Genomic DNA, 56,885 nt, shown 5'->3' with positions numbered 1-56,885 from the left:
ACCAGCGTGTCGATCACGGTCCAGACCACGAACGCGAACAGCGGTCCGAGGAACGCCCACCAGCCCCAGCCGACGTCAGCCAGCCCTGCCATCGCCCCTCCTGTCCCGGTGCATCCCGTGCTCAGAACGTCGCCGGACGAACGCTGCGCCGGCGCAGGAAGCGCCGCGCCCGCAGCGCCAGCCACGCGAGCATCACCAGGACGACGATGGCGCAGATGATCGGGATGACGATGGCCGCAATCGAGATGCCGAGCGCCCCCGCAATCTCGCCCGTGGCCACGAGTGGGTTGGCCAGGCCGACGGTGGCCACGCCGGAGGAGGCCCGCGTGACCGCGCTCGTCGCCTTGGTGAGCCCCGCGACGCCGCCACCGCCGATGATCGCGACGGGCCACAGGATGGCTGGCGGGATGTCGGCCATCGCCGACGCGCTGGCGACGATGCCGGCGATGACGGCAGCCGGACCGGCGAGCACGTCGAGCGCGTGGTCGATGCCGGGCACGTAGTACGCCGCCGTCTCGACAAGGCTCGCCGTGGCGAGCGCGACGAGGGCGCCGGTGCTCGCCAGCCACTGGAAGCCGTCCGACAACGGGAGCACGCCCCACCGCGCCGCCAGCCCGGCCACGAGGAACGGCAGGAACACCCGGAACCCGGTCGCCGCCGCGAGTCCGATGCCCACGGCAACGCCGACCACCGCCTCCATCGACATGCCCATGCGCTCAGGATGACACGAGGCGCGCCACGGTGTGAGGCGGGTCGGGGAGCGAGCCGACAAGCCCGTCAGCGATGTCGGTGCCACAATCGCCCATGGAGCACTCGCGCGGAGCACGCGTGGTGGGCACGGCCGGCTGGTCCATCCCGCGCGCCATGGCCGAGGAGTTCGCCGGCGACGGCACGCACCTGCAGCGCTACGCCCGGCGTCTCCCCTGCGCCGAGATCAACTCCTCGTTCCATCGCCCGCACGCGGCATCGACCTATGCGAAGTGGGCCGACGCGACACCGCCGACGTTCCGCTTCGCCGTGAAGCTGCCGCGCACGATCACGCACGACCAGCGGTTGGCGCGGGCCCGCGCGCCGCTGCAGCGCTTTCTCGACGAGTCCAGCGGCCTCGGGGAGAAGCGAGGACCGCTGCTGGTGCAGCTGCCGCCGTCGCTGGCGTTCGACCCACGCGCCGCTGCACGGTTCTTCTCGCTGCTGCGGGAACTCCACGACGATGCCGTCGTGTGCGAGCCGCGACACCCGACGTGGTTCACGCCGCGCGCCGATGCCCTGCTCGCGAGCCACGTCGTCGCGCGCGTTGCTGCCGACCCGGCTGTGGTGGAGCTGGCCGGCCAACCGGGCGGTTGGCCGGGCCTGGTGTACTACCGCCTGCACGGTTCCCCGCGCATGTACTGGTCGCGCTACGAGCACGACGTCATCGAGCGCCTCGCGGCCACCGTGCGTTCGCTGCCGGCAGACACCGACGCGTGGTGCATCTTCGACAACACCGCGACCGGCGCCGCGCTCGACAACGCGTGGCAGCTGCAACAACAACTGGCGGCGCGTTGACGCCGTCGTCATTGAAGACTCGCCGATGTGCGCCTGCCGGCGCGCGGCGAGTTCGGCCGTCGGCCTTCGGGTGCGTCGCCCAAGGGCGACGCCGATAGCTGCGCGAGACCGTCGACCTGAAGGTCGACGGCTACGTCCGATAGCGGTTGCACGATCGGCGTTCGCCGTTCAGCGTTCGGCGTTAAGCGTCAAGCGTCAGGCGTTACTGAGGTCCTCTGTGCCTGGCCAGATACCTGATGATCGTCTCGCGCTGCTCGGGCGTCGCCGGCATGCCGCGACCGGCCATCGCGGCCACCGTCTCGCGCCAGCCGTCCTCCGGCTGTCGCACGCGCGTGACGACGGTGGGCGGGTGGCACCCGGCGCACATCTGCTGCACGAGCGTACGCGCGGGTTCATCGGGCAGGCCCACGCGATCGAACTCGGCGCGAATCGCCTCGGCCGTGTTGATGCCTGACGGATCCTCCGGAGGCGCGACGGGCGTCATCGAGGGCACCGGCGTGGCGCCGCCGACCTTGAACGTGTAGAGGCGTCCAGGCGCCTGCGCGCCACTGCGGCCCGTGGCCACCGTCACGTACTGCACGCCGTCGAGCGTGTAGGTGATCGGGTTGGCGAATCCGGGCGCGAGCGGTACGGACCACAGCTTCTTCCCCGTGTCGGCCGTGTACGCGTTGAAGGTGCCGTCGTTCGACCCATGGAACAGCAGGTTGCCCGCCGTCGCGAGTGTCCCGCTGGTGATGCCGGGCTTGTCGAACACCAGACGCCAGCGCTCCTTCTGCGCGATCGGATCCCACGCGGCGAGAAACGCCCCCTGCTGCTGGCCGCCGCCGGCGCCGACGATCTGCGGGCCGCGTCGAACCGGTGGAGTCGGCGTAGGTGGCGGGGCGACAGGCGCGGTCGTGGCCCCGCCCTGATGCGTGGCGGCATCGACAGGGGCCGGACGATTGCGCGGACGTCCGGTGTTCATGCGTCCCATCTGGTGCTGGAAGTCCGGGTCCCACGCGTAGGTCCCCGTCGTCTCCTGCCCGGGAATGTAGGCCAGGCCCGCTCCGGGGTGGTAGGCCATCGCATGCCAGCTGTGCGCGCCGTCGGAGCCGGGCGACAGGCGCGTGCCCTCGGTCCCGTAGTTGGCCTCGGGCGTCTCGATCGGCCGTCCCGTCTTCGGATCGACGCCCGTCGCCCACGTGACCTTCGCGAATGGCTGCGCCGAGATGAACTCGCCGGTCGCGCGATCGATCACGTAGAAGAAGCCGTTCTTGGGCGCCTGCATCAGCACCTTGCGCGTGCGGCCGTCGATGCGCAGGTCGGCCAGCACGATCGGCTGCGTGCTCGCGTAGTCCCAGTTGTCGGCCGGTGTCGTCTGGTAGTGCCACACGTACTCGCCGGTCGACGGCCGGATCGCGACGATGGAGCAGAGATAGAGGTTGTCGCCGCCGCCGGGACTGCGCAGCTCGCGCGACCACGGCGAGCCGTTGCCGGTGCCCACGTACAGCAGGTCCAGCTCGGCGTCGTACGCCATGCCGTCCCAGGGCGTGCCCCCGCCGCCGTATTTCCACCACGGCCCGTTCCACGTCCTGGCGGCGCGCTCCATGGCGGCGTTCTCGAAGCCGAGCGACGGGTCACCGGGCACCGTCCAGAAGCGCCAGGCCTGCTTGCCGGTCTCGGCGTCGTAGGCGGCCACGAACCCGCGGACGCCGAACTCCGAGCCGCTGATGCCGGTGATCACCTTGCCCTTGATGACGCGCGGCGCGCTCGAGATGCTGTAGTCGTCCACCTTGCTGGCGACCTGCGTGCTCCACACGGTGCGCCCCGTGCGCGCGTCGAGGGCCACGAGCCGGCTGTCGAGCGTGCCGACGAACACCTTGCCCGCGTGGTACGCCACGCCGCGGTTCACGGGACCGCAGCACAGGCTCGGCCCGAGGCGGGTGCGCAGGCCGCGCGCGTCCACCTTGAACGTCGGGTGCGGGATCTGCGGATCCCAGCGCCACTTGACCTTGCCGGTGCGCGCATCGATGGCCACCACCACGCTCCACGGCCCGGTGACGTAGATCGTGCCGTCGACCATCAGCGGCGTGCCCTCGATCTGGCCGGGGAACGTCTCGAGGTCGGTGCTCCACGCGAGTCCGAGCTGCGCGACGTTCTCCGTCGTGACCTGCGCGAGCGGGCTGTAGTGCGAGCCGTTGGCGTCGCCGCCGTAGACGGGCCAGTCACGGTCGGCACTGGCTCGGCCTTCGGCCTTGGGCCCTGGGCCCTGGAGTGTCTCACGCGGCCCGGCGAGCAGCGCGACGCCGCCGGCGACGATCACCGCAAGCGCGAGTCCTGCCAGCAGCGTCCTGCCGCCGCCCGCTACCCGGCCTCGCCCCGCCACGCCGAACCCGACACCCGGTGTCCGTTCGCTCGCGGGCTGTTCCAGTGCCGGGCGCCCGGGGACCGGTGCCCGTTCCTGCCCCGGTACCCGCTGCCCGCTGCGCGCTGCCCGCTCCTGCCCCGGTGCCCGGTGCCCGCTGCCCGGTGCCCGTTCCTGCCCCGGTGCCCGGTGCCCGGAGCCCGGTGCCCGCGCTTCCATGCGCATCATTCCCCCGCCGGCCGCGCCGGCGCCGCGCGGCGGGGCGTGGCCGTCATGCGCAGCCCGCGCGCTGCCATCTGCTTCTCGATCGAGGCGCGCATCGCCGGCAGGTGACGCAGCGCGTTCACGTAGTAGATCTTCCGCAGCACGGCGTCGGGCAGGCCGAGGCCCGAGATGTGCCAGCGGCCGTGGCCGGGCGAGCCGAGCGGCGTGCGCACCTGCGCGGGGTGCGCGAAGTACTCGTCGAGCGTCTCCAGGGTGCGCCAGTGCGGGCGCCAGAACTCGTCGGCGCCCCGCGACTGGCTGCCGTCGGTGCCGAACAACACGCGGTCCTGGTACTTGATCAGGAACTCCCGCCAGAACCGCGGCGCGCGGCCGAGGTCCTGGAAGGTGGCCGAGAGCTCGATGTCGGCGTTGGGGTACATGTCGAGGAACTTCGCCAGCTTCTCGGGGTCGTAGTACAGCATCGCCATGTGCGCGTTGACGAACCGCGTCTTCGGGTGCTTGCGATGCATGTTCTCGCGCGCCCGCTCGATGACGTCGTTGGACGGCCCCGTCTTGAAGTAGTTGTTGGTCTCGTCGCCCTTCTGGTGCCAGAGCCCGGCCTCGTAGCGCTCGTTCTTCGGCCCGATCGGGTAGAAGCGGCCGATCGAGTCGCTCAGGTGGATCATCACGGGCCTGTCGTACCTGGCGGCCATGTCCCAGATCGGGTCGAGCCGCGGGTCGTCGGCCTGGATGAAGCTGCCGTCGGGGTTCTTCGCGCCGAGGCCGAGCGTCTTGTGCACCTTCATGCCCTGGGCGCCGGCCTTGAACGCGCGCTCCATCTCGGCGGCGAACTTCTGCGACCACCCCGGCTCGTTGATGCCCTCGGCGCTGAAGGTGATGAAGTTGGCGACGCGGTCCTTGTAGGCCACGCCCTCGGCCAGCACCTTGTCGAGCTCGGCGCCCGTGCCGCCATTGAGGTTGACGATGGCGCCCATGCCGATGTCGTCCATCAGCGCGACGAGCTCGTCGTAGGCGGCCTTCGACGTCAGGCCGCGCGCGTGCACGTGGAAGTCGACGGCGGGATACTTCGCGCGCCAGATGTTGGTGCGCGGCAACCGGAGGAGCGTGAGGGGCATCGCCGGCACTTCCTCGCCAGGCTGCTGCCACCCGGCCGGCGGCGCCACCTCCTCCATCGTCGGCATCGGCGGCACCCACGTGCCGCCTTCCTTCACGCCGGCGGGCGCGCGCCGCTCGACCGGCACGTCGGGCGCCTTGGGACGGGCCGCGGACGGCGCCTGGGCCGACATCGGGGACTGAAGGGACGACGAGCCGGCCACGACGACGCCGGCGAGGCCGGCGGCGAGGGACAGCAGGGAGAGGGACCTGCGACGCATGCGGGAATGCTCCGGGAACGAGACCGGCGCATTCTGTCACGGCGCACGGTCTTCGTCATGCGGCCGTCGGCCTTCGGTGCCCCTTGACACCCGTGTGACTGCCGGCCTCGCCCCTCGTCCCTTGCTGCTCTTGTCCCTCGTCCCTGGACATCCTGGGGACTCGCGTACTCGTCCCTCGTCCCTTGTCTCCCTTGTCCCTCTTCCCTTGCCTCCCTTGTGACTTGCGTACGTGTCCCTGGTCCCTTGCGCCTTGCCTCCCTCGTGACTTGCGTACGTGTCCCTGGTCCCTTGTGCCATCAGCGGCCGCGTGGGACACGCGGCCCTACCGCGGTGCTACCCGCCGCTCATGATGTAGTGCTCGAGGTGATTGATCGTGAACTCGTGCTCGCGCACCACGGCGCGCACGACGTCACCGATCGACACCACGCCGGTCACGCGGCCCTCCTCCACCACGGGCAGGTGCCGCACGTGGCGCTCGGTCATCAGCGCCATGCACTGGTCGCACGTCCAGTCCGGCGTGACGCTCACCACCGCCCCGGTCATCACCTCGCGCACCAGCGTGTCGCGCGATGCCTTGCCGTGCAGCACCATCTTGCGCGCGTAGTCACGCTCGGACAGGATCCCGGCCAGCGCGCCGCCGCTCATCACCAGCACCGCGCCGATGTTGTGGTCGGCCATCACCCGGAGGGCCTCGAGCACGGTGTCGTCGGGGTCGACGGTGTGCACGTCGGACTTGTTGGCCAGCATGTGCCTCACGAGCGTCGTCATCGAGGAACTCCTGCCTGCGCCGCCGGGTACCGCGTCGGCAGACGACACGGTTGCCGCCGTCGAGCGGCGCGCCTCGACGGCGGGGCGAGGCGCACGGCACGGCCGTCGCCCTCGCTCACGGACTGTGGTGACTGGCGGCGACGTTACGCCCGTCGCGAGCCGAGGTCAAGCTCCACGGCTGGAGCGCTCGTCCTGTCACCCGACCGTTCTGGGTCGTCGAGTTCGACGTTACCGAGAGGCATGGCCGATACGACAGCCTCGCGGGCCACGGAATCACGCCGAGGCGCGTGGTTCTACCACGCGGCGTTCGCATCGTCACTGATCGTCGGAGCGCTCCAGATGCAGCACGTGCGAGGCGGCTGGATCACCAACTACGGCGCCGACGTGTTCGGCACGGCATGGGTCTACGCCATCGTGCGCCAGGGACGCACCACGTTTCGCTGGCCGGCGATGGCCCCGTGGGTGGCCGGCGCGTTCGTCCTGGCGGGCTGCGTGGCAACCGAAGTGGCCCAGCGCTGGCTGCCCGGCACATTCGACCCCTACGACCTGGTCGCCTTCACCGCCACGATCGTCGGCTGCGTGGCGCTGGACCTCGTCGTCGACCTGGGCCGTGCGTGACGATGTGGCCCCGATTGGCCCCGCGCACGCTCCCGCTTCGCCCTGAGCCGTGAGCCCTGAGCCGGCCTACGGGATCCACCGCACCTTGTAGAGCCGCTCGCCGTCGAGGACCACCTCGCCGGCCGGGCGCGCGAAGCGGATGCGACTGGTCCACCACTCGGGCACTTCGGCCTGCGTGTACGCCAGTCGACGCGTCACGGGGTGGATGACCACGCTCTTCACGTCGTGCAGGCCGCGCAGGTCCGGGTCCGGTGAGAAGGTGCGGAGGTCGCGATCGAAGCGCCACACGCCGGCGTGCGTGCTGACGATGAGGTGCGCGGTGCCGGGCACCGCAGACAGCTCGTGGCCGCCCTCGTCGGGCAGCGCATAGCGGGCGTCGAGGTCGAGCGACGGCGAGGGCCCGTCCCAGTCCTTCAGCCGGTAGGCGCGGAGTTCGTGCAGGCCGAGCGCCCACAGCCGCTCGCGGGCCGCGTCCCACACGACGCCGTGCGCCGACTCGAGCTCGGTCGACGCCAGCTCGCGCACCGGCGTCGCGGCATCGAACAGCGCGAGGCGGTTGCCCGTCTCCGGCCGCACGCTGCACGCCAGCACGATGCGATCGCCGGGGAGCAGCTCGGCCGAGTGCGTGTTGCCGCAGGAGGCCCACCACACCGCGCGGCGCGTGGCGCGGTCGATGAGGGCCGCGCCGTCGCTCGAGGCCGTCACCAGGAGGCGATCGCCGGCCACCGGCTTGCAGTCATCGGTGGTGCGGAACTTCGAGCGGAACGCCTCGGGCAACTCCGGCGCGTCGGCCGCCTTCCAGCGCCAGATCCGGCTGGGCGGGCCCGACACGTCGAGCACGAACACCTCGTCCCAGCCGCACGCGACGAGCGATTGGGCGTGTGACACGCGGGCAGACACCAGGAACAGCAGCGCGAGCAGACACCGGCGAGGCAGGCGGGCCATGCGCCGCACTGTACACCGCGACCGCGCCGGCGGCCGATGCGCTCAGGCCTGGGCCGCCGTGGGCATCGGGACGCGCACGTAGATCGCGGTCCCCTCGCCAGGGGCCGACTCGATCTCGACGCGGGCGCCGATGAGCGCCGCGCGCTCGCGCAGGCTCGTGAGCCCCATCCCGGTGGCCACCGCCGACTCGGCCGACACGTCGAAGCCCCGCCCGTCGTCTTCCACGATGAGCACGACCTCTCCGTCGCGGTTCTCGAGGAGCACGTCGGCGCACGTGGCCTGGGCGTGCTTGAAGACGTTGTGGAGCGCCTCCTGCGCAATCCGGTACAGGTGACTCTCGACCTCCGGCGCGAGGCGCAGCGAGTCGGGCACACCGGCATGGAACTCTGCCGGCACGCCGAACCGGCTCGCCCATCCTTCGACCAGGTGCGCGAGCGCCGCGCCCAACCCGAGGTGCTCGAGGGTCGTCGGGCGCAACTCCCAGGTGAGGGCGTCCAGCCCCTGATCGACCTCGTGCGCGAGCTCGCGGCTGCGCGCGAGCAGTTCCGACGGCGGCGGGCCATCGCCGCCGCCGGCCGACGCGGCCTCCAGCGCGAGCCGCAGCGCGGTGATCTGCTGGCCCACGTGGTCGTGGATGTCGCGGGCGATGCGGCGCCGCTCCTCTTCCTGCGCCGTCAGCACCCGCTGGTAGAGCGCCTGGATTCTGGCTTCCGCGGCGCGGCGCTCGCCCACCTCCCGCGCCAGCGCGGCGTTGAGGGCAGCCAGTTCCGCGGTGCGGGCGGCGACGCGGGCGTCGAGGTCCTCGTTGGCGCGGCGCAGGGCCTCCTCGGCGCGGGCCCGCTCGAGGCGGGGATAGAGGCGCGCGGCGACCTCGCGCACGAACTCGATCTCGCGCTCGGTCCACGTGCACGGCTCGTGGTGATGCAGGGCCACCAGGAGGGCCACCTGGCCGTCACGCACCAGCGGTGCCAGCAACTGGGCGCGGACGTTCCAGGCGGCGTACGGCTCCCGCCGCCCTTCCGTCCGCGGGTCGGTCATCACGTCCGAGAGCGCCTGCACGCCTCCCGAGCGCAGGTGCGCCGCGAAGGTGGGCGACACGAGGTGGGTGAAGCGGGCCGTATCGATGCCGAGCGGTGCGCCGCCCTGCTGCAGCGAGTCGTACCGCCGGTACATCGCGTCGGCCACCTCGTCGACGTCGATGATGTTGACGCGCCGGCCGATGAAGTGGCGGGTCATCGCATCACCGGCTGCCGCGATCATCGACGCCGACGAGGCGTTGGAGGCCAGCGCGCCCTCGAGGTGTTCCAGCAGCTCGGCGCGGGCCTTCAGCCGGGCCTCGTTGGCCCGCAGGCGGGCCTCGGCACGCGCCCGCTCGACGGCGGCCCAGATCCGCTCGCCCGTGTCCTGGAGCAGCGTCACGTCCTCGGGGGTCCACTGGCGCGGCGCGCGCGTGTGCGCGAACACGAACGCCACCAGCCGCCCGCCCTTCACCAGCGGCACGTGCAGCGTGGCGCCGAGGCCGAGGCGCACGTACGCGTCCCGCACATGGGCAGGCAGCGAGCTGTCGCCGGTGACGTCGGGCCGCACCACCACCTGCCCGGCGCGCAGCGCATCGAGCAGGGCAGGCCCGAGGTTCTCGTACGGATGGAGCCCGCTGATGTCGTCGAGCCCCTCCGCGTGGCCGCACGACACCTCGAGGTGCACGTCGTCGCCGTGGTCCTCGGCGTAGCCGGCGCGGTCGGCGCCGAGCGCCACGCCGAGGGCCCGCGTGGCCTCGTCGAGCAGGGCGCGCGGATCGGCGATCGGCCGCAGTCGGTCGCTGAGGTCGAGGAGGAAGGCGAGCCGCTGCTCGCTGGCGCGCAGCCGGGCGTCGGAGGCGGGGGACGAGGTCATGGTCTGGCCCGCCGGTCCGGCGGGGTGCCGCTATCATCGCTCGCCCTGCCGGTATCCGCCGCTGGTCAGCGCGCGGAGCGCCGTCGCGGGTACTCTCGTCGCATGACCACTCGCATCCTGACCGTGGGCGCGCCAGCGCTCCTGGTGGGCGTGAGCGTCGGCGCGCTGCTCGCGCAGGCGCCCGCCACCCCGCCCTCCCTGCCCACCCCGCCCTCCCTGCCCTACTTCGTCGGCAACGCCCTGGGGTTGCCGATCGAGCCCACCACGCCTGGCCCCTTCGCGCCGATGTCGCCGCAGGTGAAGGTGTACGGGGCCATCTACTCCGCCGAGAGCTGCGCCTACGACCCGAGCCGCAACCTGATCATCGTGCCCAATCGCGGCGTGCCCCAGAACGTGCAGCAGAACAACGCGTGGGTGTCGCTGCTCAATCACGACGGGTCGGTGCACACGGCGCGGTGGATCGGCGTGCAGAACGCCGGCGCGCCGCGGGCGGCCCTCACGCCGCCGCTGGTGCTGAACGAGCCCTACGGCAGCGACGTCGCCAACGGCACGCTCTACCTCGCCGATCGCGACGGGAGCACGAGCCCGCAGGACAAGGGGGTGGCGGTGATCCGCCGCTTCACGCTGGCCACGGGCGCGCCGGCCGGCGAGACCCGCGTGCCGGCGGTCGAGTGGTTCAACGACATCGCCGTGGCGGCCGACGGCACCGTGTACGGCACGGTCACGGGCGGGGCCACCGACGCGGACGCCGCGACGTGGCAGGTGTGGCGCATCCCCGCGCAGGGCGAGGCCAGCATCGTCGTGCAGGGCGCGCCGCTGAAGCGGCCCAACGGGATTGCCATCGATGGTGACGGCAACCTGGTGGTCGTCAACATGCTGTCGCCCGACGTGCTGACGCTGTCGCCCGCGGGGCGCCTCCTGAAGACCGCGCAGGCGGCCCAGGCCGGCAACGACGGGATCGTCATCCTGCGCGACGGCACCACGTACGTGAGCAGCGTGCTCAACGGCGGCGTCTCGCGGCTCCGCCCCGGGCAGCCGGCGACGCTGATCGCGCAGAACATCCCCAATGCCGCGTCGATGTGCTACGACGCCGGCGCCCACCAGCTCGTGATTCCGATGAATGCCAACAACGCGCTGGCGTTCGTGCCGCTCGACCCGAAGTAGGCCGGACTCGCCCCGGGGCCGGGGTGCCGGCCGACGGCCGGCACTCAGGCCCGGTGACGCGGCTGTCTCACGGCGCGACTCCGACGCCTGGCGACACCGCCCGCGGCGACGGGGACGACGACCGGCAGCCTTCGCTCGAGGCCAGGCCGGCAATCACGAGGGACACGACGCACACACGAGACACGAACGCGACGACGGCGGACTTGACGCCCATGGACGCACTCCTCCCGGAAGCAGGGTTCGCGATGACAAGGTGTTCCCTTCCTTCCTAGCAGCAGACCGCGTCGGCGATCAAGGGGCGCGTCGGGTTCGGCGGTATGATCGGCCGTCCCCTTCTTTCCCGGAGTTCGCGTGCACGAGTCACACACCTCCCCCCGGCCCCACGCTGCGGCGCAACCGCCCGTGGACCGGCGCACTTTCGTCCACAGCGTCACCGGCTCGATGGCCGCCCTTTCGATGCTGCCCGGCATGGCCGCGGCCGGTCAGCAGCCGGGGATGGCCGGCGCGGCGACCGTCGAACGCCAGGTCGCGCAGCCGAAGTGGGAGGGCCCGCCCCGCCTGAAGTTCGGCGTCATCGGCATCAACCACGGCCACATCATGGGCATGTCCGACGCCGTGATGCGCGGCGGCGGCGAGCTCGCCTGGGTGTACGCCAGGGAACCGGAACTGGTGAAGCAGTTCACCGAGCGGTACCCCGGCGTGAAGGTCGCGCGGAGCGAGGCCGAGGTGCTCGACGATGCCTCGGTCAAGCTGGTGCTGAGCGCGGCGATTCCCGACGAGCGCGGACCGATCGGCATTCGGGTGATGAAGGCCGGCAAGGACTACATTGCCGACAAGCCGGGCATCACCTCGCTGGCGCAGCTGGCCGAAGTCCGCAAGGTGCAGGCCGAGACGAAGCGGATCTACTCGATCGCCTACAGCGAGCGCTTCGAGAACCGCGCGACGGTGAAGGCGGGCGAACTGGTGAAGGCGGGCGCCATCGGCAAGGTGCTCCAGACCATCGGCACCGGGCCGCATCGCGCCGGCTACAAGGGGCGCCCCGAGTGGTTCTTCGACGTCGCGCGCTACGGCGGCATCCTCGTCGACATCGCCTCGCACCAGGCCGACCAGTTCCTGTACTTCACCGGCTCGACGAAGGCCGAGGTCGTCGCGTCGCAGGCCGGCAACGTCCACACGCCGCAGTACCCGAAGTTCCAGGACTTCGGCGACATGATGCTGCGCGGCAACGGCGGCACCGGGTACGTGCGTGTCGACTGGTTCACGCCCGACGGCCTGCCGACGTGGGGCGACGGACGTCTCGTGATTCTCGGCACCGAGGGCTTCATCGAGATCCGCAAGAACGTCGACATCGCCGGGCGGCCCGGCGGCAGCCATCTCTTCCTCTCCGATCAGAAGGAGACGAAGTACATCGACACGACCAACGTCGAGCTCCCGTACGGACGGCAGATCGTCAGCGATGTGCTCGACCGCACCGACACCGCGATGCCGCAGGCGCACTGCTTCCTCGCCATGCAGCTCGTGCTGGAGGCGCAGGCCAAGGCGCAGTCGCCGGTGATGAAGGGCTGACGCCATGAGCACGTCGCGTCGCCAGTTCCTCACGCGAACCGCCGCCGCTGCCACGACGGCCCTGGGGGCCGGAGCCATGCCCACCGAAGCGCGCAGCGCGACGGGGAACGGGTTCCCGGCCATCGTGCCGGCCTCCGTGCTCGGCGCGCAGGCGCCCAGCAAGCAGATCACGATCGGCGCGATCGGCGTCGGCCGCATCTCGCGCGTCCACGACATGCCGGGCGTGTGGAAGCACGCCCAGGCCCGCATCGTCGCCGCCTGTGATCTCGATGCCAGGCGCGTGGAGGACGCCCGGGCGCTGGTGAACGGCTACTACGCCAAGGCCACCGGCGCCCCGTACGACGGCGTGAAGGGCTATGCGGACTACCGCGAGCTGCTGGCCAATCCCGACATCGACGCGGTGATCATCAGCACGCCCGACCACTGGCACGCGGCCATCGCCATCGCCGCGGCGCGCGCCGGCAAGCACATCTACCTGCAGAAGCCGGCCTCGCTCACGATCGCCGAGGGCCGGGCGCTGAGCAACGAGGTGCACAAGTCGGGGGTCACGTTCCAGATCGGCAGCCAGCAGCGGTCTGGCGTGCAGTTCCACCGGGCATGCGAGCTGGTGCGCAATGGGCGCATCGGCCAGGTCAAGACGGTGCAGATCGGCCTGCCCGGCGACCCGTCGGGCAAGGATGAGCCCGAGATGCCCGTGCCTGCGCACTTCAACTACGACGCGTGGCTCGGGTCGACGCCGAAGGTGTACTACACCGAGGCCCGCGTGCACCCGCAGGTCGGCTACGACCGCCCCGGCTGGCTGCGCTGCGAGCAGTTCGGCGCCGGCATGATCACGGGCTGGGGCGCGCACCACCTCGACACGGCGCACTGGGGCATGGGCACCGAGCACACGGGGCCGGTGGAGGTGTGGGGGAAGGCCGAGTTCCCGACGTCGGGGCTGTGGAACGTGCACGGGCCGTTCAGAACCGAGGCGCGCTACGCCAACGGCGTGCACATGATCGTCAGCGGCGACTTCCCCAACGGCATCCGCTTCGAGGGCACCGAGGGCTGGATCTTCGTGTCGCGCGGCAATGAATCGGTCACGTCGAGCGACCCGGGCGCGAAGCTGAAGGACGCGCAGGCGCTCGCCGCGAGCGACCCACGCATCCTCGACTCGGTGATCGGACCGGACGGCATCCACCTGTACGAGAGCCGCGACCATCACGGCAACTGGCTCGAGTGCATCCGCAGCGGCCGCCAGGTGATTGCCCCGGTCGAGATCGCGCACCGCTCCTGCAGCGCGTGCCTGCTCCACCACATCGCGATGAAGCTGCCGCGCCGCCTGCAGTGGGATCCCCTGCACGAGCGCTTCGTCAACGACGACGAGGCGAATGCGATGCTGTCGCGTCCGCAGCGCGCGCCGTACGGGTTGCCCGCCTAGCCAGGGACCGGGGCGCGCCGTGCGCCCCGCCTACACGCCGAGGAACGTCCGCACCTGCGCGATGACCAGCCAGCCGCCGAAGAAGGCGTAGAACGCCGTCGCGAGCACCAGCATCACCAGGCGCAGGCCGCCGATGCGCAGGGGCGGCGGCAGGCCGCGCAGGTTCAACTGGATGAGCAGGGCGCCGTACACGACCATCACGAGCCCGTTCAGGCACGCGGCCGTCATCAGCAGCACCAGCGGCTGCTGCATGCCGCTCAGCAGGATGACCGAGCCCGACACCACCCCCGCCCACACCGCGAAGAAGTAGATGCGGCTCTCGGTCCAGTACGGGTGCCCCTGCAGGTAGACCGTCCGCAGGATGTCGGCGACGATGCGGGCGATGTAGTCGACGGTGCCGAGCGCCACGAGGATGAGGGACATCGCCCCGAACACCCAGAAGAACTTGCCGAACCAGGGCGCGACGACCTGCTGGAGGACTTCTCCTTCCGACTTGATGAAGGCGAGCGTGGCCTGGCTGGCGAACTGCTGCCCCGGGATGGTCGAGTGCGCGAGCAGCGAGAACATGGCGATCGAGAAGATGCAGATGAACCAGAAGCTCACCAGCTGCTCGACATTGGCGCGCTTCCACCACACGGCGAACCGCGCCAGGTTGGCCGCGTCCGTCCTCATCATCACGCCCGTTGTCGGCAGCGCGACATCCTCGCCGGTGATCGGCGACACGATGCGCGGGATGTAGGCGCCCATGCCGAATCCCTTGTCGCGGATCCAGTTGCTCTGCGCGAGGTTGTTCACGCCGCCCGCGCCCGCGAACACGAGCGCACTGAGCAGCAGCGTGATGGGAATGGCGGTCGCGTCGGGCAGCGTCCCGAAGCCGGTGATCGCCTGCGGCAGGTCGGCCCAAGCCGACGGCTTGATGGCCGCGACGATCGCCACCGAGAGGAAGACCAGCGTGAGCCCGACCTTGAAGAACTGCGCGCGCTCGAGCGTCTTGTACACGACCGGCGACATCGTGAGCGCGAAGCCGATCGCGATCATCACGCCAACCGTGATGTAGCCGACGTTGCCGCCGCCCATCAGGAAGGTCAGCGCCGTGACGCCGCCCGTCGCCCAGCCGGGCCACATGTTGGGCAGCAGCGTGAACAGGCAGAAGATCCAGCCCCAGTGGCGCCAGCGCCGCACGAAGCCGGCAATCGCCGTCTCCCCGGTCACCAGCGTGTAGCGCTCGATCTCCATGTTCATGAAGTACTGGAGCGTGACGCTGACGGCCGCCGCCCACAGGAACGCGGGGCCGACCGCGGCCGTGATGAAGGGCCAGATGATGTACTCGCCGGAGCCCACGCCGAGCCCGGCCAGGATCACGCTCGGTCCGAGGATCTTCGTGAGCGGCAGCGGATCGGGCATGTCGCGCACCGTCATCGGCGGCAGGCAACCGGCCGGCGGCAGCGGATGCGGCGTGGCGGCGTCCGCCCCGGAACCCGAGGGCAGCCCTTCGGAGGCGTGGTGCATCGCGCGATGGTATGGCCGATGCGCTTTCGTCGCAACAGTCGTGCGTCGACCTGAAGGTCGACGCCTACACCCGGGGCGCCGTGACCAACGGCGCGAGTCGCTGGCCCCGAGCGACGTCGAAGGGGAGACAGATTGGATGAAGTGGCTGGCCCCCGCGAGCTGACGGGAGGCCCGTCGCTCACACTGACACGTGCTCGAGGCACACAGTGAGAGGAGCCAGCCATGGACCATGTTGCAATCGATCTCGGCGGAAGGGAATCCCAGATTTGCGTGCGGCGGCCCGACGGGACCGTCGTCGAGGAGCGGCGGCTGCGGACGCAGGAGGTGCCGCGGTACCTGGGCGAGCGGCCCGGCAGCCGAGTGATTGTCGAGACGTGCAGTGAGGCCTTCTGGGTGGCCGACGCGGCACGGGCGGCCGGGCATGAGGTGCGGGTGGTGCCGGCGACCCTGGCGCCGACCCTGGGCGTGGGGGCGCGCCGGATGAAGACGGACCGGCGTGATGCGCAGGTGCTCAGCGAGGTGTCCTGCCGCATCGACCTGCCGTCGGTGCATATCCCGAGCGCCGAGGCGCGGGCGGCCAAGACGCTCTGCGGCATGCGCGACGGGCTGGTGCGCAGTCGCACGCTCCTGCTCAATACCGTGCGCGGCTGGCTGCGGACGCAGGGCCGCCGGCTGGCGAGTGGCAGCGTGCACACCTTCGGGGCGCGCGTCCGCGCCGCGGTAGGCGAGCCCCTCCCGAGCTACGTGGCCCGGCAGCTGCAGCTGCTGGAGCACCTGCATGCCGCCATCGCGGACGCCGACCGCGAGGTGACGGCCTGGGCCACGGGCGACCCGGTCGCGCGCCGCTTGCTGACGGTCCCCGGAGTCGGCCCGGTGACCGCCGTGCGGTTTGTGGCGGCGCTCGACGACCACACGCGCTTCGACGGCGCGCACGCGGTGGAGGCGTATGTCGGGCTGGTGCCCGGCCAGGACTCGAGTGGCGCGCGGACGCGTCACCTGGGGATTACCAAAGCGGGGAGCCGCAGCCTGCGCTGGTGCCTCGTCCAGGCCGCGCACTGCGCGAAACGGACGCTGAAGCCGGGGCCGCTCCGCGACTGGGTCGACGCCGTGCAGCACCGGCGCGGGCGCCAGGTCGCCGTCGTGGCCTTGGCGCGCAAGTTGACCGGCATCCTGTATGCGATCTGGCGGGATGGCACCCGCTTCGACCCGCACCGGACCAACGCCGCGCCGCTGGCCGGGTAACCGCGCCACGGCGGCACCGCCCTGCTGGGGTCGGCTGCCACGCGCGGGTGATCGCGAGTAGGGCGGTTCTGGCGCCTTCGGGCGACCACGAGGAACCGATGTGCGACCCCGCCCCGCAGCAACCTAGTGCGCCCCTGAGCGCGAATACTCGACTGGAGCAGCCCGATCCCCCGAGGCAGGACCGATGTATCCCCCCGCGCGGGGGCCTGCGCCCCCGCGACGGGACTGATCTGCCCTTGACCCGGCCAGCCACTTCATACTCGCGCCCTACCTGGTCGCTTCCTCGAGCAGGTGGATCACCGACCTGTAGGGACGTCCCGTGGCGCTGGTCAGCGCGACCTCGCACATCCGGTTGGCCGACACGTGATCGTCGCAGGCGGCGGCCCGCACCTCGACGGCCTCCCGCTGGGTTGCACTCGCCGTGAGTTCCGGGAAGAGGAAGCCACGGTCGCCGGCAAAGCCGCAGCAGCCGGCGTTGGCGGGCAGGGTCACGTGCTCGGCGCAGGCGGCCACCAGGGCCAGTAGGTCGTCGGCGTGGCCGAGGTGCGCGAGTGAGCAGGTCGGGTGCGCCGCGACGCGGCCGGCCCGACGCGTCACGTCGAGGCGCGGCAGCAGGTCCTGGCGGGCGAACGCGACGCTGTCGACGATGCGCAGCGAGGCCAGGCGGGCGCGGTTCTCGGACGTCAGGGCCGGGCCGCACTCGCGCAGGCCGAGCGTGCACGAGTTGGCGTCGACGACGATGGGCAGCCTCCCCTCCTGTGACCACGTCCAGCAGCGCTCGATGGCGTCATTGGCGGCCTGACGGTGCCCGCTGACCAGTCCCTTCGACGAGAACGGCGTGCCGCAGCACGTCCCGTGCACGTCGTCAGGAATCCACACGGGACGACCGGCCCGGGCGGCAACCGCCACCAGCGCGTCCGGCAGTGAGAGCGTCGACGCCTCGCCTGGCACGTGGCCGAACACGCGCGAGACGCACGCCGGCAGGTAGACGGCGGCGACGTCGGCCCGCGACGTCCGGGGCAGCGAGGCGGCGGGACGCGGCATCTCGCGCGTCCACAGTGGCACCTCCGGCCCCGCAAGGCGGCGCGCCAGCCGCGTGACGGCCGGCATGGCGCCGGGGCCGAGCACGCCCTGGACGACGTGCCCCAGGCGCAGGCCAATCTTCACCAGGGATTCCGCCAGCCCGAACCGCGTGGCAACCGTCATCCCCACGGCCTCGGCGGTCGGCGAATGCCGGGCGTGGCGGAACTGCTTCACGAGCGCGCCGGTGTTGATGGCCACCGGGCAGGCGGTCGCGCACATGCCGTCCACGGCGCAGGTGTCGAGCCCCGCGTACGCGTAGTCCTGCCAGAGGGCGTCGAGGGACGCCCGCGACTCGCCGGCCTGCTCGCGTCGCACCATGTCGCGCCGCACGAGGATGCGCTGGCGTGGCGTGAGCGTCAGGTCGCGCGACGGGCAGACGCGCTCGCAGAAGCCACACTCGACGCAGGTGTCGATCGACGCCTCGACCGACGGCAGCGACTTGAGATCCGTGAGGTGCGCGCGCGGGTCGTCGTTGATGATGACGCCGGGATTCAGCAGGCCGTCGGGGTCGGCGAGCGCCTTCAGCCGGCGCATGATGGCCAGCGCGGCGCCGCCCCATTCCGCCTCGACGAACGGCGCCATGTTGCGGCCGGTGCCGTGCTCGGCCTTCAGCGCTCCGTCGTACTTCCCCACCACGAGGGCCACGACATCGTCCATGAAGCGCGCGTACTGATCGATTGCGGCCGCGTCGTTGAACGACTGCGTGATGACGAAGTGCAGGTTGCCGTCGCCGGCGTGGCCGAAGATGATCGCCTCGGGGTAGCCGTGACGCGCGAAGAGCGCCTGCAGGTCGACGACCGCCTCGCCGAGGCGCTCGAGCGGGAAGGCGACGTCCTCGATGATCACCGTGGTCCCGCTCTTGCGCACCGCCCCCACCGACGGGTACATCCCCTCGCGCACGCGCCACAGCGCCGCGATCTGCCGCGGGTCGTCGGTGAAGGGTGCCGGGAAGGACAAGCCGGCGAGCCCGGCCACGACCGCGGCGGCCTCCGTCCGGTAGGCCGTGAGCGCGTCGGGCGTCTCGGCCTGGAACTCCACGAGCAGCCCCGCCGCGCCGTCCGACAGGCCCTGCAACTCCGCCGGCACGCCCGACTGGCGCTCGACGGCGCGCAGCGACGCCCGATCCATCAGTTCGAGGGCCTTCGCGCCCGCCGCCTTGAGCGGCGCGATCGCCCGGCAGGCGTCGTCGATGGTGGCAAACAGCAGCAGGCCGGTGGCCTTGTGCGGCAGGTCGGGCACCGTCCGGAGCACGGCCTCCGGGATGAAGGCGAGGGTGCCCTCGGAGCCGATGAGCAGGTGCGCGAAGATGTCGACCGGACGCGAGAAGTCGAGGAACGCGTTCAGGCCGTACCCGGTCGTGTTCTTCATCCGGTACTTGGCCCGGATGCGCGCCGACAAGGACTCGTCGGCTTCGATCTCCGCCTTGAGCGCCAGCAGGCCGGTGGCCAGCGTCGGCTCGGCCGACCGGAACCGTGCGTCGGCGTCGGCCTGGGCCGTGTCGATCACCGTGCCCGACGGCAACAGGAACGTGATCGCGTCGAGCGTGTGGTACGCGTTCTGCGCGACGCCGCAGCACTTGCCCGAGGCGTTGTTGGCGAGGATGCCGCCGAGCGCGCATGCGGCCAGGCTGGCCGGATCGGGCCCGATCTTGCGCCCGAACGGCCGCAACGCGAGGTTGGCCTCGCCGCCGAGCACGCCGGGTTGCACGCGCAGGCGCGCGCCCCCGTCGAGCACCTCGAGGCGACGCCAGTGACGCTTGACCTCCACGAGGATGCCGTCGGTGACGGCCTGCCCCGACAGGCTGGTGCCCGACGCGCGGAACGTCAGCGGCAGGCCGAGTTCATGGGAGAGCCGGAAGAGCGCGCGCACCTCGTCCACCGAGGCCGCGAGAACGACGGCCTTCGGGACAGGGCGATAGAAGCTGGCGTCGGAGGCCCACGCCGCGATGTCGATCGGGCGCGTGAGCACGCGCTCGGGGGCGATGACCTGCTCGAGCGCGCGGCGGAGTGATGCGGGGGCACTGCCGACGGACGTGTTCATCCCGCCGACGAGGATCGCACAGGCGTGCGTCAGGCCTCGCGCAGCCAGCCCTGGAGCAGCGCGTACCGCACGATGTCGATGCGCCCACGCAACCCCAGTTTGCGCATCGCGTTGGCCTTGTGCACTTCGACCGTCTTGACGCTCAGGTCGAGACGCGCGGCGATGTCCTTGTTGCTGTAGCCCCAGGCCATCTGTCGCAGGACCTCGGCCTCGCGCTCGGTGATCGACGGCGGCTCGGGCCCGGCGGTGCGCGCGTGCTTGCGGACGTAGGCGCCGGTGACCCGCGCGCTCAGTGTCTTGTCGAGGTAATGCTGACCGGCCGCCGCGGCACGGATCGCGTTGAGCAACTCGCCGGGCGCGCTCTGCTTGAGCACGTAGCCCGACGCACCGGCGCGCAACAGTTCCTGCACGTAGGCGTCGTCGCCGTAGCGCGAGAGCGCGACCACGCCGATGCCCGGATTGCCTTCCTTCAGCTCACGGGTGGCCTCGAGGCCGTTGGTCCCCGGCATGGCCACGTCCATCACCACCACGTCGGGCTGCTGCTCTCGTGCGCACCCGACGCCGGCCCTCCCGTCGCCGGCCTCGCCCACGACCTCCACGTCGGGAAACCCGTTCAACAACAGCGCGAGCCCCTGCCTCACCGTCTCGTGGTCGTCCACGAGGACCACGCGAATCGTGCTCATCGAAAGTCCCTTCCGGCGAGGATTCTGCCACAGCAGAGCTCTGGGAGCCGCCCTCCCTTGTCCCTTGTCCCTCCGTTGTCCCTCCCTTGTCCCTCGTCCCTACCGCACCTTGCCCCTCGTCCCACGCAACCCTTGTGACTCGCCCCCGTGTCCCTGATCCCTTGACACGCGGCGCTCCCTCCCGTGTCAGTGCGAGTGCCGCGGCACGGCCGACCCACTGCCGCCCTTGAGGAAGTCGAGGTCCGCCCCCTCGTTGGCCTGCAGCACGTGGTCCACGTACAGCTTCACGTACCCGCGGCTGGTGATCGGCGCCGGCGGCTGCCAGGCGGCGCGGCGCCTGGCCAGTTCCTCGTCGTCCACCAGCAGCGAGATCTTCCGCGCCGGGACGTCGAGCGCGATCATGTCGCCCGACCGCACCAGCGCCAGTGGCCCGCCGACGGCCGCTTCGGGCGCCACGTGCAGCACCACGGTGCCGTAGGCGGTGCCGCTCATCCGGGCATCGGAGATGCGCACCATGTCGGTGACGCCCTGCCGCAGGATCTTGGGCGGTAGCGGCATGTTGCCCACTTCGGGCATCCCGGGGTAGCCCTTCGGCCCGCAGTGCTTCAGGACGAGCACACACGAGGCATCGACGTCGAGCGTCTCGTCGTCGATGCGCGCGTAGAAGTCGTCGATGTCCTCGAACACGACGGCGCGGCCCGTGTGCCTGAGCAGCGCGGCGCTCGCGGCGGCAGGCTTGATGATCGCGCCGTCGGGGGCCAGGTTGCCCTTCAGGACCGCGATGCCGCTGTCGGGCACCACCGGGTTGTCCTGCGGCCGAATCACCTCGGGGTTGTCGTTGGGCGCCCCGTCGATGTTCTCGCCGAGGGTCCTGCCAGTGACGGTCAGCGCGTCGCGGTGGATGAGGTCGCCGAGCTCCCGCAGCACGGCCGGCAGGCCACCCGCGTAGTAGAAGTCCTCCATCAGGTACCGACCCGACGGCATCAGGTCGACCAGGCACGACACGTCGCGCCCCAGGCGATCCCAGTCGTCGAGGGTGAACTCGACGCCGACCCGCCCGGCGATGGCCAGCAGGTGGATCACGGCGTTGGTGGATCCGCCGACCGCGTTGACCGCGCGCACCGCGTTCTCGAACGCCTTGCGCGTGAGGATCTGCGATGGCTTCAGGTCTTCCTCGACCATCGCGACGATGCGGTTGCCGGCCTGGTGGGCGAGGCGGCGGCGGCGCGCGTCGACGGCGGGAATCGCCGCGTTGGTCGGCAGCGCCAGGCCCAGCGCCTCGACCAGGCAGGCCATCGTCGACGCCGTGCCCATCGTCATGCAGTGACCGGCCGAGCGGCTCATCCCGGCCTCTGCATCACGGAAGTCCTCGGGCGACATGAGGCCGCACCGCACCTCCTCGCTGAACTTCCACACGTGCGTGCCCGATCCGATGTCCTGGCCGCGGAACTTGCCGTTGAGCATCGGGCCGCCGGAGACGACCAGCGTCGGCAGGTCGACGCTCGCCGCGCCCATCACGCAGGCCGGCGTCGTCTTGTCGCAACCGACCAGCAGCACGACGCCGTCGATCGGGTTGCCGCGGATCGACTCCTCGACGTCCATGCTGGCCAGGTTGCGGAACAGCATCGCCGTCGGCCGCAGTTGCGTCTCGCCGAGCGACATCACCGGGAACTCGAGCGGGAATCCGCCGGCCTCGTACACCCCGTGCTTCACGTGCTCGGCCAGGTCGCGCAGGTGCGCGTTGCACGGCGTGAGCTCCGACCAGGTGTTGCAGATGCCGATGATCGGCCGGCCGTCGAAGACGTGATCGGGATGGCCCTGGTTCTTCATCCAGCTGCGGTGGATGAACGTGTTGCGATCGATGCCGCTGAACCATCCTGTGCTGCGTCGCTTGCCCTTCGCTCTCTCTGTCATCGGTCACGCCTGTCGCTTCCGCCGTCCCGGAACGGACCCACCTGGAGCCTCACCTCCAGCGTGCTCCGTCGATCGCTCGCGTCGTGCCCGTCATGCTCCCACGGATGTGCGTCGAGCGCATGCCGCACCTCGCCACCACGCCCCGGCGGCCCCGGGGCACTGGCACGACCAGCACGCTTCAGGTAGCCTACCGTGTCATGACTCATGCCGTTCGCGCGCTCGCGCTGCTCCTGATGACGGCTGGCCTCGCGGCCGGCCAGGCGACCAAGACGATCACCTACGAGACGAAGGTCGAGACGCTCACCGTCCAGGCCATCGAGTCCAAGAGTCGGACCCTGACGCTCAAGCGCACCGACGGCACGTTCCTCACCACCGTCGCCCCCGCCGGCATGAAGCGCTTCGACGAGGTGAAGGTCGGCGACAAGGTGACCGCACGCTACTACGAGAACCTCGTCGTCCGCGTCAAGCCCGCCGGCGAGAAGGCGATCGACACGGCCTCGGCCGCCACGGTCAGCTCGGAGGGGCAGCATCCGGGCGGCACGGCCGCCGTGCAGCGCGCCATCACGGCCACCGTCACGGCGATCGACCGCAAGGCGAGCACCATCACCGTGGTCGGCCCCAACGACTGGAAGTACTCCTCGCGCGTCGAGGACAAGAAGGCGCTCGAGAAGGTGAAGGTCGGCGATCGCCTCGACATGATCTGGACCGACGCGCTGCTGATCGCCCTCGACTCCGCGAAGTAGGCCCGGCCCGGCCCGACCGGACGAGCGGTCCCGTCCGGTCCTTCGTACAATGGCGCGCATGCCCGTCGGACCTCGGCCCCCCAACAGTGGCGCACACGGCCTGGGACTGGCCGCGATCCTCGCGGCCGTCGCCGCGCTCGGTGCCACCGGCCTTGCACAGGAGCGACCGAAGGTCCTGGTCACCTCGCCCACCCAGCGCCAGGCGTACCTGGCGACGGCGATCCTGTGGGAGGACCGCGAGCTCCCCTCGCCAGCCCGGATCGTCGAGGGGCGAGGCACGCCGGCCAGCGGCGGCCGCGCCGACCTGAATCCCCCCGGCGGCCTGCCCTGCACCTGGGAGTCCGGCGGTGCGCAGATGGGCGGCAACACCCCGAAGTTCACCTGCCGCACGGCCAACCGACGCCTGCTGCGCGTGAAGTACTACGACGGGCAGCCGCGCACCGGCAATCGCGAGGTGTTCGCCGAGGTCGTCGCCGTGCGCCTGTTCTGGGCGCTCGGCTTCCCGTCCGACATCGTGCTGCCGCTCACCGTGCAGTGCCTGGAGTGCCCGGAGAACCCGATGGCGGGCACCGGGCCGCGCGCCACGCGCACGTTCCTCGGCGTGACCGAGCCGGCGTTCCGCGGCACGCCGATCCTCTCGAGCGCCAACGCCGACCAGGGCTGGCAATTCGGTGAACTCGACGCGGCCATCACCGCACTGCCGCCAGGAGCCGACCGCGATCGTCAACGGATCCACTTCGACGCGCTCAGCCTGCTGGGCGCCTTCGTGCAGCATGGCGACAGGAAGCCCGCGCAGCAGCGCCTGGTGTGCGCCGAGGCCCTCGACCTGTCGGCCGGCGACGTCCACCCACTCGACGCGCGGCCGCTCGGCGTGGCCGCGCTGTTCGAGCATCCCGGGGCGCGGGCCTGCCGCGCCCCCCTGGCGATGATCCAGGATCTGGGCGCCACCTTCGGCAGTTCCGGCAAGGGCACGATCCGCACCGGCAAGATCGACCTCGGGCGGTGGGCCATGCGCCCGGTGTTCCTCCCGCCGGCCGAGGATCCCGATCGCAACGTGCGCGGCTGCCGCGCCGACGTCACGCCGGCGCTCGATGCCGGTCCCGGCGCACGGGCCAACCCTCGCATCGGCGAGGCCGGCCGCCGTTTCCTCGTCGAGCGCCTGCAGCGCCTGACCGACGACCATCTCCGAGCGCTCTTCACGGCCGCGCGCGTCGAGGCCCTCGGTGAGCCGCTCGCCTGGACCGCGCCCGGCACGAGGAAGTCCTACACGGGCCTGGACGCCTGGGTCGAGGCGTTCAAGTACAAGCGGGAGCAACTGGCCCTGGTTCGCTGCGGCCAGGGCTAGCCCGCGCCCCCCGGGGCGCCGCCCCCCGTGCTGGCGTCCAATCAGCAGCCGTGACGCCGTGGCCGCTCGCCCTGCTGCTCGTGATTCCCCTGACCACTGGTGTGGGCTGGGAAGTCCTGCGGTACCGCGGCATCCCGCCGCACGTCGTCGACTTCGGCGCCGAAGGCCTGCGCGTCGAGGTGAACGCCTCGGCCGCCCCGCTGGTGTACCCGCTCGACTCGCCCCGCTGGGTGCGGGGCCTGCGGGCGGAGGGACGGGTGGTTGGCGCCCTGCGCACCGACGCGCGTCGGCAGGGTGAGCGAGGAGCCGACGACTACGCCCTCCGCGTCGGGCTGGTCGAGGTGGGCACGCGCCGCCCCGGGTGGCTGGAACGCAAGGTGGCGCCCGCGTGGGTGCAGCGCCTGTTCGCGCTGGCGCCGCCGGACCTCGGGATCGCCGGCATCCGCTTCTTCAACGTCGCCGTCTCGCCGTCGCAGATCGGGCAGTCCCGCCAGCATCCCGCCAGCGCGTTGATCAGCGAACGCGTCGTCGCTGCACCGAATGCCAACGGTGGCTTCACGATCACCGTCGATCTCGACGCGCCCCTCGAGACCGCGGCGGTGTGGATCAGCGTCGACGGCGACGACACGCGCTCGCGCTACACCCTCGCGCTCGCTCGACTCGAACTGCGCCTCGAGGTCCCGCCGGCGGGCGATCGTGCCCGACAGGTTCGGTCGGCGCCGGGCGGCGACAGGTAGACTCGCGTCCATGCGCCTTCTTGCTCTCGTCGGCCTGGCCTGCAGCCTGGCCGCCTCGACGGCCGGTGCCCAGTCGTCGGCCGACGACCTCTACCGCATGCAGGACGTCGAGACCCGCTGGATCAGCCCCGAGAACCCGACAGGCGCGAGTGGCAGTGGCGGCCGTGTCAATCGCGGCGCCAAGGGCGCGGCCTTCATCGTCGTGCCACCAGGCGCCAGCGTGGACCTGGCCGACATCCGCGGCGCGGGCATCATCCACCGCATCTGGATCAGCGGCACCGTCCCGCGCAACCCGGAGCAGCGCCGACTGGTGCGCCTCCTGATGACGTGGGACGACGCGACTGCGCCGGCGGTGGACGTGCCGATGGGCGACTTCTTCGGCGCCTCGCTCGGCCTGGCCGTGCCCTTCGAGAGCGCGCTGCTCCAGAACCCGGAAGGTCGCTCGTTCAACGCGACCATCCCGATGCCGTATCGCACCGCCGCCCGCATCCGTGTGGTCAACGAGGCGCCGTCCTACGCGCTCATCTGGTACGACATCAACTACAGCATCGTGAAGGCCCATGCCGACGACGTGCTGTATTTCCACGCGACGTGGCACCGGGTGCCGCGCACCGCGCCTGGCACCGACTTCGAGATCCTGCCGCGCGTGACGGGCCGCGGCCGCTACCTGGGGACGCACGTCGGCGTGGTCGGCGGGCACGAGGCCTACCGCGGCACCTGGTTCGGGGAGGGCGAGGTGAAGGTCTTCCTCGACGGCGACTCGACGCTGCCGACGCTGGTCGGCACGGGCACCGAGGACTACATCGGGACGGGCTGGGGTCAGGGCACCTTCCGGGGCCGGTATCACGGGTCACTCGTGTCCGACGAGAAGGCCGACCTCTACGCGTTCTACCGGTACCACCTCGACGACCCGGTGTTCTTCCAGCGCGAATGCCGGGTGACGCTGCAGCAGATGGGCAACGCACCGATCGCGAAGGTGAAGGCCATGCAGGCGGCCGGCGCGCCCGCGGTGCCGGTGCTGGTGCTCGACCTCAAGGGCGAGCCGGTGATGGACATCCGCAAGGCGGCGCCCGACATCCACCTGCTGCTCGACGCCCAGGGGCTGCCGCCCTTCGACGACCCGCGCCATCCGCAGGGCGGCGTGAACTACTACCGATCCGACGACGTGTCGGCGACCGCGTACTTCTACCTGGATCGCCCGGTCAACGGCCTGCCGCCCCTGGCGCCCGCCGCCAGCCGCATCGACGGCATGCGCGAGCGCGTGTGGGCAACGCAGAGGTAGGGCGCGGTCTCCCCTTCGACTGCGCTCAGGGCACGCGACCGCGCCGTTGGTGATTCACGGCGGGGTGGGACACCCCGCCTTACCGGGGGCTGTGGCAGTCGGCGATGATCGCTGACCGTCGGCCAGGGCCGACGGCTACAGGAGGAACCCCGCGATGGTCGCGGTGACGAAGTTGGCCAGCGTGCCGGCCATCATCGCCCGGAAGCCGAGCCGCGCCAGGTCGCTGCGCCGCGCCGGCGCCAGCGCGCCGATGCCGCCGACCTGCATGCCGATCGAGGCGAAGTTGGCAAAGCCGCACAGCGCGAAGGTCGCGATCGTGAAGGAGCGCGGGTCGAGCGTCGCCTTCATCGGCCCGAGCTGCGAGTAGGCCACGAACTCGTTCAGCACCATCCGCGTGCCGAGCAGGTTACCGATGGCCGGCGCGTCGCGCCATGGCACGCCCATGCTCCAGGCAATCGGCGCGAAGACCCAGCCGAAGATCTGCTGCAGGCTCAGGCCGGCGAGACCGAGGATGGCGTTGAGCAGGGCGATGAGCGCCAGGAAGGAAATCAGCATCGCGCCGACGTTGAGCGCCAGCATCAGGCCCTCGGACGTGCCGCGCCCGGCCGCGTCGATGATGTTGACGTCGGTCTTCTCGTGCTTCAGCGCGACGGTGCCCATCGTCTCGGGCTGCTCGGTCTCGGGCACGAAGATCTTGGCCATCATCAGCGTCCCCGGCGCCGTCATGATGACCGCCGTGAGCAGGTGCTGCGCCTCGATGCCGAAGAGCACGTAGGCGGCCATGATGCCGCCCGAGATGTGGGCCATGCCCGAGGTCATCACCGTCATGAGCTCGGACTGCGTCATCTTCGCGAGGAAGGGCCGGATGGTGAGCGGGGCCTCGGTCTGGCCCATGAAGATGCTCGCCGCGACGTTGAGCGTCTCGGCGCCGCTCGCCTTCATCACCCAGCGCATGCCGACGGCAAACGCCCGCACGACCAGTTGCATCACGCCGAGGTAGTAGAGGATCGCGAACAGCGACGCGATGAAGATGATCGTCGGCAGCACCTGGAAGGCGAACAGCACCGAGTACTGCGCGCCCTCGGGGCCGAGGGCGCCGGTCATGATGCGCGGCCACACCTCCTTGTTGCCGAGCGGACCGAACACGAACCCGGCGCCGACGTTGCCGAAGTCGAGCAGCCAGTTGATGCCGCGCCCCGCCGCCGCGAAGGCCTCGCGTCCCGGCGTCGTGCGCAGCACGATCAGCGCGATCACGATCTGGAGGCCGAGGCCCCAGGCCACCGTCTTGCGGTCGATCGCGGCGCGGTTGCTCGACCACGCGAACGCGATGGCCAGCAGCACGCACAGGCCGGTGAGCGACTGCACCTTCGGCGCATTGGCGAGGAAGGCGATGGCGGCCGCGATGGCGGCCGCGCCGAGCAGCGCGCCGAGGACGAGGAGGTCCGCCTGGCGCCAGGGGGCGCGGGCCGGAGCCTTGCCGGGAGCGTGGGTCACAGGGCGGGAGTATACCTACGAAGCGTCGAGCTTGCCTTCACGCTGTCGGGAGGCCGGTGGCCAACGGGTCAGTCCTGCGGGTCCTCGTCACGGACCGGCAGGCGGAGTTCCTCGTCGAGCTTGGCTGCCAGTCGCCTCGCGTGCTCTTCGGCGGACGCCTTGGTCTTGTGGACCGCGGCGCCTGCCCCTTCGCGCAGGAGTCGTCCATCACGAACGACAGCCCAGGCAGCCCCCTGTCGCATGACCCGGATCACTGCTGCCTCCCTTGCCTAGGCGCCCGTGCCCGAGTCGTCGATCTGTACCCGGCCTCGCCACGGCGAGACGATGTCGGCAGCCAACTGCGCCGCTTCCGCGGGCGACCCCAGCAGCGCGTCCATGACCCGTTCGCCGCGGTAGTTGAAGATGCCATAGCCGCCGTCGTCACGGCGGACGAGCACGTCGCCCACGGCGACCCGACGCCTGCGAAGCTCTGGAACACCGACAGGTGAGGGCTGAGGCTGAGGCTGAGAGTTGTCGTGTTTCACGTATGGGCGACCTTTCCGCCTGCCCCTGTCCACAGCACAGACGATGCCAACACCGAGGGGGCGGCGTCAGTGTCGGTCCTGCGGCCAGGGCCTGGGGTCACCCGCCTCGAGCGTGCCGCGTGAACCTGATCGCGCAGACGGGGTACTAATGCAGCATGCAGACTCGTGCATGGCTCCTCGCGGCCGGCCTCGCCTCGTGCGTGCTGGCTCCGGCACTTGCGCAATCGCCGGTCGCTCCCCCACCTGCGGGCGCGCCCGCTCCTCGGCCGCCTGCCAGCCCACCGCCCGCGCCTGCCGCGGAGACGGGCAAGCTCCCGGTGCGGCGGGTCGTGCTGTACAAGAGCGGGGTCGGGTACTTCGAGCACGTCGGCCGGGTGCGCGGCGACCAGGTGGTGTCCATCGACCTCACCAGCGGCCAGTTGGACGACGTGCTGAAGTCATTGACGACGACCGACCTCGGAGACGGCACGGTCACCGGCATCACCTTCAACTCGATGGCCCCGCTGGAACAGCGCCTGCGGACGCTCGGCTTGCCGCTCGGAGCGACGACCTCGCCCACCGACCTGCTGCAGGCCCTGCGTGGCTCGCGCGTCGAGGTGCAGGGCAGCGGCGCCGCGGTGACCGGGCGGGTGCTCAGCGTGCAGGAACGCGAACGGACGGTCGGCGAGAAGACCGAATCCACGGTGGAGCTCGCGATCGTCACCGATGCCGGCGTCGTGCGGACCTTCACGCTCGGGTCGGGGATCGGCGTGCGGCTCGTGGACGCCGACGCGCGCGGCGAACTCGCGCAGTACCTCGACCTGGTCGGGTCGGCGCGGGCCCAGGACGTCCGTCGGCTGCGCATCGCGACCAGCGGCACCGGCGCGCGCGACCTCTTCGTCAGCTACGTCAGCGAGGTGCCGGTGTGGAAGTCATCGTACCGGCTGGTCATCCCCACCGCCGCCGGCAAGGCGCCCTTCCTCCAGGGCTGGGCGATCGTCGACAACACGCTCGGCGAAGACTGGACCGACGTCGAGCTGTCGTTGGTGGCCGGCGCGCCGCAGTCGTTCATCCAGCAGATTTCGCAGCCGCTGTACACGCGTCGACCCGTCGTGCCGCTACCGAGCGCGGCGATGCTGACGCCGCAGACCCACGACGGCGCGATGAGTGCCGAGAAGGCTGGCGTCGCGGCGGAATCGGTCGAGGGCGGGGTGCCTGGCGGGGCCCTCGGTGGCGTGGTCGGCGGATTGCCGAGCGCACCTCCGCCGCCGGCGCCTGCCGCGCAGTTCCGTGCCTCGCGCGTGTCGGCCAACGAACTCGAGGACCGGCTCACACGGACGCCGGCGGCGGCGCAGGGCGCCGACCTCGGTGACCTGTTCGAATACAAGCTGACCCAACCCATCACGGTGCGCCGCAACCAGTCGGCGCTCGTGCCGATCGTGCAATCGCCGGTCACGGTGGAGCGCGTCTCGCTCTGGACGGCCGGCAGCAACTCGGCCCGGCCGCTGCGCGCCGTGTGGATCACCAACGACACCGGCCTGACCCTCGACGGCGGCAGCCTGTCGCTGGTCGAGGGCGGCGCGTTCGCGGGCGAGGGGCTGCTCGACCCGATCCAGCCGAAGGAACGTCGCCTGGTGTCGTACGCGGTGGACCTGGCCGCGCGCGTCACCAGCAGCTTCGAAGGCGGCCCTCGCCGGGTGAGCCGCATCCGTGTCAGCCGGGGCGCCTTCATCCAGACGGTGCAGGAGCGCGGCACCACCCTCTACACCCTGCGCAACGACGATGCCGCGCCGCGTACCTTCGTGATCGAGCACCCGAAGCGCGATGGCTTCACGTTCGCGCCGGGCACGCCCCAACCCGCCGAGACCGGCACGTCGCAGCACCGCTTCAAGGTGGTGGTGCCGCAGGGCGGCACGCAGACCCTCAAGGTCGAGGAGGTCCGCGAGGTGGAGACGCGTGTCGCCGTGACCAGCGTCACCAGTGACCAGGTCGCGCTGATCCTCCAGGGCCGTAACGTGGATGTGGCCGCCGAGCCGCAGCTCAAGGCCGTGATGGCCCAGAACGCCGAAGTCGCCCGGCTGCAGGCGGCTCTCCGTGACAGGCGCGCCGAGGTCGAGCGCATCGAGAAGGACCAGGCACGGGTCCGCGAGAACCTCCAGGCGCTCAAGTCGAGCGCCGAGGAGCGCCAGCTGGTGGCGCGCTACGCCACCCAGTTGAATGCACAGGAAGATCGACTCGTGGCGCTCCGCAAGGAGATCGAGGATCTCGAAGTGCAGCGCGGCAAGGCGCAGGACGAACTGGTGCGCCTGGCCAACGGCATCACGCTGGACGTGGCGTTGCCGTAGGGCGGATTCTCCGATCGCGGATCGGGGATTGGGGTTCGCGGATCGGAAAGGCAGGGCCGGCCGCCAGCGCCGGCCCGACCTCGCGTTCTACGACTGCGGCTTCTGGATCGACTTGAGGTACGTCGCCAGGTTGGTCAGCCGCATCTGCGCCGTCGCGTTGGAGACGCCACCGCTTCGGAACATCGGCCCCCACACCGGCATGTCGACCGAGCCGTGCGCAGCCGGCACGGCCCTGTCGACGCCCGAGATGAAGCGCTCGATGGCGAGGACGTCGAACTTGCCGCCGCGCCTGGCCGACATCATCGTCAGGTCGGGCACCATCGCCTTGAGCGCCGGCGCGGCAGGTCCGTCGCCCTTCCCCGACAGGCCGTGGCACGACGCGCAGTAGGCGACGTAGTTGGACCGTCCGTCGACTGACGCGATGTCGTGATAGGGGACCTTCTTGATGGTCGGCGCGGTCGTCGGCTGCGCGTTGGTGCCGGCCACGACTGCCGCGAGCAGGATGGCTCCCGCGCTGGTGACCGTTGCCCATGCTGCACGTGACGTCAACATGCTGCCCTCCTCCCGGATGCATGCAGACAAGTCCACGCCGGCGCGTCACGGGACCGCCGGCGCGTCTGTCTCCCGATGCTCGGCAACACTGCAAGTCGTGGGCCGATCGCGCGGTACCGCGACAGCGCCCATATCGAAAGGCAGTGATGACGCGAGTCGGGCACTGCGACTTTTCGCGCGGGCGACGTGGAAACTTCCTCGCACGCACGGAAAGGCTTCTCGGGGCCACCGTGTCGGTGACGGCGACGCGCTCCAGCGCGCCGCTCAGTGAGGCAGGTAGAAGAACCCGAGCGCGAGGATCACGTAGACGGCGAGCAGTTGGACGCCCTCCATCCAGTGCGTCTCGCCGTCGTGGGCGATGAACGAGATGCTCAGCACCGCGACACCGAGCGAGGCGATCTCGAAGGGCGTGAACAGCAGGTCCATCGGCGTCGGCGCGATCAGGTAGCTGAGGAACACCAGCACCGGCGCCACGAACAGCGCGATCTGCGTCGACGACCCGACCGCGATGGCAATCGCGGTGTCCATCTTGTCCTGCGCGGCCATCGTCACGGCCGAGAAGTGCTCCGCGGCGTTGCCGACCAGCGCGACGACGATCACGCCGACGAAGATCTGCGTGAGTCCCAGCTGCTCGGCGGTGGCGCTCACCGACCCCACCAGCACCTCGCTCACCACCGCGACGGCGATCGTGCTGGCCAGCAGCAGGAGCACCGCGTTGCGGGTCGACGCGCCCGACGGCACCGCGTCGGCCGACCCCTCCTCGAGCCCGCTGGCCTCCACGACGCCGAAGGCATCCTTGTGGGTGCGCAGCGTGAACACCAGGCCGAGCAGGTAGGTGATGAAGAGGACGACGGCGATCTCGGTGTCGAGCCGCAGCCCCGATTCGGCCGGGGCCACGCGGTGCAGCAACGCGGGGACGATCAGGCCGACCACGCTGAGGAGCAGCATCGTCGTGCCGACGCCGGCCGCCGTGCGGTTGAAGCGCTGCACCGGGCGCCGGTAGCCGCCGACCAGCGCCGCCGCGCCGAACACCAGCAGCACGTTGCCGAGGATCGATCCGGTGATGGAGGCCTTGACGAGGTCGATCAGGCCCTCGCGCAGGGCGAGAGCACCGATGATCAACTCGGCTGCGTTGCCGAACGTCGCATTGAGGAGGCCGCCGATGCCGCCCCCGTACCGCTCGGCGAGGATTTCGGTCGCATGCCCGATGTAGCCGGCGAGCGGCAGGAGTGCCAGAACGGCCGTGGCGAAGATCACCAGGTGGCGCTCGGGCGCCCAGAAGTGGAGCAGGAGGGCGACTGGCCCGCAGGCCAGCATGGCGAACCGGATCACGCGCGTCATGCAGGCTCCATGCGAGCGCGCATCCTACTACGCGGCTCGAGGCAGGAAGTGAGGCCCGGGGCTGTGGCGCGCCGCCCCGCAGGTGGCCTGTAGCGGGCGGCCGGACGCCAGTTATAGAATCATAAGTCGCATGACGACCGTGACCCTCGGACGAGACCCGTCGGCCCCCCTCGCGACCAACCCGCACCTGCTCCGCTGGATCGAGAAGATGCGCCACCTCACGACGCCGGCCGCGGTGCACTGGGTCGATGGATCGCAGGAGGAATACGACGCGCTGTGCGCGCAGATGGTCGAGACGGGCACCCTCACGAAGCTCAACGAGGATCTCTGGCCCGGCTGCTACTACGCCCGGTCCGACTCGTCCGACGTGGCGCGCGTCGAGCAGCGCACCTTCGTGTGCTCCCTGTCGAAGGACGCGGCGGGCCCCACCAACAACTGGGTCAATCCGTTCGAGATGCGCAAGACGCTGCGCGGCCTCTTCCGGGGCTGCATGGCCGGGCGCACGATGTACGTGCTGGCCTACAGCATGGGCGAGGTCGGCTCGCCGATGTCGCAGATCGGCGTGCAGCTGACCGACTCGCCGTACGTGGTGGCGAGCATGCGCATCATGGCGCGCATCGGCCTGCCCGTGCTCGAGGAGATCGATCGCGACACCAAGCGCGTCGTGCCGTGCATGCACTCGGTGGGCATGCCGCTGCAGCCGGGGCAGCCGGACGTGCCCTGGCCCTGCAACGAGCAGAAGTACATCGTGCACTTCCCGGAGACGCGCGAGATCTGGTCGTACGGTTCCGGCTACGGCGGCAACGCCCTGCTCGGCAAGAAGTGCTTCGGCCTGCGCATCGCCTCGGCGATGGCGCGCGACGAGGGCTGGATGGCCGAGCACATGCTGATCCTGGGCGTCGAGGATCCGCACGGCGAGAAGACGTACGTCGCGGCCGCCTTCCCGAGTGCGTGCGGCAAGACCAATCTGGCGATGCTCGTGCCGCCCAGGGCGATGAAGGGGTGGACGGTCTCGACGATCGGCGACGACATCGCCTGGCTCAAGCCGGATGCCGACGGTCGCCTGCGCGCGATCAACCCCGAGGCCGGGATGTTCGGCGTCGCCCCGGGCACGTCGCTCAAGACCAACCCGAACGCGATGGCGACCATCGCGAGCAACACGATCTTCACCAACGTCGCGCTCACTCCCGAGGGGGGCGTGTGGTGGGAAGGCATGACCGCGGCCCCGCCCGAGGAATGCCTCGACTGGCGCGGCCATCGCTGGACGCCGGAGATCGCCCACGAGACGGGCGCCACGGCGGCGCATCCCAACGCGCGCTTCACGGCGCCGATCAGCCAGTGCCCGATCATCGACCCTGGCTTCAACGACCCGCTCGGCGTGCCGATCAGCGCGATCATCTTCGGCGGCCGACGCGCCACCACGATGCCGCTCGTCTACCAGGCGTTCAACTGGACGTCGGGCGTCTACATGGGCGCGACGATGGGCTCGGAGACGACGGCGGCGGCGGCCGGCGCGGTGGGCAAGGTGCGTCGTGATCCGATGGCGATGCTGCCCTTCTGCGGCTATCACATGGCCGACTACTTCCGGCACTGGATCACGATGCAGCGCTCGCTCAGCGAGACGCCGAAGATCTTCCACGTCAACTGGTTCCGCAAGGACGAGGAGGGCAAGTTCCTCTGGCCCGGCTTTGCCGACAACATGCGCGTCCTGCGGTGGATCGTCGACCGGGTGCGCGGCCGCGTCCCGACCCGCGAGTCGGCGCTGGGCTGGATGCCGCGCTACCAGGACATCGACTGGCGCGGGCTCGACTTCCCGGAATCGGAGTTCGAGAAGCTGCAGTCGGTGGACGCCGCCCAGTGGCGCAAGGAGGTGATGGAGCACGAGGAGTTGTTCCTCCAGCTCCACTCGCACCTGCCCAAGGAGATGATCTACGAGCGCGAGCTGCTGATCTGTCGGCTGTAGGGAGAGCGTCGACCCACATTCCACTCCTGCGCCGTGCGATGCTTCAGCTAGCATCTGAGGCGATGGCATGGCTGCCGCGGGTCCTCGCACTCCTCCTGCTGGCGCTCGGGGCGCTCGGTGGGAGCGCGACCCGGGCGCACGCGCAGGACCTCGTCACCGAGAAGGCGTACTTCGAGGACACCACCGGGCGGCTGTCCTTCGAGGAGGCGCGGCAACGACCGTACCAGCGCTACTCGGCCTTCCTGAACGCCGGGTACGGCCCCTCGGTGTACTGGATACGGCTCACGGTTCGCGCCATGCCTGCCGCCGTCGACCAGCCGGATCAGCCCGGCGCCGGCTGGGCCGTCGTCCGCATGCGGCCGGTGTTCGTCGACCAGATCGAGCTGTTCGATCCGGCCGACACATCGGGGCGCCAGCGCATCACCGGCGACCGCACCGACTGGCTCGACGCCGAGCATCGGTCCCTGACCCACACCTTCGTGATCTCGATCGGCCCGGTGCCGAGGCACGTCTGGCTGCGGATGCAGACCACGAGCTCGCGCCAACTGCACGTGCAGGTGCTGCCGTGGCGCGAGGCCACCAACGCCGACCGCGAGGACGAGCTGACGGCGGCGCTGCTCATCATGCTGCTCGCGGCGCTGGCGCTCATCGGCCTGTTCTCCGCCGTCGCCAGCCGCACCACCACCGACTACGCGTTCGCAGCGATGCAGGCCGCCAACCTGCCCTATGCGCTCTACGTGCTCGGCTACGCCCGGCCGTTGCTCGCGCCCTACCTGCCGGCCGTCGTGCTCGACCAGGGCTTCAACATCGCCGTGTTCATCGGCGTCCACCTGGCCTGCTGGTTCTACTACTTCTTCGTCAAGGAACACCGCCCCTCCCGCCTCGGGGCCTGGCTGGTCACCGCGCCGCTGTTCATCCTGCCTGCCCTGCTCCTGGTCACCCTCGCCGGGCGGCTCGACATCGCCCTCGAGCTCAACGCCTGCACCATCCTCGTCCTGCCCTGCACGACCCTGGTGGCCGCGCTCACCTGCCGGGCGTGGGACAGCACGGCGGCCCACCGCCCGTCGGTACCGCGTCCCCTGTACCTCGGCGCCGCCCTCGTGGGCGTGCTGGGCTCGACGCTGTGGTTCCTCACCCAGTACGGCTGGATGAAGAGCACCTACTTCCTCGTGTACGGCATGATCTGGTTCACCGCGCTGATCGGCGTGGTGATGCTGACCGTGCTGCTGGTCCGGACGCGCCGCGTGTCGCGGGTCCGATCGGAAGCGGTGCTGAGTGCCCAGATCGCCGAGAGCCAGGCGCAACAGGCGCGGCAGCAGCGCGAGGAACAGGCACAGCTGCTGTCCATGCTGACCCACGAGGTGAGGACCGGCCTGGCGGTGATCCGGATGTCGCTCGGCTCACCCGGGCCCTCCTCCGACCTCCGGCAGCTCGCCGAGCAGTCCATCGACAGCATCGGGCGCGTCCTCGACCGGTGCGACGACGTGCAGCGCGTCGAGGCGCCGGGCCCGCTGCCGATCGCCAGCCACCAGCTGCGGCCGCTGCTCGAGGCGGTGCGCGCCGACGCGGCGGCGCCGACCCGCGTCGTCGTCGCGGTGGAGGACGACCTGCACATGGTCGAGACCGACGTCGTGACGCTCCGCCGCCTGCTCGGCCTGCTCGTCGAGAACGCCCTCATGCACGGCGCGCAGGACGCGCCCGTGGACCTGAGCGCCGCCCTCGACCGCCGGCAGGGCGGCGGCCTGCTGATCTGGACCTCGAACCTGCCCGGCATCGCCGGCTGGCCCGATCCACGCCTCGTCTTCCAGAAGTACTACCGGAGCCCGGGGGCACGTCGACTGACCGGATCCGGACTCGGGCTCCACCTCGCCTCGACGCTGGCCGCACAACTGGGCGGACACCTCCGCTACGCCCCCACGGCCACGCACATCCGGTTCGTCCTGTGGTTGCCGCGCTGAACACGGCCGGGGTCCGTGCCGGAACGGGCCCAGGCGGCCCAGGTGGTCCGGGCCCGCTCAGGTGCGCACCCGCAGGGCCTCCACGTCGTCCAACAGCGGCAGGTCGTCGCGCAGCGTCGCCAGGCGCTTGAAGAGCGCGGCCAGCGGCCGCCGCTCCCGCAGGGCGAGCGCGAGGCGCGCCGGGTTGGCCGGGTTCGCGCGCCAGGTGCGGTGGTCGTCGGGGATCGCCTCGAGGTGACCGTACACCGAAAGCACCGCGGCGGCCGACTTCGCGCCCCAGCCCGGGATGCCCGGGTAGCCGTCGGCACTGTCGCCCACCAGCGCGAGATAGTCGGGGATCGACGCGGGCGGCACGCCGAACTTCGCGATGATGCCCGCCTCGTCGAGCGTGACGCGCAGGCGCCGATGCACCTGGACGACCTTCGTGCCGCGCACGCACTGCGCCAGGTCCTTGTCGGGCGAACACACCAGCACCTGCGTCACCCGGGGATCGGCGGCCGCCAGTCGCGCCGCCGAGGCCAGCGCGTCGTCGGCCTCCTCGGCGACCATCGGCCACACGACGTACCCGGCCGCCCGCAACGCATCCTCGAGACGCGGGAACTGCGCCCACAGATCGGGCGGGATGCCATCGCCGGTCTTGTAGCCGGGCCAGAGATCATTGCGGAAGGACTCGATGACGTGATCGGTGGCCACCCCGACGTGCGTCGCGCCCTGTCGCACGAGTGCCGCCAGCGAGGCGAGCACGCCGCGCACGGCGGCCACCTCGTGCCCCTGCTCGTCGCGCTGCGAGGGCATGGCGTGATAGTGCCGGAAGAGCTCGTACGTGCCGTCGATGAGGTGGATGTGCATGGCAACTCGGCAACGCAGCCCGATGCTAGGCTGCGAGGATGGGACCCTCGATCCTCGTTGTCTCGCTCGGGCGCATCATCGCCGATCAGGTGCGGTTCGAACCGGATGAAGCCTGCGCGGTCCTCGTGCGGTTGTCCGAGCACGTGGCGCCCATCGGCGCCGGCGACGGCGCGATCGCGTCGGTGCCTTCCCTCGACGCCGTCGGCATCACGCCGTTCGGCGATGTCGAGGTGCGCAGGTCGTCCGGCGAGACGGTCGCACCAGCCAATCGACCCGAGGACGTCGCCCGGGCGATGGCCGTGCTGCTCGGCCGCTTGCTGGCGTCAGGACGCGACACCATCACGGCGCTGCCGACGCAGATCGTGGCGGCGTGTCGCGCCGCCTCGTCGCGCCGGCAGGACGCGGCCCGCATCGTGGGATCGCCGTCCGGGTTGCTCGACGCACTCGGCGCCTTCCGGCCTGCCGATCCGAGTGACGCCCTGGCGATGGTGTATGCGCGCTGGCTGCGGACCACCGACGGCGGGGCCATCAGGGCCGTGCCGGATCGAAGTGGCGCCTGAGGTGGCGGCCGTACGTGCCGTAGCCCTGCTGCCGCTGCGGCGCCTGCGCCGCGAAGGCCGTCACCCGCTGCAGGTACCGCGTTTCGAACATGAAGGCGAGCGTCGACTCCAGCTTGTGTGGCTGCAGCGCCACCGTGCTGGCGTGCTCGAAAGCGTCGACGTCGGGCCCGTGCGGCAGCATCGTGTTGTGCAGCGAGATCCCGCCGGGCACGAAGCCTTGCGGCTTGGCGTCGTACTGGCCGAAGACCAGGCCCATGAACTCGCTCATGACGTTCATGTGGTACCAGGGCGGCCGGAAGGTGTTCTCGGCGACCATCCACCGCTCGGGGAAGATCACGAAGTCGACGTTGCCGGTGCCCGGCGTCTCCGACGGCGAGGTGAGCACGGTGTAGATCGAGGGGTCGGCGTGATCGAAGAGGATCGGCCCCACCGGTGAGAAGCGACGCAGGTCGTACTTGTACGGCGCGTAGTTGCCGTGCCAGGCGACGACGTCGAGCGGCGACCGCGCGATGTCGGTCACCCACAACGCGCCGCCCCACTTCACGTACAGACGCGATGGCGCCTCGCGGTCCTCGTAGGCGGCGACGGGCGTCAGGAAATCGCGCGGGTTGGCCAGGCAGTTGGCGCCGATCGGGCCGCGCTCGGGCAGCGTGAACGCCCCGCCGTAGTTCTCGCACAGGTACCCGCGCGCCGCGCCCTCTGGCACCTCGACGCGCAGCTTCACGCCGCGCGGGATCACCGCGATCTCGCCGGGCGCGACGTCGATGATGCCGAACTCGGTCCACAGCCGCAGTGCCCCCTGCTGGGGCACGAAGAGCAGCTCGCCGTCGGCATCGTAGAAGTACTCGTCCTGCATCGAGCGCGTCAGCAGGTAGACGTGCGCGCCCATGCCGGCCTGCGTGGCCGCGTCGCCCGCGGTCGTGATCGTATGCACGCCCTCGAGGAACGAGGCCGGGCCGTCCGGCAGGGGAAACGGATCCCACCGCAGGGGACCGGGGGGCAGGTCGACCTCCGGCGCCGGCGCCGTCCGCCACCAGCCGATGTCGGCCGGGCGGAACGGGCCCCAATGCGCCACCGTCGGCGCGATGCGATACAGCCAGGACCGCTCGTTGCTGGCGCGGGGCGCGGTGAACGGCGATCCCGAGAGTTGTTCGGCGTACAGGCCGTAGGCGCAGCGCTGCGGCGAGTTGCGCCCGACGGGCAGCGCGCCGGGCAACGCCTCGGTCTCGAAACCGTTGCCGAAACCGGACTGGTAGCGCACGTCGCCGGGTGACACGACGGCGGCCGCGGGTCGTGCGTCGCTCATGGAAGCATCCTCGGGTGCCAGCCTCAGGTAACCACAGGTCGACGGGACGTGTCACCTTGGACGGCAGTCGGCAGTCGGCAGTCGGCAATCGGCGTTCGGCGTTCGGCGTTCGGCGTTAACCTGAAGTGTGTCCTCGTTGTTCTCGCCCCTCGCCCTCCGCGACGTCGTCATTCCCAACCGCATCGGCGTCTCGCCGATGTGCCAGTACTCGGCCACCGACGGTCTGGCCAACGATTGGCATCTCGTGAACCTGGGCAGCTTCGCGGTCGGCGGCGCTGGCCTCGTCATCGCTGAAGCCACGGCCGTGCAGGCCAACGGACGAATCAGCCCCCAGGATCTGGGCCTGTGGCACGACGGGCAGGTCGAGCCGCTGGCGCGCATCGCCCGCTTCGTGCAGGCGCAGGGCGCCGTTGCCGGCATCCAGCTGGCCCATGCGGGCCGCAAGGCCAGCACACGACGCCCATGGGACGGCGGTGGCGTCGCGCCCGTCGAGGAGGGTGGGTGGCCCGACGTGGTCGGCCCGAGCGCGGTGCCCTTCTCCGACACGTATCCGCAGCCGCAGGCGCTCACCGTCGAGGGCATCGGCGCGGTGGTCGCCGCGTTTGCCGACGCTGCCAGGCGCGCGCATGCGGCGGGTTTCCGGGTGTTCGAGATCCACGCCGCGCACGGCTACCTGCTGCACGCGTTCCTCTCGCCGCTCAGCAACCAGCGCACCGACGACTACGGCGGGACGTTCGAGAACCGGGCGCGGCTCGTCCTCCGGGTGACGCGCGCCGTGCGCGACGCCGTCCCAGAAGGGCTGCCGGTGACCGTTCGCGTTTCGGCCACCGACTGGGCGCCGGGCGGGTGGGATGTGGACGAGTGCGTGGACCTCGCGCGCCGACTTCGCGCCGAGGGCGCCGACCTGATCGACTGCTCATCGGGCGGCAACGTGCCGCACCAGCAAATCCCGATCGCCCCCGGCTATCAGGTGCCCTTCGCGGCTCGCATCCGCCGCGAGGCGGCGATCCCGACCGCGGCGGTGGGCTTGATCACGACACCGGCACAGGCCGAGCGCGTCGTCGCCGAGGGCGACGCCGATCTCGTGCTGCTGGCCCGCGAGATGCTCCGCAACCCGCGGTGGCCGATGCTGGCGGCACAATCGCTCGGCCACGCGCTGTCCTGGCCGGCGCAGTACCTCAGGGCCGCGCCCGCAGGCACGCCGACACGTCGGGGCACCGATGCCGGGCGCTAGGCCGGCGTCACGAACGTCGCGCTGAAGGTACGCACGGTGCCGTCGGGGCTGCGCACGTCCACCTTGTCGTCGTGCACGGCGACCACCTCGCCGGGGCCGTGTGCCGTGCTCACGACCACGCCCGCGCGCAGGCCGGCGGTCGCCGGGGCCGGGTCCGGCAGGGCGGTGCGCCGGACGGCCTCCGGCGCCGCGACCGGCAGCGGCCGTTCCAGCAGGCGGTCGCAGTTGTCGCAGTGGCCACAGCGCTGGTCCGGTAGCGTCTCGCCGAAGTAGTCGAGGACCTGCGCCCAGCGGCAGAGGCCAGACTGTGCCCAGGCGACGAGGCGGTCGAGGCGCGCCACGTCGGCCTCGCGTCGGGCCCCGCTGGCCTCCGGATCGGCGTCGTCGCCACGCGCGACGCCGCCGATGAAGTAGCGCTGCAGGCGTCGGTCGTGCGGGGCGTGCAGCAGGACGCAGCGGGCCGGCTCGCCATCCCGACCGGCGCGGCCCGCCTCCTGGTAGTACTGCTCGAGCGAGCCCGGCAGCCCGACGTGGACGATGGCGCGGATGTCGGGCTTGTCGATGCCGAGGCCGAACGCGTTGGTCGCCACCATGAGGGACACCTCGCCGCTCATGAAGGCGTCGTGCGAGGCGTGACGCGCTGCGCGCCCGAGCCGCCCGTGATAGAGGCCGATCGGCGTGCCCGGATCCCGTGCCGACAGGCGTTCGTGCACCGACGAGGCCAGCTTGACGGTCGGCACGTAGACGATGGTGGGTCCGGCCAGGCCGGCGACGACGCGCGCCAGGTGCGTGGCGCGATCGTCCTCGTCGGCGCAGGCGACCGCCTCGAGATGCAGGTTGGGGCGGTACGTCCCGGTGTTGATCACGCCGAAGTCGGCAACGCCGAGGTGGGTGGCGATGTCCTCGATCACCTGTGGCGTGGCGGTGGCCGTGAGGGCGAGGACCGGTGGATGCCCGAGCGCCGCGATGGCCTGCCGCAACTGCAGGTAGGCGGGCCGGAAGTCGTGGCCCCATTGCGAGATGCAGTGGGCCTCGTCGATCACGAACAGGTCGATGGGCTGCTGTCGCAGCGTGTCGAGGAACTCTGACGACGCGAGACGCTCCGGCGTCGTGAGCACGAACTCGCTGCGCGCCTCCTCGATGTGCGCGAGCGCTTCCTGCTCTTCGCTCGAGGTGATGGCGCTGTTCACCTGGCGCGCCTCGACGCCCAGGCTGCCCAGCTTCTCCACCTGGTCCTTCATCAGCGCGATGAGTGGAGACACGACGATCGTCGTGCCCGGCATCAGCACCGCCGGCAACTGGTAACAGAGCGACTTGCCCGCCCCGGTGGGCATGACCGCCAGGGTGTTGCGCCGGGCGAGCACCGACCGGATCACCTCGCCCTGGCCGGGGCGCAGTGCACGAAGGCCGAAGGTCTGCCGCAACGTGCGGAGCACGCGCGGCCACGGGATGGGAGGAGCCATGCCCCGCCCCGCTGCAAGAAGCGGGACGGAGCCGCGGTGCTAGCGCTGCACGGCCTTGTACGCGAACACCGTCTGCACGGGCTTGCCGTCGCGCACCCGGTCGAGCACGATGTTCAGCGCGTCCCTGGACGGCTTCGAGAAGGTGATGCGCAGCGCGTTGGGGCCCGTGCTTTCGAACACCGCCATCTCGCCCTCGACCTTCACGAGCGTGTGCTCGGCCGCCTCGCCCTGCGCCTCGCGACTGGCGAGGCCCGGTCCCGGAGCGAAGTGCTTGATGCGCAGCTTCAGCGTGCCGTCCTGTTCCTCGATGGCGAGGATCTCGTAGAGGCCCGGCTTGGTGCCGCCCGAGAGGTTGCGGTACGCGGCGACCATGGACGGCCCGATCGGCGTCATCCAGTGCTGCTCGATGTGGTTCTCGCCGAGCTTGCCGACCCATTGGCCGGCGATGAACGCAACCTGCTGGATGGTCGCCTTGGCCGGCGGCGCAGTGCCGATGGCGTCCTGGGCGAGCGTGGAGGCAGCGGTCAGCGCGAGACCGACGACCGCCGCGAATGAGGCACGAAGGAGGGCACGAGTGGACATGGCGCGCAATGGTAGCGCGACAGGGCGCCAGACCACAGCGTCAGGCCGTGCCGGGCCAGAGGCGCCGGATCACGCGGCACGGATTGCCGGCCACCACCACATCGTCGGGCACATCGCGCGTGACGACGCTGCCGGCCCCGACGACGCTGCGGGCGCCGACCGTCACGCCGGGCAGGATGATCGCCCCGCCGCCGACCCACACGTCGTCGCCGATGGTGATCGGGCGCCCGGACTCGCGGCCGCGGCGCTCGATCGCATCGAGTGGATGGGTGGCGGTCAGGATCTGCACACCGGGGCCGAACATCGTGCCCGAGCCGATGCGGACGGGACACACGTCGAGGACGACGCAGTTGACGTTGAAGAAGACGCGGTCACCGAGTTCGATGTGGACGCCGTAGTCGCACCAGAACGGCGGATGGACACCGACCGTCTCGCCGCCGCGGCCGAAGAGGGCGACGAGAATGGCGCGCCGCGCGGCCTCGTCGAAGGGCGACGAAGACGCGAGGGCCTGGCAGCGGGCCTCGGCCGCCTGCCTCAGGCCCACGAGCTCCGGGTCGTTGGCGTCGTAGGGATCGCCGGCGAGCATGCGCGCACGTTCGGACATCGGACCTCCTCCGCCAGTGGACCGCGGGAAGGCAGGAGGCCGCAAGCTCGGGAGCGACTGCGGGTGATCAGCCGGGGCCGGCCGATCACCCGCGGTGCTGAGCGCTAGCGGGGGGAGGCGACCGGCCGCGCCGAGCGCACGCGGCCCGGCAAGCCCATCGACCGGAGGTTCGACACGTCCACGTTCACGGTGGTGCAGCGGCCGCGGAAGTCGGCGCTCTCGCAGAGTTCCCAGTTGCCGCCCTCCACGCGCACGCTGTTGGCGTAGTCCATGTTCACGTAGTTGGCCGGGTTGGTCACCACGTAGGAACGGCCCGAGAAGTTCATCCCTTCGAACAGGATGATGCGGCCATAGCCGCCTCCCGGCGGGCGCGGTCCGGGTCCCGGCGGCGGGTAGTAGCCGCCTCCACCGCCGTCGCCACCCCAGCCGCCCCCACCGCCGCCGCGCAACGGCCTTGCCGAGGAGATCTTGCGTCGCAGGCCGATCCTGTTGAGGTCGGTGACGTCGCCGTTGACGACACGACAGCGATTGAACTCGATGTTGTCGCAGACCTCCCACTCCTCGCCCCTGGGAACGCGGAGGCTCTCGGCGGCGTCGTTGAAGTCGAGTTCGCGCAGGTCGCGCGTCGGCCCGCGGAGCACGCGCGTCTGGCCGCCGAAGTTGCGGCCCGAGTACAGGACGAGCCCGCGCTCGCCACCCCCGCCGCCCCAACCGCCTCCACCGCCGCCCCCCCAGCCGCCGCCGTTGCCTCGGACCCGGCGCATCGACGAGATCATGCGGCTCCAGCCGCGCTGGCGCAGGTCGTACTCGACGCCGTAGAAGACCTGGCAGCGGCCGCCGTAGAAGGCGTGCTCGCACACCTCCCAGGCCTCGCCGTTGGCGATCTGCAGGCTGACGATCCGGTCGTTCATCCCCGACTGGCGCAAGTCGGGCACGTCCTGCCGGAAGTTGGCGTTGCGGCCGCGGAAATCGCGGTCGTCGTACACGGTGATGCCGACCACCCCGCCCATGCCCCGTTCCTGGGGCGGTGCGGCGGTGGCCGCGGCGGGCCCGAGCAGGGCCAGTGCGGCGGCGACGATCAAGACTCGGGACAAGGACTCCTCCTGTCGTGTCGGGGCTCGCGTGCCCCCCGGCTGACGCGACCGTATGGGACCGGTCGACATGTTTCCGACCCGGAACAAGGAGACGCCTGCTCCCGCGCCGTCGTTTCGGGTACGATGGTCAATGGCACGTCGATTCCGGCGCTTGCCAGGGCGGTGCGCCCCACGACCGGGCGGCCGCAAGTCTTCTTCCCAAAGGATTGCTCTCGATGACCCGTCACTCTCTGTGCGCCGCGCTGTGCACCGTTGCGCTGACGCTGTCCCCCGCGCTTGCCCTCGCCCAGACGACCAAGGCCGCCCCGAAGGCGGCTCCCAAGGCCGCTCCCAAGGCCGCTGCCGGCGCCGTCAAGACGTTCACCCTGACCGGCTCCGACAACATGCGCTTCACGCCGTCGGTCATCCGCGTGAAGGCGGGCGACAAGGTGAAGGTCACCCTCAAGGCCGTCAGCGCGATGCCCAAGATCGCCATGGCGCACAACTTCGTGCTGCTCAAGGCGGGCGCCGACGCCGCCGCCGTGGCCACGGCAGGCGCCACCGCGCGCGACACCAACTTCATCTCGCCGAAGTCCAATGCCCAGATCATCGCCCACACCGCGCTCGCGGGCGGCGGCGAGACCGTCAGCGTCGAGTTCACGGCGCCGGCGGCCGGCAAGTACACGTTCATCTGCACGTTCCCGGCGCACTTCCAGGGCGGCATGGTGGGCCAGCTGATCGTCGAGTAGTCCGGCCGCTCGGCAACAGTACGAAGGGGCGCCCCTGCATACGCGCAGGGCGCCCCTTTTTGCGTGCCGAGCGGTCGTCGGCCTTCGTCATTCGGCCTTGGTCCTTGGTCGGTCGTCCCCCTGTCACCCTTCCCTTTCGGCAACCGGCAGGCGTCAGGCGTCAGCCGTTAACCGTTAGCCGTTAGCCGTTAGCCGTTAGCCGTTAGCCGTTAAACGTTAGCCGTTAGCCGTTAAACGTTAAACGTTAAACGTTAAACGTCACGGTTCCATCCCCAACGCCGCCTTGTAGGCGCCCGAGAACAGCGCCGGGTCGCTCTCGATGCCCAGCCGGTATTGCATGGACTCCGAGATGGTCGCGGCACGGGTGCGCGCCTGATCGGCCATCGGCCCCTCGAACAGCGAGGCGATGCTCTCGTCCCACAGCCGCCACCAGCGCTGGAAGTGCGCCGGCTGCAGCGTCGCGGCTTCGTGCAGCGGGAAGTGGACGGCGATGGGCTGCCCCACGTAGACGGGACGCTGGAAGAGGAGCTGCTCCCAGAAATTTCCGATCCGGGGCAGGTGATGGTCGAGGTCGAGATGGGCGACCTCGGTGAACAGGTAGCCGATCAGGTCGTCGGCCATCGCCCGCGAGTAGAACCGCCGGAGCAGGACGTCGATGTCGGCACGAGTCGCGAGATCGGGCACGACCCATTGTCTCCGGAAACCGGGCCACGGGGAGGGTCGCGTCCGCGCGCCCGTCCCTCAGTTGGCGGGCGGCCTGCCGATCCAGAGCCGCCCTTCTCGCAGATCGAAAGTCAGGATGTACCGGCTCATGAACGGCTGCCCGAGATTGCCGTCCATGATCAGGTCCGCGACCAGCACCGGGCTGTCGACCGTGAAGCCGGGCGCGATCTCGAAGCGGAGCTGTTGCTCCTTGCGCGCCGGGTCCAGGCCGAAGGCGTCGGCATACTCGCGCCCGATCAGGGACACCCCACCGGCGCCGGAATCGAGCGTCAGCCACGCGCGGCCACGTCGGGTGGACACACCGACGAAGCCCTCGAGTCCACGTGCTGCCACGCCGCGAACGAGTCGGAACGGCAACTCGCGCATCCCGGCAACCCTCCGGGCGAGGCTCGCGGGCGTCTCGATCGTCAGCGTCCCCGCCGCCTGATCGAGCGTGATCGCCTTGCCATCGAAGGCATCGAGCGACAACAGGCCGTCGGGCGCTTTGTCGCCGGCGAATCGCTCGCCGAAGTCGATCTTGCCGACGTCCACTGGCGTGAGCGGCACCGTACCGGCCATGAGATGGACATCGTCGCAGTGTGGGCCGTCACCGCGTTGGCCGAACATGTTGTAGCCCGTCGCTCTTCCCCAGAACGTGCAGGTGAGTCGAGGCGACAACGCCTCGGTCACCATCGTGTGGCCGCCGCCCGTGTCCAGCAGGAAGTCACCCGCGGTGCCGTTCACCGACACGCGCACCTTCCACAAGGCCTTCCGAAACCGCTCCAGCTTGATGACCTGCGGATCCTCGCTCGCGGGTTGGGCGGCGACGCCCGTCGCCAGGAAAGACACGGCGACGAGGGCGGCCGACAGCGTACCGAACAGTGGTGTCATGCGGTGGGGACGAGTGGCAGCGCGACGAACACGGCGGGCGATCCGTGGAAGGCGCATGGTCAGGCGACCTCGTCGACAAGGGGCGTCGACGCGTCGATGGCCAGGAACAGCAAGGCCGCGAGCAGCAGCGCGCCGCTGAAGAGCATCAAGGGGACGTCGTAGCGCCCACCGAAGGCGTCCACGAGCGCGCCGAACGCGATCGACGACAGGAACGAGCCGATCTGACCGGCCGAGTTCATGGCGCCGGTCACGGCCCCGGCGTGCCGCCTGCCCACGTCCACGCACACCGCCCACGACACCGGCAGCATGCAGTCCATGCTGAAGTACCCCATCGTCAGCAGCGCCACGGCCAGCAGGCGGTTCTCGACGACGGCCGTGCCGAAGAGGCAGAGCGCCGAGGCGGCGAGCCCGGCGGCCGCCACGAAGCGACGACCGTTGCGCAAGCCGAAGCGACGGACCAGGATGTCACTGATCGATCCGCCGGTCAGGTTGCCGACTGCGCCGGCCACGAACGGCAGCATCGCGTAGATCTTCATCTCGTCGGCCGTGAACCCGCGCCCGAGCCGCAGGTACGTCGGCATCCACGACACGTAGAAGTACGAGCCCCAGCAGTACGCGTGGTACATGAGCAGGATGATCCAGAAGTTGCGGCTCTTGACGACCTGGGCCCACGGCAGGGAGTGGTGCGCCCGCCGGCTCGACGACTCGCCGATGTGCGCCAGTTCCTCGGTCGTCACGCCCGGCATCTCCGTCGGGTAATCGCGGTACCACCAGTACCAGGCCGCCGCCCACGCGACGCCGATCAGGCCGAAGATGTAGAAGGCGCTCCGCCACCCCCACGCCTGCACGATGGGCACCACGAGCAGCGGCGTGAGCGCCCCGCCGACACGGCTGGCCATCCACACCGTGCCGTGCGCCCGCGCCCGCTCGGCCAGCGGGAACCAGCGCGAGATGGCTGACGAGGCGTTCGGATAGGCGCCGGCCTCGCCCATGCCGAAGGCGAAGCGCGTGGCGAGCAGCACGTAGTAGTTCGACACCAGGCCGGTGGCGCTCGTGAACGCGGACCACCACAACACGATGCGCGTCAGGACCTTGCGCGGGCCGATCCGGTCCCCGAGCGCGCCGGACGGAATCTCGAACAGCGCATACGAGAGCGCGAAGATGCCGACGACCCAGCCCCACTGCGACGGCGACAGCCCGAGATCCTTCTGCATCTCGGGGCCGGCGACCGCGATGCACACGCGGTCGAGGTACGTGACCATCGACAGGAGGAACAGCAGGCCGAGGACGCGGTGTCTGTAGGGCATCGGGAGGCGGGAGTCGGGAATCGGGAGTCGGGAATCGGGAGTGAGGGCATCGCGACCGTGACGCACTCGTAGCCGTCGACCTTCAGGTCGACGGTCGATGGCGCTAGCGGACCGCCGCGAAGACGACGCTCACCGGCGCGCCGATGCCGATCGACTGCCCCGTCGGCGTCAATCGGCCAGTCTTCTCGTCGATGCGGAACACGACGAGCGTGTCCGACCGCTGGTTGCCTGCCAGCAGGTAGCGGCCCGTCGGGTCGATGCCGAACCCGCGCGGCGTCTTGCCCTGCGTCGGCTCGTGCTGCACGAGCGTCAGGCGGCCGGTGGCCTCGTCGATCGCGAAGACCACAAGGGAGTCGTGACCGCGGTTGGAGCCGTAGAGGAACCTGCCCGACGGATGCACCTGCACCTCCGCGGTGCTGAACGCCGGGTCGTTGGGCACGCCGGCCGGCAGCGTGCCGATCGACTGCACCTCGGTGAGCGCCCCGGTCGACGCGTCGCGGCGATAGACGGCAACCGTGAGCGCGAGTTCGTTGATCACGTACAGGAACGGCGCGCGCGGGTGGAAGGCCATGTGGCGCGGCCCCGATCCCGGACTTGCGGCGACCGACGCGGGAGATGCGGGCGACAGCGCGGAGGTCTTCGGGTCGAGCCGGTAGACGAACACCTTGTCAGCCCCCAGGTCGGCCGCGTAGACGAACGCACCGGAAGGGGCAGCCTTGATCGAGTGCGCGTACGGTTTGGTCTGCCGCTTGGGATGGACGCTGCTGCCCTGATGCGCGACCACCGACACGGGCTCGCTGAGACGTCCGTCAGCGCCGACGGCGTACGACGCGACGGTGCCGCCGCCGTAGTTGGCCACCAGCACCGTGCGGCCATCCGGCGTCACCGACACGTGCGCGGGGCCGTTGCCACCGGAGCTCACCTGGTTGAGTGCGGTCAGTGCCCCGGTCGCGGAATCCATGGCGTACGCCGACACCGACCCGGTGGGCTTGTCGCCGAACGTGCCGGTTTCGCTGATCGCGTACAGCAGCGGCCGCGTCGGGTGGAGCGCCAGGAAGCTCGGATTGGTCTGCGTCGCGGCAAGTTCGGGCGCCGACACGGTGCCCGTCGCGAGGTCGAGGCGGGCGCGGTAGATCCCCTTGCTCGTGCCGTTGGTGTACGTGCCGATGTAGACGTGCATCTGCGTGGGCGTCCCTGCCCGCCGTTGCGCCGCCGCGGGCAGCGCCGCCGCGAGCACGCCGGCGCCTGCGGCCAGGAACGTCCGCCGCCGCACGACCACCGGCTGTCGACTGTCTTGATGGTTCATCTGTTCACTCTCGACCTTCGCACCGGCCTGCTCCCCGCCTACGGCCCTGGCTGCCCGGAGACCGGTGCCCGGTGTCCGCTGCCCGGGCGCAGCGATACTCGCCCATGTCGGTCGCCACGGCAAGCACGCACCGGCTCAGGCGATCAACCCCTTCACGACGTGGGCCGGCGCCTCGACGCCGACGAGCTTCTGGTCGAGGCCCTGGTGGCGGAACGTGAAGGCATCGTGATCGAGGCCGAAGAGGTTGAGGATGGTCGCGTGCAGGTCGCGCTGGTGCACCGGGTCCTTGGTGATGTTGTAGCTGAAGTCGTCGGTCTCGCCGAACACGGTGCCCGCCTTGACCCCGCCCCCGGCCATCCACATCGAATAGCAGCGCGGGTGGTGGTCGCGGCCGTAGTTGTCTTCCTTGAGCGTGCCCTGCGAGTAGACCGTGCGCCCGAACTCGCCGCCCCAGATGACCAGCGTGTCCTCGAGCAGCCCGCGCTGCGCCAGGTCCGTGATCAGGCCGTACGTGCCCCGATCGGTGTCCTGGGCCTGCAGCCGGTGCTGGTGCGGGAGGTTGGTGTGCGAGTCCCACCCGCGATGGTAGATCTGCACGAAGCGGACCCCACGCTCGATCATCCGCCGCGCCAGGAGGCAGTTGGCGGCGAACGTGCCCGGCCTCCGCACATCGTCGCCGTAGAGCCCGAGCACCGACTCGGGCTCGCCGCGCACGTCGGTCAGCTCGGGCACCGAGGCCTGCATGCGAAACGCCATCTCGTACTGGGCGATGCGCGTGTCGGTGTCGGGGTCGCCGATGGCATCGGCATGCTGCGTGTTGAGCGCCTGCACGCCGTCGAGCATCCGTCGTCGGGTCTCCCGATCGACGCCGTCGGGGTCGCTCAGGTACAGCACCGGATCACCGGCCCCTCGGACCGACACGCCTGAATGGCGCGCCGGGATGAAGCCGCTGCTCCACATCCGCGCCGACAACGCCTGGACGTTCGACTTGTTGGTGTAGGTCGACGTCATCACGACGAACGTCGGCAGGTTCTCGTTCAGGCTCCCGAGCCCGTACGACAGCCACGACCCGAGGCAGGGCCGGCCAGGCAGTTGGTTGCCCGAATTGACGGCGATGGTGGCCGGCTCGTGGTTGATGGCCTCGGTGTGGAGCGACCTGACGAGCGCGATGCGATCGACGATGCGGGCGGTGTGCGGGAAGAGTTCGCTCACCCACATGCCGCTCTGCCCGTGCTGCGCGAACCTGAAGAGGCTCGGTGCGACCGGGAAGCCCTTCTGCTTCGAGGTCATGGTGGTGAGCCGCTGGTCGCCGCGGACCGACGGCGGCAGGTCCTTGCCGAACATCGCGCGCAGCTTCGGCTTGTAGTCCCAGGTGTCGAGTTGCGACGGCGCGCCCGCCGGGAACAGCCAGATGGCGCGACGCGCCTTCGGCCGGAAGTGCGGCAGGCTCGGGAGGCCGCCCGGTGCCCCGGCCAGCAGGCTCGCGCCGCCCAACATCGACGCAACCGCCACCGAGCCGATGCCGCGGCCGGCCTGCGCCAGGAGTTCGCGACGGGTCAGCAACAGTTCGTCGCCGCCGGAGCAGTGCGGGTGCCGCGCCTTCTCGGTCACTTGTTGAGCGCCTCGTCGAGGTTCAGGAACAGGCTCGCCACCATGGTCCAGGCGGCGAGTTCGGGCACGGGAATCGCCGGGTCGGGCGTCGAGTCGCCCGTCGTGATCAACGCCTTCGCCTTCGTGCGGTCGGCGGCATAGCGCTGCCGGAGATCGCGCACCACCGGCGCCAGCGCATCGCGCTCGGCACGCGCGAGCGGACGACTGAGCACACGTACCGCCATCGCGTCGAGGCGCGCCGCATCGTCGGCTCCGCGCTCCTTGATGGCCACCTCCGCGAGACGACGCGACGCCTCCACGAACTGCACGTCGTTCATCGTCACCAGGGCCTGCAGCGGGGTGTTGGTCCGCTCGCGATCGACGGCGCACTGCTCGCGGGTCGGCGCGTTGAAGGTCTCCATCGACGGCGGCGGCGCGGCGCGCTTCCAGAAGGTGTAGAGGCTGCGGCGATAGTTGGCCTCGCCGCGGTCGGCGACGTAGATCTTGGTGTTGCTCTCCTCCATCGCCACGGTTTCCCAGATCCCCGCCGGCTGGTACGGCTTGACGCTCGGCCCACCACGCCGATCCGACAGCAGGCCCGACGCGCGCAGCGCCAGGTCGCGAATCATCTCGCCGTGCATGCGGAAACGCGGCCCGCGCGAGAGCAGCCGATTGTCGGGATCCTTCTCGCGCTTCTCCTGGCTGGCGACCGCGGACTGCTTGTAGGTGGCCGAGGTCACCATCAGCCGGAAGAGCGCCTTGACGTTCCACCCCGACTCGCGGAACTCGACGGCCAGCCAGTCGAGCAGCGGCTGGTTGGTCGGAGCCTCGCCGGTGATGCCGAACTCGCCGGGGGTCGCGACGATGCCCTGGCCGAAGACCTGGGCCCAGAAGCGGTTGACGTTGACACGCGCGGTGAGCGGATGGTCCGGCCGGGTCAACCATCGCGCGAGTCCGAGGCGGTTGGCGGGCGCGCCCCTCGGCATCGGCGGCAGCACCGCCGGGACAGCCGCGCCGACCCGCGGTCCCTCCTGGTCGTACTGGCCCCTGACGAGGATGTGCGCGAAGGGCGTTTCGCCGGGCTTCTCCTCGGCGACGAGCGTGACCTTCGACCTGGACTTCACGCCCTCGAACTCGTCGACCAGGCGCTGCAGGGCCCGCTGGTGCTGCATGGCCTCCTGGTCGACGAACGCCAGGTAGTAGTCGCGCAGCGGCAACAGTTGCGCGTCGGTGCGCGCGTCGGGGGGCGTGGACAGGACGTCTTCCAGCGCGATCCGCCGGGCCAGCACCTGCGCCTCGGCCCTCGTCAGGGTCCGTCGATACACGCGCAGGTCGTGCACGGCTGCACCACCGGCCCCCTCACCGGTGCTGCGGCGGTTCAGCCGAAGCGGGGTCTTGGTGCGGATGGACCCGCGCAGGGAGTCCACTTCCTCATACACCGACTGGCGCCTGCCGTCGTAGTAGATGCTCACGCCCCTCGCCTGACGCGATCCGTCGTACGTGACGAGCACGTGGTGCCAGCCCTGCGGCGACACCGCCCCGCGGGTGACAACGCTCAGCGCGTCCTGGTTCCACGCGCCGATCATCCGCAGCCCGATGCGACTGCCCTTCAGCCAGATGTCCCACCCGCGCGAGCCGTTGGCGACGTCCATCCGGGCCAGCAGGGCACCGTCGACGTTGTCGGGAAGTTGCACCCACGCGGCGATCGAGAAGGGCTCGTCGGACTCGAAGTCGCCGAACGACCCGAGCGCCGCCGTCACGCCCATCGGCAGGCGGAGCGCCGGTCCGTGCGGGGACGTCACGACCTGCGGGCGTCCGCCCGTGAAGGTGATCGGCGGCCCGTCGGCGGCCGCGTTGCGCAGGATGGCCGGCTCGGTGCCGTCGGTGAGCAGGCGGAGCTCGAGCCCGTCCGCCGCGATCGTCGGCAGGTCGTCGGTTCCCTGCGTCTGCTGCCACGCCATGAAGGCGGCGTCGGCCGCTTCGAGGTGCGCGTCGTAGAGCTGCGTGGCGCGATCGATCTCTCCGGGGAGCGCCGCGTCGCGCGCGGCGTCTTCCGGGCGCGGGATGCGGAGGACTGGCGGCGAGTCCATCACGTTGCCGTCCATGGCCGGCTGCGTCGTGTTCCGGAAGAATGCCGCCATGCTGTAGAAGTCCTTCGCGCTGATCGGATCGAACTTGTGATCGTGGCAGCGCGCGCAGCCCATGGTCAGCCCCAGCCACACCTGCGACGTCGTCTCGACGCGATCGGTCGCGTAGTTGGCCAGGTTCTCCTCGGGAATCGTCCCGCCCTCGTTGGTGCTCATCCCCGCCCGGATGAACCCGGTCGCGATGAGCTGAGTCGCCGTCGGCCTGGGCAGCAGGTCGCCGGCGATCTGTTCGAGCGTGAACCGGTCGAAGGGCTGGTTGGCGTTGAAGGCGTCGATGACCCAGTCGCGATAGGGCCAGATGCTGCGGTAGTTGTCGAAGTGATAGCCGTGCGTGTCGGCGTAGCGGACGGCGTCGAGCCAGTACCGGGCGCGGTGCTCGCCGTAGCTCGGACGCGCCAGCAGGCGGTCGACCAGCGCCTCGTACGCACCAGGTGACGTGTCGCGCACGAAGGCGTCGACCTCCGCGGGCGTCGGCGGCAGGCCCGTCAGGTCGAGCGTGACGCGACGGATCAGCGTGTGACGATCGGCCTCCGGGTTGGGCGTCAGCCCCTCCTCCTTCAGGCGCGACCGCACGAAGCGATCGATCGGGTTGGACGCCGAGCCCTGGACGTCCGGGAGGGCCGGGCGGACCGGCGGGATGAAGGCCCAGTGCGGCTCGTAGGGCGCGCCTTCCCTGATCCAGCGCTCGAGCAGCGCGATCTCGCGTGGCGCCAGGGTCTTGTGCGTCTCGGGCGGCGGCATCACCGTCTCGGGGTCGCTCGACAGGATGCGCCGCATCAGCGGGCTGCGTGCCGGGTCGCCCTTGACGATCACCGGCTGGCCGTTCTTGCGGGGCGCGAAGGCGAACTCCGGCCGATCGAGACGCAGCTCCGCCTCGCGAGCGCCGGGATCGACGCCGTGGCAGCGGAAGCAGTGGGCGACCAGAATCGGGCGGATGTCCCGGTTGAACGAGATCGTGCCCGGCAGGGCGGCAGACGCCGCGGCAGGCGCCGGGGCCGCCTTGGCGCGGCGCCACGTCACGTGCGGCGCCACCGCCGCGACGAGGCTCGCCACGAGCACCGCCGAGGCGAGCAGCAGGATCCGCTGGGCTCTCATCCGTGCTGCGGAGGATAGTCGTCGCCGATGCAGAGGCGCAAGCGCTCAGGGCGCGATGCGCAGGTCCTTCCGCGCGGTGCGGAGCGCCGCGATGCCGCGCTCGGTCACCCGCGTGCCACCGACGTAGACCCGCGTCACGCCCGCCAGCCGCTGGATCGAGGGCACCCCCTCGTCGGACACCGCCGTGCCGTAGAGGCCGAGCGTCCGGAGGTTGGCAAGCGGCGCGAGTGCCGCGACGCCGGCATCGCCGATCGCCGTCTCGCGCAGGTCGAGGTGTTCCAGGTTCGGCATCGTGGTCAGGGCCTTCAGGCCCGCGTCGGTGACCGCCGTGCGCGACAGGTCGAGCCAGACCAGATCGCGGCCCACCGCCGACAGCTTCGCCAGTTCCGCGTCGCCGAAGGCCTTGCCTGCCACCGCCGCCGTGTACTCGAGCTCGCGCTCCCCGGGCACGATCGCCCGCAGCGAGCCGGGCACGGACGCCCGCAGTGACGCGAGGGTCGCCTCGTACTCGGCGGCCTGTCGACGCTGGTGCGCCTCGATCTCCTGTCGTTCGGACTCCGGCAGGATCCGCGAGAAGGCGGCGCGCACCTCGGCCGGCGCCTTGGCCGTCCTGAGCGTGCCCGCCGCGGGCGCCCCCGCCGCCACCCACCAGGTCAGCACCGCCATCTCGTCGTCGGTCAGCGACGGCCGTCCCTTCGGCGGCATGTGCTTCTTGTCGTCGAGCGGCAGGTGTAGCCGCCTGAGGAGTTCGCTCTCGGCCGCGACGCCGGCAATCACGACGGGCCCCGACACGCCACCAGCCATCACGCCGGCGTGCGTATCCATCGCCAGATCGCCCTTGCGCTTGCCTGGGTTGTGACAGGCGGTGCAGTGCCGCTCGAGGACGCGCAGGGCGACACCGTCGAAGACCTCGCGATCGGCGATGGCCGTGCGACGTTCGAGCGATCGATCGCGCGGGATCGGCAGGCCCGCGAGCCGACGGATCGGCGTGGGCGCGTGCTCGGTCAGGTAGTCCTCGCCATGCGTCAGGCTGCCCCCGGCGTGCGCGGCGACGACCATCACCCCGCCCGTGACCAGCACGACGAGGGTCAGCAGGTGCCGGAGGGCTGTGCGGTCAGGCCGCGCGATCGCCAGTGTGTGCAGCACCAGGCACACGAACGCGCCGGTCGCCGTCGCGACGCCGGCCCACAGGTGCCGGCCGAGGAGGTCTGCGTCGTAGCCGCCTTCGTGCGACAGGCACCAGCCGGCGACCGCAGCGCCAAGGCCAGTCAACGAAGCCAGCCAGAGCACCGACGCGAGGACGCTCGGTGGGAAGTCCGGGGCGAGGCGCGCCAGCCACGGCAGGCGCGTCGCCTCGAGCAGCAGCGCAAGGATCAGCAACGCCACCGGCAGGTGCAGCACGGTGGGATGCAGCCGGCCGACGAACAGCGCCAGTTGCGGCAGGTTTGTGCCATCCCCGAGCTGCAGGAACGGCAGCGCCGCGAGCACGAGGGTGGCGGGGATCGCGACCGCGAGCGCCGTGGCGCCAAGCCGGAGCATTGTGGTGGCGGCCATCATCGCTCCCGAGGGAGCCGAAGGCAAGCTGCCGCCGGAGGGTCACCGACACACGGCGAGCGCGCGCGATCGCTGGTCGATGACCACTACGAACGACTGCAGGGCATGGGCGCCCACCAGCAGTTCCGGGTACCGCGCCGAGACGCGCACCTCGACGTCCTCGAGACTGGCCTGCCCGATCACGAACGGGCCGTGGACCGTGGAACGCCAGGCGTCCACCGTGGTGTTGGCCAGGCGCCCCTGCCCCACCGGCTCGAGGGGCGTCCCCGGGACCCGCTCGAACAGCGCGCGAGGCAGTACGAAGGCGACGTTGGCGCCGGTGTCGAGGTTCCCCTCGACCACCAGCGACCCGACCGACACCGGCACGCGAAACGGACGCTCGTAGCGCAGTGCTCCCTCCTGCGTGGGCGACAGCGCGAGGCGCCGGCTGAACGAGACCAGCCTCCGCGGGTAGTCGATCACGAGCAGGCCGTCGGCGAAGAACTCGCGCGCCACGATGCCCGAAAGGGCGGCGGCGGGAGACATGCCCCGGTTGTAGTCGCGAGTGATCACCCGCAGGTCCCGCTTCACGAGCCCGCCGACGTCGAGGACGTCGAGCGTGGTGGTGTCGGCCGCCGCGGTGGCCACGCCGTCCGAGTTCGCGACGGGCGGGCTGATGGCCAGGCCGAGGGCGGCGACGAGGCTGGCATCGGCGCGACCGAGGCCGCTGGCGCCCGTGTCGAGGGCGAAGCGGAACGGGCCACGCCCGTTGGCCATCACCTGCACGTAGATGCGCCCGTCGATGACCTCGAACGGGATCTGCATGTCGAACGCCTCTCGTGCGGCGCGGGCCGCCTCGCACGCGGGATGGTCGGCACGCGCGCCAGCCGCAGCGGCCGCCGCCGCCATCCACACCACAACCCCGACCGCACACCAGAACCCGCCGATGCCCCGCCGAACCTTGCCCACGCGCCTGCCTCCAGCCTGTAGAACGCGACACGCGAGGCGCGGTTAACAAGTGGCGCGTAGGCGTCGGGCGTGCCCGGCGCGCAGCTGCATTGGACCGAGGCTGCCCTCCGCGTCCAGCGTCCGAGTTCGATGTCAAACGTCAAACGTCAAACGTTTGACGCCGCCTATAATCGCCGCTCCACGTTCATCCGAGGTCCGATGCCAAGAATTGCCTGCCGCCTGCTGTCCCTGCTCGTCGTCGTGCTCCTCCTGCCACAGGCGCCGATGGCGCAAACACGCGCGCAGAACGACAAGGCCGCCGCCGACGCGGTCAAGAACAAGAGCCTGCCG

The 56,885-nt window shown here is 70.8% G+C and carries 48 protein-coding genes (2 of these 48 cut by a window edge); 17 read left to right on the top strand and 31 right to left on the bottom strand.

Annotation, left to right across the window (positions count from 1 at the left end; genetic code table 11):
* Both TBR22_RS08255 and TBR22_RS08250 read right to left on the bottom strand, forming a co-directional pair.
* A protein-coding gene (locus TBR22_RS08255; protein WP_239492495.1) for a hypothetical protein crosses the window boundary here: on the bottom strand, positions 1–92 show its 5' end (the start). 535 nt of this gene lie to the left of the window's left edge; 92 of the gene's 627 nt are visible here — the first part of the coding sequence; its start codon is at positions 90–92; its stop codon lies beyond the left edge, outside the window.
* 29 nt (positions 93–121) lie between these two features.
* Positions 122–712 carry a DUF4126 domain-containing protein gene (locus TBR22_RS08250; protein WP_239492494.1) on the bottom strand — a complete coding sequence of 197 codons (591 nt, stop codon included), beginning with the start codon at positions 710–712 and terminating at the stop codon, positions 122–124.
* Between the two features lie 92 nt (positions 713–804).
* On the opposite strand from TBR22_RS08250, the gene TBR22_RS08245 reads away from it, so the two are divergent.
* Positions 805–1,545, top strand: coding sequence for a DUF72 domain-containing protein (locus tag TBR22_RS08245; RefSeq protein WP_239492493.1), 741 nt, complete (start codon positions 805–807; stop codon positions 1,543–1,545).
* Between the two features lie 202 nt (positions 1,546–1,747).
* On the opposite strand, the gene TBR22_RS08240 is transcribed toward TBR22_RS08245, so the two are convergent.
* The 3 genes from TBR22_RS08240 to TBR22_RS08230 all read right to left on the bottom strand — a co-directional run bounded on the left by TBR22_RS08240 (position 1,748) and on the right by TBR22_RS08230 (position 6,255).
* Positions 1,748–4,108: a PQQ-dependent dehydrogenase, methanol/ethanol family gene (locus tag TBR22_RS08240; RefSeq protein ID WP_239492492.1), complete on the bottom strand. Its 2,361-nt coding sequence runs from the start codon at positions 4,106–4,108 to the stop codon at positions 1,748–1,750.
* Positions 4,109–4,113: 5 nt separating this feature from the next.
* Positions 4,114–5,487, bottom strand: a complete 1,374-nt coding sequence (locus tag TBR22_RS08235) for an amidohydrolase family protein (protein ID WP_239492491.1) — start codon at positions 5,485–5,487, stop codon at positions 4,114–4,116.
* A 333-nt stretch (positions 5,488–5,820) separates the two neighbouring features.
* A complete protein-coding gene (locus TBR22_RS08230) occupies positions 5,821–6,255 on the bottom strand; it encodes a CBS domain-containing protein (RefSeq protein WP_239492490.1) in 435 nt (144 codons plus the stop codon).
* Between the two features lie 240 nt (positions 6,256–6,495).
* On the opposite strand from TBR22_RS08230, the gene TBR22_RS08225 reads away from it, so the two are divergent.
* Positions 6,496–6,873 carry a hypothetical protein gene (locus TBR22_RS08225; RefSeq protein WP_239492489.1) on the top strand — a complete coding sequence of 126 codons (378 nt, stop codon included), beginning with the start codon at positions 6,496–6,498 and terminating at the stop codon, positions 6,871–6,873.
* A 66-nt stretch (positions 6,874–6,939) separates the two neighbouring features.
* Here the strand turns inward: TBR22_RS08225 and TBR22_RS08220 are convergent, their stop codons facing one another.
* Positions 6,940–7,818, bottom strand: a complete 879-nt coding sequence (locus TBR22_RS08220; RefSeq protein WP_239492488.1) for a DUF6528 family protein — start codon at positions 7,816–7,818, stop codon at positions 6,940–6,942.
* A 42-nt stretch (positions 7,819–7,860) separates the two neighbouring features.
* Positions 7,861–9,711, bottom strand: a complete 1,851-nt coding sequence (locus tag TBR22_RS08215) for a GAF domain-containing sensor histidine kinase (RefSeq protein ID WP_239492487.1) — start codon at positions 9,709–9,711, stop codon at positions 7,861–7,863.
* Positions 9,712–9,813: 102 nt separating this feature from the next.
* Here TBR22_RS08215 and TBR22_RS08210 point away from each other — a divergent pair, with 102 nt between their 5' ends.
* Positions 9,814–10,875: an SMP-30/gluconolactonase/LRE family protein gene (locus tag TBR22_RS08210; protein ID WP_239492486.1), complete on the top strand. Its 1,062-nt coding sequence runs from the start codon at positions 9,814–9,816 to the stop codon at positions 10,873–10,875.
* Between the two features lie 67 nt (positions 10,876–10,942).
* Here TBR22_RS08210 and TBR22_RS08205 read toward each other — a convergent pair whose 3' ends face one another.
* Complete coding sequence (locus TBR22_RS08205; protein WP_239492485.1) at positions 10,943–11,089, bottom strand: hypothetical protein; 147 nt, start codon at positions 11,087–11,089, stop codon at positions 10,943–10,945.
* Between the two features lie 227 nt (positions 11,090–11,316).
* Here TBR22_RS08205 and TBR22_RS08200 point away from each other — a divergent pair, with 227 nt between their 5' ends.
* Together TBR22_RS08200 and TBR22_RS08195 are read left to right on the top strand one after the other, a co-directional pair.
* Positions 11,317–12,441 carry a Gfo/Idh/MocA family protein gene (locus tag TBR22_RS08200; protein ID WP_370651501.1) on the top strand — a complete coding sequence of 375 codons (1,125 nt, stop codon included), beginning with the start codon at positions 11,317–11,319 and terminating at the stop codon, positions 12,439–12,441.
* A 4-nt stretch (positions 12,442–12,445) separates the two neighbouring features.
* Positions 12,446–13,861 carry a Gfo/Idh/MocA family protein gene (locus TBR22_RS08195; protein ID WP_239492483.1) on the top strand — a complete coding sequence of 472 codons (1,416 nt, stop codon included), beginning with the start codon at positions 12,446–12,448 and terminating at the stop codon, positions 13,859–13,861.
* A gap of 30 nt (positions 13,862–13,891) precedes the next feature.
* Here the strand turns inward: TBR22_RS08195 and TBR22_RS08190 are convergent, their stop codons facing one another.
* Positions 13,892–15,370: an Nramp family divalent metal transporter gene (locus TBR22_RS08190; RefSeq protein ID WP_239492482.1), complete on the bottom strand. Its 1,479-nt coding sequence runs from the start codon at positions 15,368–15,370 to the stop codon at positions 13,892–13,894.
* Between the two features lie 222 nt (positions 15,371–15,592).
* On the opposite strand from TBR22_RS08190, the gene TBR22_RS08185 reads away from it, so the two are divergent.
* Complete coding sequence (locus tag TBR22_RS08185; RefSeq protein ID WP_239492481.1) at positions 15,593–16,612, top strand: IS110 family transposase; 1,020 nt, start codon at positions 15,593–15,595, stop codon at positions 16,610–16,612.
* 267 nt (positions 16,613–16,879) lie between these two features.
* Here the strand turns inward: TBR22_RS08185 and TBR22_RS08180 are convergent, their stop codons facing one another.
* The 3 genes from TBR22_RS08180 to araD all read right to left on the bottom strand — a co-directional run bounded on the left by TBR22_RS08180 (position 16,880) and on the right by araD (position 22,332).
* On the bottom strand, positions 16,880–19,735 hold the full coding sequence (locus TBR22_RS08180) for an FAD-binding and (Fe-S)-binding domain-containing protein (RefSeq protein ID WP_239492480.1): 2,856 nt from the start codon (positions 19,733–19,735) through the stop codon (positions 16,880–16,882).
* A gap of 29 nt (positions 19,736–19,764) precedes the next feature.
* Positions 19,765–20,418, bottom strand: coding sequence for a response regulator transcription factor (locus TBR22_RS08175; RefSeq protein ID WP_239492479.1), 654 nt, complete (start codon positions 20,416–20,418; stop codon positions 19,765–19,767).
* A 186-nt stretch (positions 20,419–20,604) separates the two neighbouring features.
* Positions 20,605–22,332: an L-arabinonate dehydratase gene (araD, locus tag TBR22_RS08170; RefSeq protein WP_239492478.1), complete on the bottom strand. Its 1,728-nt coding sequence runs from the start codon at positions 22,330–22,332 to the stop codon at positions 20,605–20,607.
* 197 nt (positions 22,333–22,529) lie between these two features.
* Here araD and TBR22_RS08165 point away from each other — a divergent pair, with 197 nt between their 5' ends.
* From TBR22_RS08165 to TBR22_RS08150, 4 genes are read left to right on the top strand one after another with little or no spacing between them, the layout of a single operon-like run.
* A complete protein-coding gene (locus tag TBR22_RS08165) occupies positions 22,530–23,075 on the top strand; it encodes a hypothetical protein (protein ID WP_239492477.1) in 546 nt (181 codons plus the stop codon).
* A gap of 58 nt (positions 23,076–23,133) precedes the next feature.
* A complete protein-coding gene (locus TBR22_RS08160) occupies positions 23,134–24,420 on the top strand; it encodes a hypothetical protein (RefSeq protein WP_239492476.1) in 1,287 nt (428 codons plus the stop codon).
* A 50-nt stretch (positions 24,421–24,470) separates the two neighbouring features.
* Positions 24,471–25,157, top strand: a complete 687-nt coding sequence (locus TBR22_RS08155; RefSeq protein WP_239492475.1) for a hypothetical protein — start codon at positions 24,471–24,473, stop codon at positions 25,155–25,157.
* A 10-nt stretch (positions 25,158–25,167) separates the two neighbouring features.
* Complete coding sequence (locus TBR22_RS08150; RefSeq protein WP_239492474.1) at positions 25,168–26,439, top strand: glycoside hydrolase family 172 protein; 1,272 nt, start codon at positions 25,168–25,170, stop codon at positions 26,437–26,439.
* Between the two features lie 135 nt (positions 26,440–26,574).
* On the opposite strand, the gene TBR22_RS08145 is transcribed toward TBR22_RS08150, so the two are convergent.
* The 3 genes from TBR22_RS08145 to TBR22_RS08135 form a co-directional block, all read right to left on the bottom strand.
* Complete coding sequence (locus tag TBR22_RS08145) at positions 26,575–27,933, bottom strand: NupC/NupG family nucleoside CNT transporter (RefSeq protein WP_239492473.1); 1,359 nt, start codon at positions 27,931–27,933, stop codon at positions 26,575–26,577.
* A 68-nt stretch (positions 27,934–28,001) separates the two neighbouring features.
* On the bottom strand, positions 28,002–28,175 hold the full coding sequence (locus TBR22_RS08140) for a hypothetical protein (RefSeq protein ID WP_239492472.1): 174 nt from the start codon (positions 28,173–28,175) through the stop codon (positions 28,002–28,004).
* 27 nt (positions 28,176–28,202) lie between these two features.
* Positions 28,203–28,379: a hypothetical protein gene (locus tag TBR22_RS08135; RefSeq protein WP_239492471.1), complete on the bottom strand. Its 177-nt coding sequence runs from the start codon at positions 28,377–28,379 to the stop codon at positions 28,203–28,205.
* Positions 28,380–28,612: 233 nt separating this feature from the next.
* Here TBR22_RS08135 and TBR22_RS08130 point away from each other — a divergent pair, with 233 nt between their 5' ends.
* Positions 28,613–30,781 (top strand): hypothetical protein, encoded by a 2,169-nt coding sequence (locus TBR22_RS08130; protein ID WP_239492470.1) that lies wholly within the window; start codon positions 28,613–28,615, stop codon positions 30,779–30,781.
* Positions 30,782–30,868: 87 nt separating this feature from the next.
* On the opposite strand, the gene TBR22_RS08125 is transcribed toward TBR22_RS08130, so the two are convergent.
* Both TBR22_RS08125 and cax read right to left on the bottom strand, forming a co-directional pair.
* Positions 30,869–31,333, bottom strand: a complete 465-nt coding sequence (locus tag TBR22_RS08125; protein ID WP_239492469.1) for a cytochrome c — start codon at positions 31,331–31,333, stop codon at positions 30,869–30,871.
* A 264-nt stretch (positions 31,334–31,597) separates the two neighbouring features.
* Entirely contained in the window at positions 31,598–32,674 is a 1,077-nt protein-coding gene (gene cax, locus TBR22_RS08120) for a calcium/proton exchanger (protein ID WP_239492468.1), read from the bottom strand.
* A gap of 130 nt (positions 32,675–32,804) precedes the next feature.
* Here cax and TBR22_RS08115 point away from each other — a divergent pair, with 130 nt between their 5' ends.
* Both TBR22_RS08115 and TBR22_RS08110 read left to right on the top strand, forming a co-directional pair.
* Positions 32,805–34,637 (top strand): phosphoenolpyruvate carboxykinase (GTP), encoded by a 1,833-nt coding sequence (locus TBR22_RS08115; protein ID WP_239492467.1) that lies wholly within the window; start codon positions 32,805–32,807, stop codon positions 34,635–34,637.
* A 62-nt stretch (positions 34,638–34,699) separates the two neighbouring features.
* Positions 34,700–36,595 carry a sensor histidine kinase gene (locus TBR22_RS08110; RefSeq protein ID WP_239492466.1) on the top strand — a complete coding sequence of 632 codons (1,896 nt, stop codon included), beginning with the start codon at positions 34,700–34,702 and terminating at the stop codon, positions 36,593–36,595.
* A gap of 57 nt (positions 36,596–36,652) precedes the next feature.
* On the opposite strand, the gene TBR22_RS08105 is transcribed toward TBR22_RS08110, so the two are convergent.
* Positions 36,653–37,444 carry a 5'-3' exonuclease H3TH domain-containing protein gene (locus tag TBR22_RS08105; RefSeq protein ID WP_239492465.1) on the bottom strand — a complete coding sequence of 264 codons (792 nt, stop codon included), beginning with the start codon at positions 37,442–37,444 and terminating at the stop codon, positions 36,653–36,655.
* 38 nt (positions 37,445–37,482) lie between these two features.
* Here TBR22_RS08105 and TBR22_RS08100 point away from each other — a divergent pair, with 38 nt between their 5' ends.
* Positions 37,483–38,004 carry a hypothetical protein gene (locus tag TBR22_RS08100; protein ID WP_239492464.1) on the top strand — a complete coding sequence of 174 codons (522 nt, stop codon included), beginning with the start codon at positions 37,483–37,485 and terminating at the stop codon, positions 38,002–38,004.
* Here the strand turns inward: TBR22_RS08100 and hmgA are convergent.
* Positions 37,973–39,310: a homogentisate 1,2-dioxygenase gene (gene hmgA, locus TBR22_RS08095; RefSeq protein ID WP_239492463.1), complete on the bottom strand. Its 1,338-nt coding sequence runs from the start codon at positions 39,308–39,310 to the stop codon at positions 37,973–37,975. The two genes, TBR22_RS08100 and hmgA, sit on opposite strands and share 32 nt — an antisense overlap.
* Before the next feature lie 127 nt (positions 39,311–39,437).
* Here hmgA and TBR22_RS08090 point away from each other — a divergent pair, with 127 nt between their 5' ends.
* Positions 39,438–40,544, top strand: a complete 1,107-nt coding sequence (locus TBR22_RS08090; protein ID WP_239492462.1) for an NADH:flavin oxidoreductase/NADH oxidase — start codon at positions 39,438–39,440, stop codon at positions 40,542–40,544.
* Here the strand turns inward: TBR22_RS08090 and TBR22_RS08085 are convergent.
* The 4 genes from TBR22_RS08085 to TBR22_RS08070 all read right to left on the bottom strand — a co-directional run bounded on the left by TBR22_RS08085 (position 40,541) and on the right by TBR22_RS08070 (position 44,287).
* Positions 40,541–42,007 (bottom strand): ATP-dependent DNA helicase RecQ, encoded by a 1,467-nt coding sequence (locus TBR22_RS08085; protein ID WP_239492461.1) that lies wholly within the window; start codon positions 42,005–42,007, stop codon positions 40,541–40,543. The two genes, TBR22_RS08090 and TBR22_RS08085, sit on opposite strands and share 4 nt — an antisense overlap.
* Positions 42,008–42,046: 39 nt before the next feature.
* A complete protein-coding gene (locus tag TBR22_RS08080; RefSeq protein WP_239492460.1) occupies positions 42,047–42,589 on the bottom strand; it encodes a DUF6265 family protein in 543 nt (180 codons plus the stop codon).
* Between the two features lie 40 nt (positions 42,590–42,629).
* Positions 42,630–43,193 (bottom strand): sugar O-acetyltransferase, encoded by a 564-nt coding sequence (locus TBR22_RS08075; protein WP_239492459.1) that lies wholly within the window; start codon positions 43,191–43,193, stop codon positions 42,630–42,632.
* Between the two features lie 104 nt (positions 43,194–43,297).
* A complete protein-coding gene (locus TBR22_RS08070) occupies positions 43,298–44,287 on the bottom strand; it encodes a beta/gamma crystallin-related protein (RefSeq protein WP_239492458.1) in 990 nt (329 codons plus the stop codon).
* Positions 44,288–44,502: 215 nt separating this feature from the next.
* Between TBR22_RS08070 and TBR22_RS08065 the strand changes: the two genes are divergently transcribed.
* Positions 44,503–45,015 (top strand): plastocyanin/azurin family copper-binding protein, encoded by a 513-nt coding sequence (locus tag TBR22_RS08065; RefSeq protein ID WP_239492457.1) that lies wholly within the window; start codon positions 44,503–44,505, stop codon positions 45,013–45,015.
* A gap of 258 nt (positions 45,016–45,273) precedes the next feature.
* Here TBR22_RS08065 and TBR22_RS08060 read toward each other — a convergent pair whose 3' ends face one another.
* From TBR22_RS08060 to TBR22_RS08025, 8 genes are all read right to left on the bottom strand, one after another.
* Positions 45,274–45,699, bottom strand: coding sequence for a group III truncated hemoglobin (locus TBR22_RS08060; RefSeq protein ID WP_239492456.1), 426 nt, complete (start codon positions 45,697–45,699; stop codon positions 45,274–45,276).
* A 57-nt stretch (positions 45,700–45,756) separates the two neighbouring features.
* The gene (locus TBR22_RS08055) at positions 45,757–46,608 is read right to left on the bottom strand and encodes a hypothetical protein (protein ID WP_239492455.1); all 852 of its coding nucleotides are present in this window, start codon (positions 46,606–46,608) and stop codon (positions 45,757–45,759) included.
* Positions 46,609–46,667: 59 nt separating this feature from the next.
* Positions 46,668–47,915 carry an MFS transporter gene (locus TBR22_RS08050; RefSeq protein ID WP_239492454.1) on the bottom strand — a complete coding sequence of 416 codons (1,248 nt, stop codon included), beginning with the start codon at positions 47,913–47,915 and terminating at the stop codon, positions 46,668–46,670.
* A 103-nt stretch (positions 47,916–48,018) separates the two neighbouring features.
* On the bottom strand, positions 48,019–49,221 hold the full coding sequence (locus tag TBR22_RS08045) for a lactonase family protein (protein WP_239492453.1): 1,203 nt from the start codon (positions 49,219–49,221) through the stop codon (positions 48,019–48,021).
* Between the two features lie 135 nt (positions 49,222–49,356).
* The gene (locus TBR22_RS08040; protein WP_239492452.1) at positions 49,357–50,832 is read right to left on the bottom strand and encodes a DUF1501 domain-containing protein; all 1,476 of its coding nucleotides are present in this window, start codon (positions 50,830–50,832) and stop codon (positions 49,357–49,359) included.
* Positions 50,829–54,053 (bottom strand): DUF1553 domain-containing protein, encoded by a 3,225-nt coding sequence (locus TBR22_RS08035; RefSeq protein ID WP_239492451.1) that lies wholly within the window; start codon positions 54,051–54,053, stop codon positions 50,829–50,831. The genes TBR22_RS08040 and TBR22_RS08035 overlap by 4 nt, the downstream gene beginning before the upstream one ends.
* A 45-nt stretch (positions 54,054–54,098) precedes the next feature.
* Complete coding sequence (locus TBR22_RS08030) at positions 54,099–55,607, bottom strand: c-type cytochrome domain-containing protein (protein WP_239492450.1); 1,509 nt, start codon at positions 55,605–55,607, stop codon at positions 54,099–54,101.
* 42 nt (positions 55,608–55,649) lie between these two features.
* Positions 55,650–56,555 (bottom strand): aspartyl protease family protein, encoded by a 906-nt coding sequence (locus TBR22_RS08025; protein WP_239492449.1) that lies wholly within the window; start codon positions 56,553–56,555, stop codon positions 55,650–55,652.
* A gap of 198 nt (positions 56,556–56,753) precedes the next feature.
* Between TBR22_RS08025 and TBR22_RS08020 the strand changes: the two genes are divergently transcribed.
* Positions 56,754–56,885, top strand: partial view of an amidohydrolase family protein gene (locus TBR22_RS08020; RefSeq protein WP_239492448.1) — the 5' end (the start) only. The gene runs 3,696 nt beyond the window's last position; 132 of the gene's 3,828 nt are visible here — the first part of the coding sequence; the start codon lies at positions 56,754–56,756; its stop codon lies off the right edge, out of view.

Source organism: Luteitalea sp. TBR-22 (assembly GCF_016865485.1).
Taxonomy (GTDB): domain Bacteria; phylum Acidobacteriota; class Vicinamibacteria; order Vicinamibacterales; family Vicinamibacteraceae; genus Luteitalea.
Note: the sequence above shows the minus strand (reverse complement) of the source record. Positions and strands in the feature narration are given on the sequence as shown.

What these genes read in the sequence shown, in the direction of transcription:
- TBR22_RS08110 (WP_239492466.1), top strand. Translation starts at nt 34,700, where the DNA reads ATGGCATGGCTGCCGCGGGTCCTCGCACTCCTCCTGCTGGCGCTCGGG.
- TBR22_RS08235 (WP_239492491.1), bottom strand. Translation starts at nt 5,487, where the DNA reads ATGCGTCGCAGGTCCCTCTCCCTGCTGTCCCTCGCCGCCGGCCTCGCC.
- TBR22_RS08215 (WP_239492487.1), bottom strand. Translation starts at nt 9,711, where the DNA reads ATGACCTCGTCCCCCGCCTCCGACGCCCGGCTGCGCGCCAGCGAGCAG.
- TBR22_RS08175 (WP_239492479.1), bottom strand. Translation starts at nt 20,418, where the DNA reads ATGAGCACGATTCGCGTGGTCCTCGTGGACGACCACGAGACGGTGAGG.
- TBR22_RS08245 (WP_239492493.1), top strand. Translation starts at nt 805, where the DNA reads ATGGAGCACTCGCGCGGAGCACGCGTGGTGGGCACGGCCGGCTGGTCC.
- TBR22_RS08080 (WP_239492460.1), bottom strand. Translation starts at nt 42,589, where the DNA reads ATGTCCACTCGTGCCCTCCTTCGTGCCTCATTCGCGGCGGTCGTCGGT.
- TBR22_RS08210 (WP_239492486.1), top strand. Translation starts at nt 9,814, where the DNA reads ATGACCACTCGCATCCTGACCGTGGGCGCGCCAGCGCTCCTGGTGGGC.
- cax (WP_239492468.1), bottom strand. Translation starts at nt 32,674, where the DNA reads ATGACGCGCGTGATCCGGTTCGCCATGCTGGCCTGCGGGCCAGTCGCC.
- TBR22_RS08045 (WP_239492453.1), bottom strand. Translation starts at nt 49,221, where the DNA reads ATGAACCATCAAGACAGTCGACAGCCGGTGGTCGTGCGGCGGCGGACG.
- TBR22_RS08195 (WP_239492483.1), top strand. Translation starts at nt 12,446, where the DNA reads ATGAGCACGTCGCGTCGCCAGTTCCTCACGCGAACCGCCGCCGCTGCC.
- TBR22_RS08100 (WP_239492464.1), top strand. Translation starts at nt 37,483, where the DNA reads ATGGGACCCTCGATCCTCGTTGTCTCGCTCGGGCGCATCATCGCCGAT.
- TBR22_RS08125 (WP_239492469.1), bottom strand. Translation starts at nt 31,333, where the DNA reads ATGTTGACGTCACGTGCAGCATGGGCAACGGTCACCAGCGCGGGAGCC.
- TBR22_RS08035 (WP_239492451.1), bottom strand. Translation starts at nt 54,053, where the DNA reads ATGAGAGCCCAGCGGATCCTGCTGCTCGCCTCGGCGGTGCTCGTGGCG.
- TBR22_RS08050 (WP_239492454.1), bottom strand. Translation starts at nt 47,915, where the DNA reads ATGCCCTACAGACACCGCGTCCTCGGCCTGCTGTTCCTCCTGTCGATG.
- TBR22_RS08075 (WP_239492459.1), bottom strand. Translation starts at nt 43,193, where the DNA reads ATGTCCGAACGTGCGCGCATGCTCGCCGGCGATCCCTACGACGCCAAC.
- TBR22_RS08030 (WP_239492450.1), bottom strand. Translation starts at nt 55,607, where the DNA reads ATGGCCGCCACCACAATGCTCCGGCTTGGCGCCACGGCGCTCGCGGTC.
- TBR22_RS08115 (WP_239492467.1), top strand. Translation starts at nt 32,805, where the DNA reads ATGACGACCGTGACCCTCGGACGAGACCCGTCGGCCCCCCTCGCGACC.
- TBR22_RS08105 (WP_239492465.1), bottom strand. Translation starts at nt 37,444, where the DNA reads ATGCACATCCACCTCATCGACGGCACGTACGAGCTCTTCCGGCACTAT.
- TBR22_RS08185 (WP_239492481.1), top strand. Translation starts at nt 15,593, where the DNA reads ATGGACCATGTTGCAATCGATCTCGGCGGAAGGGAATCCCAGATTTGC.
- TBR22_RS08140 (WP_239492472.1), bottom strand. Translation starts at nt 28,175, where the DNA reads ATGCGACAGGGGGCTGCCTGGGCTGTCGTTCGTGATGGACGACTCCTG.
- TBR22_RS08225 (WP_239492489.1), top strand. Translation starts at nt 6,496, where the DNA reads ATGGCCGATACGACAGCCTCGCGGGCCACGGAATCACGCCGAGGCGCG.
- TBR22_RS08230 (WP_239492490.1), bottom strand. Translation starts at nt 6,255, where the DNA reads ATGACGACGCTCGTGAGGCACATGCTGGCCAACAAGTCCGACGTGCAC.
- TBR22_RS08220 (WP_239492488.1), bottom strand. Translation starts at nt 7,818, where the DNA reads ATGGCCCGCCTGCCTCGCCGGTGTCTGCTCGCGCTGCTGTTCCTGGTG.
- araD (WP_239492478.1), bottom strand. Translation starts at nt 22,332, where the DNA reads ATGACAGAGAGAGCGAAGGGCAAGCGACGCAGCACAGGATGGTTCAGC.
- TBR22_RS08240 (WP_239492492.1), bottom strand. Translation starts at nt 4,108, where the DNA reads ATGGAAGCGCGGGCACCGGGCTCCGGGCACCGGGCACCGGGGCAGGAA.
- TBR22_RS08205 (WP_239492485.1), bottom strand. Translation starts at nt 11,089, where the DNA reads ATGGGCGTCAAGTCCGCCGTCGTCGCGTTCGTGTCTCGTGTGTGCGTC.
- TBR22_RS08165 (WP_239492477.1), top strand. Translation starts at nt 22,530, where the DNA reads ATGACTCATGCCGTTCGCGCGCTCGCGCTGCTCCTGATGACGGCTGGC.
- TBR22_RS08250 (WP_239492494.1), bottom strand. Translation starts at nt 712, where the DNA reads ATGGGCATGTCGATGGAGGCGGTGGTCGGCGTTGCCGTGGGCATCGGA.
- TBR22_RS08085 (WP_239492461.1), bottom strand. Translation starts at nt 42,007, where the DNA reads ATGGCTCCTCCCATCCCGTGGCCGCGCGTGCTCCGCACGTTGCGGCAG.
- TBR22_RS08065 (WP_239492457.1), top strand. Translation starts at nt 44,503, where the DNA reads ATGACCCGTCACTCTCTGTGCGCCGCGCTGTGCACCGTTGCGCTGACG.
- TBR22_RS08180 (WP_239492480.1), bottom strand. Translation starts at nt 19,735, where the DNA reads ATGAACACGTCCGTCGGCAGTGCCCCCGCATCACTCCGCCGCGCGCTC.
- hmgA (WP_239492463.1), bottom strand. Translation starts at nt 39,310, where the DNA reads ATGAGCGACGCACGACCCGCGGCCGCCGTCGTGTCACCCGGCGACGTG.
- TBR22_RS08055 (WP_239492455.1), bottom strand. Translation starts at nt 46,608, where the DNA reads ATGACACCACTGTTCGGTACGCTGTCGGCCGCCCTCGTCGCCGTGTCT.
- TBR22_RS08160 (WP_239492476.1), top strand. Translation starts at nt 23,134, where the DNA reads ATGCCCGTCGGACCTCGGCCCCCCAACAGTGGCGCACACGGCCTGGGA.
- TBR22_RS08150 (WP_239492474.1), top strand. Translation starts at nt 25,168, where the DNA reads ATGCGCCTTCTTGCTCTCGTCGGCCTGGCCTGCAGCCTGGCCGCCTCG.
- TBR22_RS08190 (WP_239492482.1), bottom strand. Translation starts at nt 15,370, where the DNA reads ATGCACCACGCCTCCGAAGGGCTGCCCTCGGGTTCCGGGGCGGACGCC.
- TBR22_RS08200 (WP_370651501.1), top strand. Translation starts at nt 11,317, where the DNA reads ATGGCCGCCCTTTCGATGCTGCCCGGCATGGCCGCGGCCGGTCAGCAG.
- TBR22_RS08130 (WP_239492470.1), top strand. Translation starts at nt 28,613, where the DNA reads ATGCAGACTCGTGCATGGCTCCTCGCGGCCGGCCTCGCCTCGTGCGTG.